Annotated in this window: 51 protein-coding genes (1 of these 51 running past the window's edge); 33 read left to right on the top strand and 18 right to left on the bottom strand. The window is 63.2% G+C overall.

The genetic code is table 11. The features are described 5' to 3' along the window. The 3 genes in view from gspI to gspG are tightly spaced (at most 7 nt apart) and all read right to left on the bottom strand, a layout consistent with a single transcriptional unit that may run on beyond the window. A protein-coding gene (gene gspI / locus IV113_RS17305) for a type II secretion system minor pseudopilin GspI (protein ID WP_291087387.1) crosses the window boundary here: on the bottom strand, positions 1–324 show its 5' portion. The gene continues 45 nt to the left of window position 1, outside the view; only the first 324 of its 369 coding nucleotides appear in the window; the start codon lies at positions 322–324; its stop codon lies off the left edge, out of view. Continuing rightward, the gene (locus IV113_RS17300; RefSeq protein ID WP_291087385.1) at positions 321–785 is read right to left on the bottom strand and encodes a prepilin-type N-terminal cleavage/methylation domain-containing protein; all 465 of its coding nucleotides are present in this window, start codon (positions 783–785) and stop codon (positions 321–323) included. Before IV113_RS17300 ends, gspI begins: the two co-directional genes overlap by 4 nt. A gap of 7 nt (positions 786–792) precedes the next feature. Further along, complete coding sequence (gene gspG / locus IV113_RS17295; RefSeq protein WP_291087447.1) at positions 793–1,236, bottom strand: type II secretion system major pseudopilin GspG; 444 nt, start codon at positions 1,234–1,236, stop codon at positions 793–795. 131 nt (positions 1,237–1,367) lie between these two features. Here gspG and IV113_RS17290 point away from each other — a divergent pair, with 131 nt between their 5' ends. Continuing rightward, entirely contained in the window at positions 1,368–1,877 is a 510-nt protein-coding gene (locus IV113_RS17290) for a type II secretion system protein N (RefSeq protein ID WP_291087383.1), read from the top strand. Positions 1,878–1,905: 28 nt separating this feature from the next. Here IV113_RS17290 and IV113_RS17285 read toward each other — a convergent pair whose 3' ends face one another. Together IV113_RS17285 and ilvA are read right to left on the bottom strand one after the other, a co-directional pair. Continuing rightward, the gene (locus tag IV113_RS17285; protein ID WP_291087380.1) at positions 1,906–3,003 is read right to left on the bottom strand and encodes a nicotinate-nucleotide--dimethylbenzimidazole phosphoribosyltransferase; all 1,098 of its coding nucleotides are present in this window, start codon (positions 3,001–3,003) and stop codon (positions 1,906–1,908) included. 17 nt (positions 3,004–3,020) lie between these two features. Then, on the bottom strand, positions 3,021–4,565 hold the full coding sequence (gene ilvA, locus IV113_RS17280; RefSeq protein WP_291087444.1) for a threonine ammonia-lyase, biosynthetic: 1,545 nt from the start codon (positions 4,563–4,565) through the stop codon (positions 3,021–3,023). A gap of 286 nt (positions 4,566–4,851) precedes the next feature. Here ilvA and IV113_RS17275 point away from each other — a divergent pair, with 286 nt between their 5' ends. After that, positions 4,852–5,301 (top strand): OsmC family protein, encoded by a 450-nt coding sequence (locus IV113_RS17275; protein WP_056268379.1) that lies wholly within the window; start codon positions 4,852–4,854, stop codon positions 5,299–5,301. Between the two features lie 9 nt (positions 5,302–5,310). Here the strand turns inward: IV113_RS17275 and coq7 are convergent, their stop codons facing one another. Next, positions 5,311–5,970 (bottom strand): 2-polyprenyl-3-methyl-6-methoxy-1,4-benzoquinone monooxygenase, encoded by a 660-nt coding sequence (coq7, locus tag IV113_RS17270; RefSeq protein WP_291087377.1) that lies wholly within the window; start codon positions 5,968–5,970, stop codon positions 5,311–5,313. Positions 5,971–6,274: 304 nt separating this feature from the next. On the opposite strand from coq7, the gene IV113_RS17265 reads away from it, so the two are divergent. Both IV113_RS17265 and IV113_RS17260 read left to right on the top strand, forming a co-directional pair. Continuing rightward, positions 6,275–7,267 carry a porin gene (locus IV113_RS17265; RefSeq protein WP_291087374.1) on the top strand — a complete coding sequence of 331 codons (993 nt, stop codon included), beginning with the start codon at positions 6,275–6,277 and terminating at the stop codon, positions 7,265–7,267. 263 nt (positions 7,268–7,530) lie between these two features. Then, positions 7,531–8,529: a porin gene (locus IV113_RS17260; RefSeq protein WP_291087372.1), complete on the top strand. Its 999-nt coding sequence runs from the start codon at positions 7,531–7,533 to the stop codon at positions 8,527–8,529. Positions 8,530–8,610: 81 nt separating this feature from the next. Here the strand turns inward: IV113_RS17260 and IV113_RS17255 are convergent, their stop codons facing one another. After that, positions 8,611–8,937 (bottom strand): helix-hairpin-helix domain-containing protein, encoded by a 327-nt coding sequence (locus IV113_RS17255; protein WP_291087369.1) that lies wholly within the window; start codon positions 8,935–8,937, stop codon positions 8,611–8,613. A gap of 240 nt (positions 8,938–9,177) precedes the next feature. On the opposite strand from IV113_RS17255, the gene IV113_RS17250 reads away from it, so the two are divergent. From IV113_RS17250 to IV113_RS17215, 8 genes are all read left to right on the top strand, one after another. Further along, positions 9,178–9,942, top strand: a complete 765-nt coding sequence (locus IV113_RS17250; RefSeq protein WP_291087366.1) for a DUF3047 domain-containing protein — start codon at positions 9,178–9,180, stop codon at positions 9,940–9,942. Positions 9,943–10,042: 100 nt separating this feature from the next. Then, on the top strand, positions 10,043–11,629 hold the full coding sequence (locus tag IV113_RS17245; RefSeq protein WP_291087363.1) for an ABC transporter substrate-binding protein: 1,587 nt from the start codon (positions 10,043–10,045) through the stop codon (positions 11,627–11,629). Between the two features lie 64 nt (positions 11,630–11,693). After that, positions 11,694–12,674 (top strand): ABC transporter permease, encoded by a 981-nt coding sequence (locus IV113_RS17240; RefSeq protein WP_291087360.1) that lies wholly within the window; start codon positions 11,694–11,696, stop codon positions 12,672–12,674. A 13-nt stretch (positions 12,675–12,687) separates the two neighbouring features. Further along, a complete protein-coding gene (locus IV113_RS17235) occupies positions 12,688–13,968 on the top strand; it encodes a M20 aminoacylase family protein (RefSeq protein ID WP_291087358.1) in 1,281 nt (426 codons plus the stop codon). Next, the gene (locus tag IV113_RS17230) at positions 13,965–15,551 is read left to right on the top strand and encodes an ABC transporter substrate-binding protein (RefSeq protein ID WP_363318637.1); all 1,587 of its coding nucleotides are present in this window, start codon (positions 13,965–13,967) and stop codon (positions 15,549–15,551) included. The genes IV113_RS17235 and IV113_RS17230 overlap by 4 nt, the downstream gene beginning before the upstream one ends. 63 nt (positions 15,552–15,614) lie before the next feature. Next, complete coding sequence (locus IV113_RS17225; protein WP_291087355.1) at positions 15,615–16,526, top strand: ABC transporter permease; 912 nt, start codon at positions 15,615–15,617, stop codon at positions 16,524–16,526. Between the two features lie 4 nt (positions 16,527–16,530). Beyond that, on the top strand, positions 16,531–17,505 hold the full coding sequence (locus IV113_RS17220; protein ID WP_291087352.1) for an ABC transporter ATP-binding protein: 975 nt from the start codon (positions 16,531–16,533) through the stop codon (positions 17,503–17,505). Positions 17,506–17,566: 61 nt separating this feature from the next. Further along, on the top strand, positions 17,567–18,664 hold the full coding sequence (locus IV113_RS17215) for an oligopeptide/dipeptide ABC transporter ATP-binding protein (protein WP_291087349.1): 1,098 nt from the start codon (positions 17,567–17,569) through the stop codon (positions 18,662–18,664). A gap of 223 nt (positions 18,665–18,887) precedes the next feature. Here IV113_RS17215 and IV113_RS17210 read toward each other — a convergent pair whose 3' ends face one another. Further along, entirely contained in the window at positions 18,888–19,736 is an 849-nt protein-coding gene (locus IV113_RS17210; protein ID WP_291087347.1) for an SIS domain-containing protein, read from the bottom strand. Between the two features lie 66 nt (positions 19,737–19,802). Between IV113_RS17210 and tal the strand changes: the two genes are divergently transcribed. Next, positions 19,803–20,744: a transaldolase gene (gene tal / locus IV113_RS17205; RefSeq protein ID WP_291087345.1), complete on the top strand. Its 942-nt coding sequence runs from the start codon at positions 19,803–19,805 to the stop codon at positions 20,742–20,744. 300 nt (positions 20,745–21,044) lie between these two features. Here the strand turns inward: tal and groL are convergent, their stop codons facing one another. Both groL and groES read right to left on the bottom strand, forming a co-directional pair. Beyond that, on the bottom strand, positions 21,045–22,688 hold the full coding sequence (gene groL / locus IV113_RS17200; RefSeq protein ID WP_291087343.1) for a chaperonin GroEL: 1,644 nt from the start codon (positions 22,686–22,688) through the stop codon (positions 21,045–21,047). A gap of 45 nt (positions 22,689–22,733) precedes the next feature. Then, positions 22,734–23,024: a co-chaperone GroES gene (gene groES / locus IV113_RS17195; protein ID WP_056268329.1), complete on the bottom strand. Its 291-nt coding sequence runs from the start codon at positions 23,022–23,024 to the stop codon at positions 22,734–22,736. Positions 23,025–23,260: 236 nt separating this feature from the next. Here groES and IV113_RS17190 point away from each other — a divergent pair, with 236 nt between their 5' ends. Further along, the gene (locus IV113_RS17190) at positions 23,261–25,015 is read left to right on the top strand and encodes a 7TM diverse intracellular signaling domain-containing protein (RefSeq protein ID WP_291087339.1); all 1,755 of its coding nucleotides are present in this window, start codon (positions 23,261–23,263) and stop codon (positions 25,013–25,015) included. Position 25,016: 1 nt separating this feature from the next. Here the strand turns inward: IV113_RS17190 and IV113_RS17185 are convergent, their stop codons facing one another. From IV113_RS17185 to metK, 3 genes are all read right to left on the bottom strand, one after another. Then, positions 25,017–25,820 (bottom strand): SDR family oxidoreductase, encoded by an 804-nt coding sequence (locus tag IV113_RS17185; RefSeq protein WP_291087440.1) that lies wholly within the window; start codon positions 25,818–25,820, stop codon positions 25,017–25,019. A 22-nt stretch (positions 25,821–25,842) separates the two neighbouring features. Next, on the bottom strand, positions 25,843–27,891 hold the full coding sequence (locus tag IV113_RS17180) for a PAS domain S-box protein (RefSeq protein WP_291087337.1): 2,049 nt from the start codon (positions 27,889–27,891) through the stop codon (positions 25,843–25,845). A gap of 182 nt (positions 27,892–28,073) precedes the next feature. Further along, positions 28,074–29,255, bottom strand: a complete 1,182-nt coding sequence (metK, locus tag IV113_RS17175; RefSeq protein WP_291087335.1) for a methionine adenosyltransferase — start codon at positions 29,253–29,255, stop codon at positions 28,074–28,076. Between the two features lie 122 nt (positions 29,256–29,377). Between metK and IV113_RS17170 the strand changes: the two genes are divergently transcribed. Then, positions 29,378–30,247: a lysophospholipid acyltransferase family protein gene (locus IV113_RS17170; RefSeq protein WP_291087333.1), complete on the top strand. Its 870-nt coding sequence runs from the start codon at positions 29,378–29,380 to the stop codon at positions 30,245–30,247. After that, positions 30,247–31,170, top strand: coding sequence for a lipid A biosynthesis acyltransferase (locus tag IV113_RS17165; protein ID WP_291087331.1), 924 nt, complete (start codon positions 30,247–30,249; stop codon positions 31,168–31,170). The genes IV113_RS17170 and IV113_RS17165 overlap by 1 nt, the downstream gene beginning before the upstream one ends. 12 nt (positions 31,171–31,182) lie before the next feature. Here the strand turns inward: IV113_RS17165 and IV113_RS17160 are convergent, their stop codons facing one another. Further along, the gene (locus IV113_RS17160; protein ID WP_291087329.1) at positions 31,183–32,103 is read right to left on the bottom strand and encodes an alpha/beta fold hydrolase; all 921 of its coding nucleotides are present in this window, start codon (positions 32,101–32,103) and stop codon (positions 31,183–31,185) included. Between the two features lie 30 nt (positions 32,104–32,133). Next, complete coding sequence (gene yihA / locus IV113_RS17155; protein ID WP_291087327.1) at positions 32,134–32,928, bottom strand: ribosome biogenesis GTP-binding protein YihA/YsxC; 795 nt, start codon at positions 32,926–32,928, stop codon at positions 32,134–32,136. A 103-nt stretch (positions 32,929–33,031) separates the two neighbouring features. Here yihA and IV113_RS17150 point away from each other — a divergent pair, with 103 nt between their 5' ends. From IV113_RS17150 to IV113_RS17130, 5 genes are all read left to right on the top strand, one after another. Beyond that, complete coding sequence (locus IV113_RS17150) at positions 33,032–33,646, top strand: c-type cytochrome (RefSeq protein WP_291087325.1); 615 nt, start codon at positions 33,032–33,034, stop codon at positions 33,644–33,646. 180 nt (positions 33,647–33,826) lie between these two features. Further along, positions 33,827–35,986, top strand: coding sequence for a cytochrome c biogenesis protein ResB (locus tag IV113_RS17145; protein WP_291087323.1), 2,160 nt, complete (start codon positions 33,827–33,829; stop codon positions 35,984–35,986). After that, on the top strand, positions 35,983–37,350 hold the full coding sequence (gene ccsB, locus IV113_RS17140) for a c-type cytochrome biogenesis protein CcsB (RefSeq protein ID WP_291087321.1): 1,368 nt from the start codon (positions 35,983–35,985) through the stop codon (positions 37,348–37,350). Before IV113_RS17145 ends, ccsB begins: the two co-directional genes overlap by 4 nt. A gap of 136 nt (positions 37,351–37,486) precedes the next feature. Then, positions 37,487–38,503, top strand: a complete 1,017-nt coding sequence (gene msrP, locus IV113_RS17135) for a protein-methionine-sulfoxide reductase catalytic subunit MsrP (protein WP_291087319.1) — start codon at positions 37,487–37,489, stop codon at positions 38,501–38,503. Between the two features lie 124 nt (positions 38,504–38,627). Continuing rightward, positions 38,628–39,200, top strand: coding sequence for a protein-methionine-sulfoxide reductase heme-binding subunit MsrQ (locus IV113_RS17130; protein WP_291087437.1), 573 nt, complete (start codon positions 38,628–38,630; stop codon positions 39,198–39,200). A gap of 9 nt (positions 39,201–39,209) precedes the next feature. Here the strand turns inward: IV113_RS17130 and lysA are convergent, their stop codons facing one another. Further along, the gene (gene lysA / locus IV113_RS17125; protein ID WP_291087317.1) at positions 39,210–40,505 is read right to left on the bottom strand and encodes a diaminopimelate decarboxylase; all 1,296 of its coding nucleotides are present in this window, start codon (positions 40,503–40,505) and stop codon (positions 39,210–39,212) included. Positions 40,506–40,568: 63 nt separating this feature from the next. Beyond that, positions 40,569–40,706 (bottom strand): lipoprotein, encoded by a 138-nt coding sequence (locus tag IV113_RS26275; protein WP_363318636.1) that lies wholly within the window; start codon positions 40,704–40,706, stop codon positions 40,569–40,571. A 69-nt stretch (positions 40,707–40,775) separates the two neighbouring features. Between IV113_RS26275 and cyaY the strand changes: the two genes are divergently transcribed. After that, on the top strand, positions 40,776–41,105 hold the full coding sequence (gene cyaY / locus IV113_RS17120) for an iron donor protein CyaY (RefSeq protein ID WP_291087315.1): 330 nt from the start codon (positions 40,776–40,778) through the stop codon (positions 41,103–41,105). Here cyaY and IV113_RS17115 read toward each other — a convergent pair. Continuing rightward, complete coding sequence (locus IV113_RS17115; protein ID WP_291087313.1) at positions 41,095–43,512, bottom strand: penicillin-binding protein 1A; 2,418 nt, start codon at positions 43,510–43,512, stop codon at positions 41,095–41,097. The genes cyaY and IV113_RS17115 overlap by 11 nt on opposite strands. A gap of 268 nt (positions 43,513–43,780) precedes the next feature. On the opposite strand from IV113_RS17115, the gene IV113_RS17110 reads away from it, so the two are divergent. The 11 genes from IV113_RS17110 to IV113_RS17060 all read left to right on the top strand — a co-directional run. Further along, complete coding sequence (locus IV113_RS17110; protein ID WP_291087311.1) at positions 43,781–44,860, top strand: pilus assembly protein PilM; 1,080 nt, start codon at positions 43,781–43,783, stop codon at positions 44,858–44,860. After that, complete coding sequence (locus IV113_RS17105; protein ID WP_291087309.1) at positions 44,857–45,468, top strand: PilN domain-containing protein; 612 nt, start codon at positions 44,857–44,859, stop codon at positions 45,466–45,468. The genes IV113_RS17110 and IV113_RS17105 overlap by 4 nt, the downstream gene beginning before the upstream one ends. A gap of 15 nt (positions 45,469–45,483) precedes the next feature. Next, on the top strand, positions 45,484–46,155 hold the full coding sequence (locus IV113_RS17100) for a type 4a pilus biogenesis protein PilO (protein ID WP_291087307.1): 672 nt from the start codon (positions 45,484–45,486) through the stop codon (positions 46,153–46,155). Positions 46,156–46,205: 50 nt separating this feature from the next. Continuing rightward, the gene (locus IV113_RS17095) at positions 46,206–46,706 is read left to right on the top strand and encodes a pilus assembly protein PilP (RefSeq protein WP_291087435.1); all 501 of its coding nucleotides are present in this window, start codon (positions 46,206–46,208) and stop codon (positions 46,704–46,706) included. Beyond that, complete coding sequence (locus IV113_RS17090) at positions 46,703–48,826, top strand: type IV pilus secretin PilQ (protein WP_291087305.1); 2,124 nt, start codon at positions 46,703–46,705, stop codon at positions 48,824–48,826. Before IV113_RS17095 ends, IV113_RS17090 begins: the two co-directional genes overlap by 4 nt. 20 nt (positions 48,827–48,846) lie before the next feature. Beyond that, on the top strand, positions 48,847–49,401 hold the full coding sequence (locus IV113_RS17085; RefSeq protein ID WP_291087433.1) for a shikimate kinase: 555 nt from the start codon (positions 48,847–48,849) through the stop codon (positions 49,399–49,401). Between the two features lie 44 nt (positions 49,402–49,445). Beyond that, positions 49,446–50,567 (top strand): 3-dehydroquinate synthase, encoded by a 1,122-nt coding sequence (gene aroB / locus IV113_RS17080; RefSeq protein ID WP_291087303.1) that lies wholly within the window; start codon positions 49,446–49,448, stop codon positions 50,565–50,567. Between the two features lie 8 nt (positions 50,568–50,575). Then, positions 50,576–51,751: a deoxyguanosinetriphosphate triphosphohydrolase gene (locus IV113_RS17075; RefSeq protein ID WP_291087301.1), complete on the top strand. Its 1,176-nt coding sequence runs from the start codon at positions 50,576–50,578 to the stop codon at positions 51,749–51,751. A gap of 23 nt (positions 51,752–51,774) precedes the next feature. After that, on the top strand, positions 51,775–52,974 hold the full coding sequence (locus IV113_RS17070; protein ID WP_291087299.1) for an MFS transporter: 1,200 nt from the start codon (positions 51,775–51,777) through the stop codon (positions 52,972–52,974). Positions 52,975–53,040: 66 nt separating this feature from the next. Beyond that, positions 53,041–53,742 carry a transposase gene (locus IV113_RS17065; protein ID WP_291087297.1) on the top strand — a complete coding sequence of 234 codons (702 nt, stop codon included), beginning with the start codon at positions 53,041–53,043 and terminating at the stop codon, positions 53,740–53,742. Between the two features lie 186 nt (positions 53,743–53,928). Beyond that, positions 53,929–57,515, top strand: a 3,587-nt coding sequence (locus tag IV113_RS17060) for a glutamate synthase-related protein (RefSeq protein ID WP_291087295.1), incomplete at its 3' end; no start/stop codon positions are given.

Here is a 57,515-nt window from a genome sequence, read left to right as displayed (position 1 = left end):
GTTGCCGTCCACATCGCCTTGCACGACCGCATCGATGCGCCGGAAGTTGGGGTTGGGTGTGGGCAGCACCGCCACGCGAACCAGCATCGCCCGACCGGCTTGCGAGCAAGGTACCTCGCTGTCGCCCGTGCCCGGCAACTGGCGCAGCAGGCGCAGCCGGGTGAGTTCGTTTTCAGCGCAGATCTGGGCCAGCCATTGGTCGCTCTGCCGGGTCGCTGCCCGCGTGAGTGCGCCGGTGGCCTGCAGTCCGGCGGCCAGGGTGATGGCGATCACGGCGAGCGCCACCAGCACCTCGATCAGTGTGAATCCCCGCTGCGCCCTCATGGCGTTTCGGGCACGACGGCAAAGGGCGAGAGGCCATCGGTGGCCAGGGTCAAGCGCCGATCCCCCTGTTGCAGCACCACGCGCTGCGCGGCAATGAGCGGCTCGGGTCCGAGCACCAGGGTCAACGCCCCCGGGGGCTGGATCACCTGCGACCGGGTGTCCGTGCTGAGCCAACTGCGCGGCTTGTCGAGGCTGTCGGAGTTGGCGTTTGCGCCGTTGCGCGGGGGAGGCAGTCCGACGAACTCGAAGCCCTGCGGCAAACTGCGCCACACCACCGGCAGTCCGCTGGTGCGCGATTGCGCGCGGGCCGACTCGATGAGCGCCGACAGGCGCAGCGCCTCACGTTCCAACCGCGTCGAGCCGTCGTCGCGCAGGGAAAGCGTCACGCCCGCGGTGGCCAGCGCCACCAGCGCCATTACCACCATGAGTTCGATCAGGGTGAAGCCGTGGCTGCGCTGCATGGGGTCTTCATTGCCAACTGCCTACATCGGCATCACGGTTCTCGCCGCCTGGTTGACCGTCGGCACCCAGCGAGAGCACGTCCACCTCGCCTTTGAGGCCCGGGTTGAGGTACTGGTACGGGCGGCTCCAGGGGTCGGCAGGCAGCTTGTCGAGGTACGGGCGCCAGTTGGGCGGCACCGGGCCGGCGGTTGGCTTGACCACCAGCGCGTTGAGACCTTGTTCGCCCGTGGGGTAGCGCTGGTTGTCCAGCCGGTAGAGCTTGAGCGCCTGCATCAGGTTGTTCACATCGGTCTTGGCGGCGGTGACCCGCGCATCGTCGGCGCGGTCGAGCACGTTGGGCACGATCAGCGCGGCCAGCACCCCAATGATGACCAGCACCACCATGAGTTCGATCAGGGTGAAGCCACGCTGGAGCGCACGCGAGACAGGTTGAAGGCGCGAGCTGCCCAGGGACGTGTGTTGGCTGTGGCTTGTCAAATCGAACTCCCGGTAACTGGCATCTGGGCATGGCCGCAAAAGGGAATCTGCAGGCTGGGTGCCTCGCCTGGTCGGCAAGGGCCAAAAGATCATAATCCGGTCCTATGAACAAGCACCCCACGTTCGGTCATTCCGGATTTCTGATGGAGAGCCCGGCGGCGCTGCAAAGCACCAGCCGCCGTGCGCCGGCGTGGGTGGCGGGTCTGTTGTGGTTGGCCGCAGGCCTCAGCGCAGGTTATTGGATCTTGCTCGCCGCGGGGCGTTCACCGCTCACGCCGCTCAGCGTTGCAGCGTCGTCGACCACCCAGGTGGACACTGCCGCGGTGGCGCGCGTGCTGGGGGCATTGCCCGAGGCAACTCAGTCGCCTGCCACGCCCGTGGCCACGGGCACCGAATACAGCCTCTTGGGGGTGGTGGCCGCCAACGCACCCGATGGCGCGGCCCTCATTGCCGTGAATGGCCAACCGCCCAGGCCCTACCGGGTGGGCGCCTCGCTGGAAGGCGGGCTGGTCCTGCAAGCCGTGTCGCGCCGGGGTGCTCGGTTGGGTGCGTCGATCAACGGGCCGGTCACCCTCGAGCTGACCTTGCCCGAGGCCAATCTCGCCCCCTCCTGATTTCAACGCCTGAGCGTCGCGTGGAGACCTAGCGTTCCAGCAGACTCTGCGCGGCCAACAGCATCGGCCAGGCCATCAAGGCACCCGTGCCCTGACCGATGCGCAAACCCATGTCGAGCAGCGGTTGTGTCTGCATGTGGATGAGCAGCAGGCGGTGTCCGGCATCGGCTGCGCGGTGGGTGAACACCAGGTAGTCCACCACATCCGGACAGAGGCCACGCGCCACCAGGGCCGCGGCCCCGGCCACGTAGCCGTCCACCAGCACCACACGGCGTTCGCTCGCGGCCTGCAGCATGGCGCCGGTCATCATGGCAATCTCGAATCCGCCGAGCGCCGCCAAAGCCTCAAAAGGGCCAATGGCGTTGCGGTGCCGCGCGGCCGCCGCAGAGAGCTTCTCCACACGCTGCACATGCTTGGTGTCGTCCAGGTTGCCGGTCTCGGTATCGTCGCGGCTGAATGCATCCACCAGCGGCACGCCACACAAACGCGACAGCAGCAAGGCCGCGCTCACCGTATTGGCCACCCCCACGTCACCCAGTGCAATCACATTGCCCGGCAGGTGTCGCACCACATCCATGCCGGCATGCACTGCCGACACCGCCTGCGCGGTGGACATGGCCGGACCGAGCAACACGTTGCGCGTGCCATAGGCGATCTTGCGCAGCAGCAAGGAGCCGCGCAGCCTGGAGTCGTTGGGCGGCGAAATCGGCTTGGCCATGCCGGCGTCAACCACGGTGAGATCAAAACCATGCAGCGCGGCGAGTGCATTCACCGGCGCCTGGCCGCGCAACAGCTGCATGACCATCTGCTCCGTCATGGACGCACCCATCGACGACATGCCTTCATCGGCGATGCCGTGGTCGGCGGCAAACACCACCAGCTGTGGCGAGTCGAAGGCCAGCAAATCGAACTCGATGGACATGCCGTTCTGCGCGCGCGCCAGCTGAAGCACCAACGACTCCATGCGACCCAGGGAGTGCTCGGGCAGGCCTTCGGGTGTCAGGCGCTGGCGCAGTGCGAACTCCAGCATGGTGTCTGTCGTGCCCGCCACCACTGGCAACCGCAGCGCCTCGGGCAATGCCGCCGAGCGCTTGGAGAGGGGTGCAAAGATGGGGTCCAGTGCCATGGTGCGCTCCGTCTCTCTCAACTCTGCAGGAACAAGCGGTAGACCGGATTGTTGGTCTCTTCCACGCAGGGGTAGCCGAGGGTTTCCAGAAACTTGTCGAAGGCCTTGTGGTCCTTGGCCGGCACCTGCAGGCCCACGAGGATGCGCCCGTAGTCGGCGCCCTGGTTGCGGTAGTGAAACAGGCTGATGTTCCAGCCCGGTCGCATCAGGCTGAGAAACTTGAGCAGCGCCCCCGGACGCTCCGGAAACACGAAGCGCAACAGCCGCTCGTCATGCGCCAGGGGCGAATGCCCACCCACCATGTGACGGATGTGTTCCTTGGCCAGGTCATCATGGGTCAGGTCCAGCGTCTGGAACCCGTGCTTGATCAGGTTTTTCGCGATCTTGGTCGACTCACCCTTGCCCTGTGTGGTCAGCCCCACGAACACGTGGGCCTTGCTGCCGTCGTGGATGCGGTAGTTGAACTCGGTCACGTTGCGCGCGCCGCCCGGCAAGTCGCCAATGAGTTCGCAGAAACGCCGGAAGCTGCCGCGTTCCTCGGGAATCGTCACCGCAAACAACGCTTCGCGTTCTTCGCCAACCTCCGCGCGCTCGGCCACGAAACGCAGGCGGTCGAAGTTCATGTTGGCGCCGCACAGGATGGCCGCGTAGGTCTGGCCTCGTGTCTTGTGGGTGGCCACGTACTGTTTGACGGCCGCCACCGACAACGCACCGGCCGGCTCCACGATGCTGCGCGTGTCCACGAACACGTCCTTGATGGCCGCGCACACCGCGTCCGTGTCCACCGTGATGAATTCGTCCACCAGCCCGCGGGCGATGCGAAAAGTCTCTTCGCCCACCAGCTTGACCGCCGTGCCGTCCGAGAACAGGCCCACGTCGGCCAGCGTGGTGCGTTCGCCCTCGCGCACCGAACGGATCATCGCGTCCGAGTCGTTCATCTGCACGCCGATCACCTTGATCTCCGGGCGCAGCGCCTTGATGTAGTTGGCCACGCCGGAAATGAGACCACCGCCGCCGATGGCCACGAACACCGCGTCCAAGTGGTCAGACCCCAGGCTTTGCAGCTGCCGCAGGATTTCCATCGCGATCGTGCCTTGGCCCGCGATCACGTCGGGATCGTCGAACGGGTGCACAAAAGTGAGTCCCTGCTTCTTTTGAAGCCCGACCGCGTGGTTGTAGGCGTCCGTGTAGCTCTCACCGTGCAGCACCACCTCGCCACCAAAGCCGCGCACCGCGTCGATCTTGACCTGCGGCGTGGTGGTCGGCATGACGATCACCGCCCGTGTGCCCAGCTTGCGCCCGCTCAGCGCCACACCCTGGGCGTGGTTGCCGGCCGAAGCGCAGATCACGCCCTTCTTGAGTTGCTCGGGCGTCAGGTGCGCCATCTTGTTGTAGGCGCCGCGCAGCTTGAAGCTGAAGACCGGTTGCTGGTCTTCGCGCTTGAGCAGCACCGTGTTGTGCAGCCGCTCGCTCAAGTTGCGTGCCGGCTCCAGCGCAGACTCCACCGCCACGTCATACACGCGAGCAGTCAGGATCTTTTTAAGGTAGTCGGCCGGCCCCATGGTGGTGACGGGCGACGGTGTCGATTGAGGCGGTTTTTGGGTCTTGGCTGCGCGGGCGGTCATGAATTTTCTCCAACCGCATCATATCGATGGCGAAAAAAAGCCCGGACTGGCAGAACCGGTCCGGGCTTAAATCCACCCAGGGAGGGTAGAGGAGACAACCTTACATACAATGCCGCGAGTATATCGAAGCCATGTTGCGACGCAACATGTGCCGTCGTTTTTTTAGCGCTTTCTAGGGCGCCGCCCCCAACTCTGTTGGCTATTTCACGACTGGACATCTTCCATGGAATGCACCGTCACCTGGACCGGCGCGGCCGGCACCCGTTCCCACATGGGTTTTGTGGCAGAAACCGGCAGTGGACATGTGATCACCATGGACGGTGCTCCCGACGCCGCCAAGCCCGAAAACGGCGGCGCCAACATGGCACCGCGCCCCATGGAAACCGTGTTGGCCGGCACCGGCGGTTGCACGGCCTACGACGTGGTGCTTATCCTCAAGCGTGGACGCCATGATGTACGCGGGTGCAGCGTGAAGCTTGAGACCGAACGCGCCGAAACCGATCCGAAAGTCTTCACCAAGATCCACATGCATTTCACCGTGAGCGGCAAGGCCATCCCGCCCGTTGCGGTGGAACGCGCCATCGCCATGAGCCACGACAAGTACTGCTCAGCCAGCATCATGCTGGGCAAGACGGCGGCCATCACCACCAGCTTCGAAGTTCTGGAAGCCTGAGCCAGGGTTTCAGATGCGGTGCGCCACCGTCGTCATGACTTTGGCCGCCAGCTTCATCAGTCCCTTCACCGGCGCCGGTAACTCCACCGCCCCCGCGTCCTGGGCTTCGCGAGCATGTCGGGCTTCGTCCAGCTTCATTTGCGCCACGATGGCGCGCGAGGCGTGGTCTCCGACTGGCAGTCGCTCCATGTGTTCGGCCAGATGCGCCTCTACCTGCCGCTCGGTCTCCACCACGAAGCCAAGGCTCACCGCAGGACCCAGGCGCCCCGCAATCAGCCCCAGCCCGAAGGCCCCCGCGTACCACAGCGGGTTCAGCAGCGAAGCACGCGCTCCCAGTTCGTCCAGCCGAGTCTGGGTCCAGGCCAGGTGATCGGTTTCTTCCTTGCCTGCCGCGTCCATCTGTGCCGCCAGGGCCAAATCCGGTTGGCCTGAATTCGTGGGCCAGCGTGCCGTGAGGGCCTGCGCCGTGTACAGCGCTTGCGCGCACACCTCACCCACATGGTTCACCCGCATCAAGGCACCAGAGAGGCGCTTGTCGGCCTCGCTGAGATCGTGGTCGGTGGCCCGCTCGGGCACCGTCGGACAGTCTCGTGATGCCCTGGGGGTCACGAACAAGGTCCTCAAGGCCGAATCAGCGGCATTGATCAAGGCGTCTGTGGCGGTGGTCATGGATGGTTTGTGATCGATGGCGAAGAAGAGATGCTGCCACGTTCTGTCAGCCAAGGAGTTGTCGAAGCACAAGCTTGAAGATCACCGTTGGCGAGAGGCTGGACGAAGTCTGTGAACAAATCCCGTACGGGTTACTACCAAGTGCGTCGCAGTGGTGCAACAGAAGCACCTTCATAGGGCGGAAATGCGGATTCCACCGTGGCGCCCTCCATTACTTTCTGATGCAATCCATTCAGCTTCCTGATGGAGGTCGGCTCGGCGGCACAGACCACCAGTCCTTATTCAACCCTTGGAGAACCCTTCCATGAAAAAGACCCTGATCGCTCTGGCCGCCGTGGCAGCCACCAGCGCCTCCTTCGCACAATCCACCGTGACCCTGTCGGGCACTGTGGATACTGGCCTCGAGAAGCGCTTTTCTGGCGACCCGATGCGCATGACCTCCAACCGCAACGGCACCAGCAACTGGACCTTGTCTGGCGCTGAAGACTTGGGTGGCGGCCTGAAGGCCGTGTTCCAAGTCTCGACCTCGTTTAATACCGATGACGGTACCGTCACTACGGCCAACGGCTTGGGTAACAACGGCATGTTTGTTGGTCTGACCGGCGGCTTCGGTACCCTGCGCGCTGGCCGTCCGGTCAATACGCTGTTCGGCAACGCCATGTTCGCCAATGGCACCAAAGGCGTTTCATTGCACGACTCGAACACCGTGCTGTCTGGACTCGTGGCTAACGCCGGTAACTCGGTGTACGTGGCCAATGCGCTTCAGTACCACACGCCGCGTTTCGCTGGTTTCCAAGTGCAGTTGGAGTACGCACCGTCCGAGGTCGCTGGTGCAGATGCAGGTACCGGCATTGCTGTTCGTTACGACGGTGGCCCTCTCAGCGCGTCTATCACCAGCTACACGGGCGCTGGCACCGTTGGCACTCCTGCCACCCTCAGCCCCAAGTCCGTGACTCAGCTGGCTGCCGCCTACGACTTTAGCGTTGCAAAGCTGTTCTTCACGTATCGCGATCAAAGCGGCTTGGCTTCCAACGCCGACACCGGCTACGCTATTGGCGCTACGGCACCTGTGGGCCCTGGCTCCCTGTACGTTTCGTACAACGTGCGCGAGCAAGCCGCGTCGGATGGCCGCACCATCATTGGTGGCTACAAGTACCTGTTGAGCAAGCGCACCAGCGCCTATTTCAACGTCGCGCGACGCAATGCCGCATGGCAAGGCGCTGCTGTGACTGCTGCGGGTGGCACTGGCACCGAGTCCAGCACGGGTTACGGCATTGGTTTGACCCACACCTTCTGATCTTTCAAGCTGGCTTCGGGCCAGCTGATCCAGAGGCAAAAGCCGCCTGTCTTCATGACAGGCGGTTTTTTTTTGCCCGTCGCGCTCAAGCTCGGGTTGTCGGCTTGCAGAAGCCGTGCTGTTGCAAGGCGACAACGAACTGAGCCCGATTCGCCCGGTTTTTCAGGGCTTACCCTTACCTGTACCTCCGTTCGCCCATAACATCCACAAGTCGGTTTTATTAACTCGTGGTGTTGCACCGCGGTACTTTTAAGGAAATCTCCATGAAAAAATCCCTGATTGCCCTGGCAGTTCTCGGTTCGGTTGCTGGCGTTGCACAAGCACAGTCTTCCGTGACCCTCTACGGTATTGTTGATGTGTACCTCGGTTCTTCCAAGTCCGGCATTGGTGCGTCTTCGGTGACCCGACTGGACTCTGGTGGCTTCAATGGCAGCCGTTTCGGCCTGAAAGGCTCTGAAGATCTGGGCGGTGGTTTGAAAGCCGTTTTCGCGCTGGAACAAGGCTTCTCAGCTGATACGGGTGTTGCGAACACCTTCAACGGTGCTTCTACTTCGTTCAATCGCCAATCGTATGTTGGTCTGGCTGGTGGTTTCGGTACCGTGACCTTCGGCAACGTGTGGTCGTCCATGGACGATGTGCTCGGCGCTTCGAACGCAGCTTTCGACTCCGTGTTCTCGCCTGCCGGTTATGTTGCTGCTGTGAACGGTAGCTACGTTGACCGTCCGCGCAATGCCATCAAGTACCAGTCGAACGACTTTGGTGGTTTCAGCGCCGGCTTCACGCACGGCCTGGACGAAAACACCACGGCCAACACTGATGTGACCGACTTCAGCTTGTCGTACGCCGCTGGCCCGGTCGCCGCGAACCTTGCTTACCAAGTGCAGAACGGTGTTGTGGTCCCTGGTTTTGTGAACGACCTCAAGCTGACGCACCTCGGCGGTTCTTATGATCTGGGTGTGGCCAAGATCCTGGCAAGCGTCGGCAACGCCAAGTACGGTTCTTTCAAGACCAACGACTACCAAGTCGGCGTCGATGTGCCTCTGTCGCCAGCGCTGACGCTGTCGGCCAGCTACGCCATGTCTGATGACAACGCAGCAGCCGGTGATTCCGAGCGTGCAGGCTTCGGCATCGCTGTTGAGTACAAGCTCTCCAAGCGCACCAAGGTCTACGGTGGCGTGGTCAGCACCAAGGATGAAGATGCTGCTGGCGTGAAGACTGACGAGAACCGCCTGTACGCTGTTGGTATCCAGCACCGCTTCTGATCTCGGTTCTTCGGAACTGTAATCAGCCAAAAAAGCCACCCGGCATGCCGGGTGGCTTTTTTTATGGGTGTGACATGTCGATCACTTGGCGGCGGCGGGCTTCTTGTCTGAGGCCTTTTTCTCAGCCGCGGGCTTGTCCGAGGGCTTGAATGCGTCACCGTTCACGGTCAGACCTTCCGAGGACAGCTTGGCTGCGCGTTTGTCACCAATGCCGGGTACCCTCTGAATGAGATCGGCCCAGTCTTTGAATGGTGACGTCTTGCGTGCGTCGAGGATCTTGGTGGACGTGCTGGGGCCGATGCCTTTGATGCTGTCGAGGTCGGCCGGGGTGGCCTTGTTGATGTCGACGGCAGCGAAGCTGGCTGCTGCGAGCAATGCCAGCGAGCTGGCCAGAAATTTCTTGAACATGAGTCCTCCGTTTTTGAAGTGGTGTGAACGCGCCAGACTCGAACGGCTGGTTTGCAATGTCGGGTCTGCCGCGGAAACCTGAGGGCAGGCTTCGGGTTTGAAATTTAAATCAAAACAATTACAAAAACATCGCTTTGAACAGAATTTATTAGTCCTTTTTGACCTGTTTGCAACATGCGCCATCGCCTGCCTTTTTCACGTCCTCGCACCTTTGTTCGCGCTTCCAGGCATGGGCGTTGGTTGGTAGCGCTTTTTCTCGCCCTGGGTGTGGCGGCCTGCGCGGTACCGCCCGAACGGGGCGACAGCGACGCCGAGGTGGTTGCTTCAAGGCGCCAGCTGGCGTTGAACCGGGCAGCAACGCGGCTGTTGACCACACCGCCCAGCACGCAGGCGTGGCAACCGTTTGCCTTGCCGGGCAAGCGCTACGTGGCGTATGAGCCGGCGGATGTGTTGGCGCGGCCGTCGTTGCGCGTCAAGGCGGACAACTCTGTGAGCATTTTTCGACGCCGGTTTGAGCCCAGCTTGCTCGCGCCGGGGCGCTTGGCATTTTCGTGGAAGGTGGATGCATTGCCGTTGGGGGCCGATCTGGCGAAGGCCGACGCATCTGACTCTCCGGTGGGCATCGTCTTGGGGTTTGAGGGCGACCGCACGCGCTGGACGCCCAAGATGCACAGGCTCTCTGAAATGAGTCGCCTGCTCACGGGCGAGGAGTTGCCTTATGCCACCTTGATGTATGTGTGGGGCAGCAAGGAGGCCCCAGGCACCGTGGTGGTGAATCCGCGCACCGATCGAATACGCAAACTGGTGCTCGACAGCGGTCCAAGCCAGTTGGGTCGCTGGCGCGACCATGTGCGTGACGTGCAGGCGGACTATCGACAGGCCTTCGGCGAAGAGCCCGGGCCGCTGCGTCTGGTGGCCCTGATGACCGACACCGACAACACCGGCAGCACCCTCACGGCCTGGTACGGTGCGCTGACGCTGGAGAGCGTGGCACCCGCGCGTTGATCCGAGACTTGTTTGCACCTTCGATGCGGGTTACCCCGGTTCGGAGGCGGGAACGTTTGTTGCATAGTCCTTGTTCGTTATTACTGACCAGGGTACTTCCATGCATTCAACCTTTACCTATTTCCGCTTGGCCGCATTGACAGTGGCGCTCTCGGTGACCGCGGGTGGCCTACACGCCAAGACCTTCAAGTGGACCAGCGCCAGCGACATCCCGACCTGGGACATTCACTCGCAGAACAACGCGTTGGCCAATGGCATTCACGCGTCGGTGTACGAGTCGCTGGTGTACTACAACAGCAAGACCTTCAAGCCCGAGCCCATCTTGGCCACGGCGTGGAAGCAAGTCACGCCCACGCAGCTGCGCCTCAATTTGCGCACCGGCGTGAAGTTCCACGATGGTTCCACGTTCTCGGCCGACGATGCGGTGTTCTCGCTCGAGCGAGCCATGACCAAGACGTCGAACTTCGGCATCTACGCCCAAGGCATCGACAAGGTGGTCAAGGTGGATGCCAACACCATCGACATCTTCACCAAGGATCCCAACCCGGTGCTGCTGAACCAGCTCACCGAGCTGCGCATGATGAGCAAGGCCTGGGCCGAGAAGAACAACTCGACCTCTCCCAAAGACATCAAGACGCAAGACGAAAACTTTGCCCACCGCAATGCCAACGGCACTGGTCCGTTTGTGTTGAAAGAGTGGCAGCCTGACCAGAAGATGGTGCTCACGCGCAACCCGAACTGGTGGGGCAAGTCTGAAGGCAACGTGACCGAGGTGATCTACACGCCGGTGAAAGCGGTGGCCACGCGCATGGCCGCGCTGTTGTCCGGCGAGGTGGATCTGGTGCTCGACCCCAGCCCGCAAGATCTGCCGCGGGTGCGCTCCGAGGGCACTTTGAAAGTGATCGACGGGATTGAGAACCGCACCATCTTTTTCGGCATGGACCAGTTCCGCACCGAATTGCCCGGTAGCAACATCAAAGGCAAAAACCCGCTGAAGGACCAGCGCGTTCGCAGGGCGCTCTACCAGGCGATCGACATGGACACCATTGCCCGCGTGACGCTGCGCGGACTGGGCCAACCCACTGGTGCGTTGGTGGCGCCACAGGTGAACGGTTGGACGGACGCCGTGCACAAGCGCCATCCGTTCGACGTGGCTGCGGCGCAAAAGCTGTTGGCCGATGCCGGCTACAAGGACGGCTTCGAAGTGGACTTTGCTTGCCCGAACAACCGCTACATCAACGACGAGCAGATTTGCCAGGCTGTGACGGCCATGTGGGCGCGCATCGGCGTGAAAGCCAAGCTGCGCACGCTGCCGCTGTCGACCTACTTCCCGATGATTCAGCGCTACGAAGCCAGCATCTACATGCTGGGGTGGGGCGTGCCGACGTTTGATGCGCTGTACAGCCTGCAGTCGCTGGTGCGCTCGGTGGGCGCGGGCGGTGACGGCAACTACAACGTGGGACGCTACAGCAACCCGCAGATGGATGCGCTGGTGGAGCGCACCAAGAAGGAAACCGACCTGAAGCTGCGCACCGAACTGCTGACCAAGGCGCTGGCCCTCCAGAATGAGGACGTCGCGCATATCCCGCTGCACAACCAGGTGATTCCGTGGGCGATGAAGAAGAACATTGACGTGGTGCACCGCGCCGACAACCGGCTGGACTGGCGTCTGATCAAGGTAAACTGATTTCAGCCCATCTGCAGAGGGTCGCTCACCTCGGGTTGCGACCCTCTCTTCATTTGTACCCACGATGTTTGCATTCATTCTCCGGCGACTGGCGCAAGCCGTGATCGTCATGATCAGCGTAGCGCTGATCGCGTTCATGCTGTTCCAGTACGTGGGCGACCCTGTTGTGTTCCTGCTGGGGCAGGACGCCACGGCCGAGCAGGTCCGCGAGTTGCGGGCCGACCTCGGCCTGGATCAGCCCTTCTTCGTGCAGTTCTGGCATTTCCTCGCCAACGCGGTACAGGGCGAATTCGGCCTGAGTCTGCGCCAGGGAGCCAAGGTGTCACGCCTGATCACGGAGCGGTTCCCGGCCACGCTGGAGTTGGCCATGGTGGCCGCCGTGCTCGCGCTGGCTGTCGGTATCCCGATGGGGGTTTACGCCGCGCTCAAGCGAGGCACGTTCATGAGCCAGTTTTTCATGACCGTGTCCTTGCTCGGTGTGTCGCTGCCCACGTTCCTGATCGGCATCCTGCTGATCCTGGTGTTCGCCGTGAACCTGGGTTGGTTTCCCAGCTTCGGTCGCGGTGACGTTGTGCAACTCGGCTGGTGGTCCACCGGGTTGCTCACCGCCAAGGGCTGGTTGCACATCACTCTGCCAGCCATCACGCTGGCGATCTTCCAGCTCACGCTGATCATGCGACTGGTGCGCGCCGAGATGCTGGAAGTGCTGCGCACCGACTACATCAAGTTCGCCCGCGCCCGGGGCCTCACCGACCGCGCCGTGCATTTCGGCCACGCGCTGAAGAACACGCTGGTGCCGGTGATGACCATCACGGGTCTGCAGTTGGGCGGTCTGATTGCGTTTGCCATCATCACCGAGACGGTGTTTCAGTGGCCAGGCATGGGCTTGCTGTTCATCCAGGCGGTCACCTTTGCCGACATCCCGGTGATGGCCGCCTACCTCTGCCTGATCGCGCTGATCTTCGTCGTGATCAACCTGATCGTGGACTTGTTGTACTTCGCTGTCGACCCACGCTTGCGCGCCGAAAAATCGGGTGGACATTGAGCTTCACACCGCCATGTTGACCTCTCGCATCAAGGCCCACGGCCGCGCATTCGCGCACATCGTCGCATTCCATCCCGAGCTCACCGCGCTGCGTCGTGATCTCCACGCGCACCCGGAGATCGGCTTCGAAGAGCACTACACCGCGAAGCGCGTCGTTGAATCGCTCAAGGTGTGCGGTGTGGACGAGATCCACACCGGCATCGGCAAGACCGGTGTGGTGGCGGTCATTCACGGCCAGCGCCGCGAGAGCGGCCGCATGATCGGTCTGCGCGCCGACATGGACGCGTTGCCCATGACCGAACACAACGACTTTGCGTGGAAGTCCACCAAGCCCGGGATGATGCACGGCTGCGGTCATGACGGCCACACCACCATGCTGGTGGGGGCCGCCCGCTACCTGGCCGAAACAAGGCAGTTCGATGGCACGGCCGTGTTGATCTTCCAGCCCGGTGAAGAAGGTTTTGCCGGCGCCAAGGCCATGATCGAAGACGGCCTGTTCGAGCGCTTCCCGGTGCAGTCGGTCTACGGCATGCACAACTGGCCGCAGATGAAACCAGGTACCGTGGGTGTGAACCCCGGCCCCATGATGGCGTCGGCCGACCGCATCACCATCGAGATCACCGGCAAGGGCGGCCATGGCGCGCACCCTTACCAGACGGTGGACCCGGTGCTGGTCTCCGCACACATCATCACCGCGGTGCAGAGCATCGTTTCGCGCAACGTGCGCGCCATCGACAGCGCGGTCATCAGCATCTGCGCGATGCAGGCCGGTGACATGGGTGCCTTCAGCGTGATGCCGGGCAAGGCCACGCTGGTGGGCACGGTGCGCACCTTCCACGCCGAGGTGCAGAACATGATCGAGCAGCGCTTGCAAGAGGTGTGTTCGGGCGTGGCGCTGGGCCTGGGCGCTGCGGCCCATGTCAAGTACGAGCGCATCTACCCGGCCACGATCAACAGCGCCGCCGAGGCGCGCTTTGCGGCCGACGTGGCGCAGAAGCTGCTGGGCCACGACCACGTGGACCGCAACATGGACCCGAGCATGGGCGCTGAAGATTTTTCGTTCATGCTGCAGGCCAAACCCGGTGCCTATCTGCGACTGGGGCAAGGCCTGGAGAGCGGCATGGGTGGGTGCTACCTGCACAACAGCCGCTACGATTTCAACGACGAGGTGTTGCCTCTGGGCGCGGCGCTGCACGCCGGCCTGATTGAGCATGGCATGCCGCTGGCCGATGGCCATGCCAAACCCGCTCTATCGAATTCAACAGTTTCCAACCACGCAAGGAGTGATGCATGAAGTTCAACAAGAGACTGGTCAGTGGTCTGGTGATGTCTGCGGCCTTCGCCGTGGGCTCAACCAGCGCGCAGACCGTCCGCGTCGGCAACCAGGGCGATGCGCTCTCCATGGATCCGCATTCGCTCAACGAAACGCTGCAGCTCAGCGTGACGAGCAACGTCTACGAGCCGCTGGTGGGCCGCGACAGGAACCTGAAGCTGGTGCCGGCATTGGCCACCAGCTGGAAGCAGGCCTCGCCCAGCGTGTGGCGTTTCGAACTGCGCAAGGGCGTGAAGTTTCACGACGGTGCGCCGTTCACCGCTGACGACGTGCTGTTCACCTTCGCGCGTGCCTCGGGCGAAGGCTCGGACATGAAGAGCTACACCAACGATGTGAAGGAAGTCCGCAAGGTCAACGACTTCACGGTCGACATCGAAACCAAGGGACCATTCCCGATCCTGCCCGACGTGCTCTCGCTGCTGTTCATCATGAACAAGAAGTGGTCCGAAGAGAACCAGGCCACGCGCCCGGTGGACCGCCGCAAGGGCATTGAGAACGCGGCCTCGTTTCGCGCCAACGGCACGGGTCCGTTTCGCCTGCGCGAGCGCCAGCCCAACGTCAAGACCAGCTTCGTGCGCAACGGCAACTACTGGGGGAAGATCGAAGGCAACGTCGTGAACGTGGAATACACCCCGGTCGGCAACGACTCCACCCGCGTGGCGGCTTTGCTCTCGGGTCAGGTGGATGTGATCGAACCGGTGCCGCTGCAGGACATCGCGCGCATCAACGCCAGCGGCAAGAGCAAGGTGATGCAAGGCCCGGAGCTGCGCACCATTTTCCTGGGCATGGACCAGAAGCGTGACGAACTGCTGTATTCGAACGTCAAGGGCAAGAACCCGTTCAAAGACAAGCGCGTGCGCCAGGCCTTCTACCAGGCGATCGACATGAACGGCATTCAGCGCACCGTGATGCGCGGCGCTTCCAAGCCCACCGCGCTTTTGGTGGGCCCCGGCATCAACGGCTTTGACGAGGCGATGAATGCGCGCCTGCCTTATGACACGGAAGCGGCCAAGAAGCTGCTGGCCGAGGCCGGTTACCCGAACGGCTTTGAAGTGGCCATGAACTGCCCCAACGACCGCTACGTGAACGACGGTGCGATCTGCGAAGCGGTGGCGGCCAACCTCGCCCGCATCGGGGTGAAGATCAACCTGCAGGCCGAGACCAAGGGCACCTACTTCCCCAAGATCCTCCGGCGCGACACCAGCTTCTACATGTTGGGCTGGACCCCCGGCACCTATGACTCGCACAACGCGCTGAACGCGCTGATGCGCTGCGTCGACGACAAAGGCAGTGGCCAGTTCAATCTGGGGGCGTACTGCAATCCCAAGGTCGACGAATTGACCGTGCAGATCCAGTCTGAAACCGACAAGGGCAAGCGCGACGCCTTGATCAAGCAGGCTTTCAAGCTGCACTCCGACGACATCGGTCACCTCCCACTGCACCAGCAGGCGCTGGCCTGGGGTGTGGCCAGCAACGTGGAGCTGGTCCAGATGGCCGACAACTTCATGCCCTTCCGCTACATGTCGGTGAGTCCGGCGAAGTGAGCCGGCCCTGCCGCCGCGAGCCCTCAGTCTTGCGGCGGCATTGATTCCAAACAGGTTCCCCACGTGATCAGTTTCATCAAAAGAGGGCTCGACAGCGATGTCGGCCACAGCTTCCGCAATTCACCGACCGCCATCGTGGCGGCGGTGATCGCGTTCATCTGCATCTTCTGCGCCGTGTTTGCGCCCTGGGTGGCGCCGCACAACCCGTTCGACCTCGCCACGCTCGAGCTCTCCAATGCGCGCTTGCCGCCGGCCTGGAGCCCCGAGGGGTCGCGCAACTTCTTGTTGGGCACCGACGACCAGGGCCGCGACATCCTCTCTGCCCTCATGTACGGCGCGCGCATCTCGCTGGCGGTGGGGCTGGCCTCGGTGGTGCTCTCGGTGGTGATCGGCGTGTCGTTTGGCCTGGCCGCCGGTTTCCTGGGCGGATGGGTCGACAGCCTGCTCATGCGCCTGTGCGACGTGATGTTGTCCTTCCCCGCCATCCTGGTGGCTCTGTTGATTGCTGGTGTGGGTCGTGCCTTGTTTCCCAATGCGCATGAAGCGCTGGCTTTCGGCGTGCTCATCATCTCGATCACGCTCACCGGCTGGGTGCAGTACGCGCGCACCGTGCGTGGCTCCACGCTGGTGGAGCGTAACAAGGAATACGTGCAGGCGGCCCGCGTGACCGGCGTGGCGCCGTTGCGCATCATGCGCAGCCACGTGCTGCCCAACGTCATGGGTCCGGTGCTGGTGCTCGCCACCATTCAGGTGGCCACGGCCATCATCACCGAGGCCACGCTGTCGTTCCTGGGCGTGGGCGCGCCGCCCACCTCGCCGTCACTGGGCACGCTCATCCGCGTGGGCAACGACTACCTGTTTTCCGGAGAGTGGTGGATCACCATCTTCCCGGGCGCCATGCTGGTGCTGATTGCACTCAGCGTGAACCTGCTGGGCGACTGGCTGCGCGATGCTTTGAATCCGCGACTCCGATAACAACATGAGCCTCCTTCAAGTCAAGAACCTGGTTGTCGAGTTCCCCGGCCGACGTGGCACGCTGCGCGCCCTCGACGACATCTCCTTCGACATCGCACCGGGTGAAATCCTCGGTGTGGTGGGCGAGTCCGGCGCGGGCAAGTCGCTCACGGGCGCCTCCATCATCGGCCTGCTCGAACCACCGGGCCGTGTGGCCTCGGGTGAGATCCTGCTGCATGGCCAGCGCATCGACAACCTGCCGCACGAAGAGATGCGCAAGGTGCGCGGGCGCAAGATCGGCGCGATCTTCCAGGACCCGCTGACCTCGCTCAACCCCCTTTACTCGGTGGGCCGCCAGCTCATCGAGACCATCACCACCCACCTGCCTGTTACGCAGGCCGAGGCGCGCAAGCGTGCCATCGACCTGCTCAAGGACACCGGCATACCGGCCGCTGAGCAGCGCATCGACCATTTCCCCCACCAGTTCAGTGGCGGCATGCGCCAGCGGGTGGTGATCGCGTTGGCGCTCGCGGCCGAGCCGCAGCTGATCGTGGCCGATGAACCCACCACAGCGCTCGACGTATCGATCCAGGCGCAGATCATCACGCTGCTCAAGACCATCTGCAAACAGCGCGGCGCGGCGGTGATGCTGATCACCCACGACATGGGTGTGATCGCCGAAACCTGCGACCGCGTGGCCGTGATGTACGCCGGGCGCATTGCCGAAATCGGCCCGGTGCACGAGGTCATCAACCACCCAGCCCATCCATACACCGCAGGTCTGATGGCCTGCATTCCCGACATGAGCATGGACCGCGAGCGACTGCACCAGATCGACGGCGCGATGCCGCGTCTCAATGCGATTCCAACAGGCTGTGCCTACAACCCGCGTTGCGAAAGGGTGTTCGACCGCTGCCATGTGGATCGACCCGATTTGCTGGTGGCCGGCGCCACGCGCGCGGCCTGCTGGCTGCACGCCACCACCGGAGTTGCTGCATGAGCGCCGCGCCGGGCCGCGCCAAGCCAGCTCGCACCGCAGTGCACAGCACGGAGGTTAGCCAATGAGCGACGACATGTTCGAGCGGGCCGTGCAGGCTCAGGCGGTCCGGTCGCAGACAGCCCAGACGCACGCAGCGGTGTCCGCCGCCACCACCGAGGCGGCCACCGGTGCGCCGCTGGTGCGTGCCACCGACCTGGCCAAAACCTTCGACGTTTCGGCACCTTGGCTCAACCGCGTGATTGAACGTCAGCCGCGCCAACTGCTGCGCGCGGTCGACGGCGTGTCCTTCGACATCCCGCGCGGCCAGACGCTGGCACTGGTGGGCGAATCGGGCTGCGGCAAGAGCACCGTGGCGCGTTTGCTCGTGGGGCTGTACGAGCCCACGCGGGGCGGTTTCGAGTTCGACGGGCAGGACGCGCATGCGGCGTTCAAGACGCCCGAAGGGCGCAAGCTGCGCCGCCGCATTCAGATGATCTTCCAGGACCCGTATGCCAGCTTGAACCCGCGCTGGCGCGTGGAAGACATCATTGCCGAGCCGCTGCGCGAACACGAGATCGAGACCGAGCCGGACGCCGTGCGTGCTCGGGTCGACGACTTGTTGAAGTCGGTCGGTCTGTCGCCACTGGACCGCGTGAAGTACCCGCACCAATTCTCTGGCGGCCAGCGCCAGCGCATCTCGATCGCACGCGCCCTGGCCACGCAGCCCGAGTTTCTCGTGTGCGACGAGCCCACCTCGGCGCTGGACGTGAGCGTGCAGGCGCAGGTGCTCAACATCATGAAGGACCTGCAGCGCGAGCGCGGCCTGACGTATCTTTTCATCAGCCACAACCTTGCTGTGGTGCGCCACGTGAGCGACCAGGTGGGCGTGATGTACCTGGGCCGGCTGGTGGAGCTCGCGCCCAAGCACACGCTGTTCGACAGCCCGCGCCACCCTTACACGCGCATGCTGCTCGACGCGATTCCGAAGATGCACGACACGGGTAGAGCGCGCACGCCAGTGTCAGGTGAGGTGCCCAACCCGCTCAACCCACCCACCGGCTGCGCCTTCAACCCGCGCTGCCCGCACGCCAACGACCGCTGCCGTAACGAACGACCCAACCTGCTGACGCTGGGCGGTATCCGTATTGCCTGCCACGCGGTAGAGGAAGGACGGATTTAGGTGCCCCCCGCGCCGCCTGCGGCGTCACCCCCCAGGGGGCAACATCTGCAGCCCGGCAAAGCCGGTTCTGCGATGTTCTGAAACCAGCTTCCCCTCCGGCACAACGTGTTTGAGGCTGAGGATGCCGTGGAACCGGCTACGCCGGACCACAGGCATCGTCCCCCTCTGGGGGAAGACGCGTCAGCGGCGCAGGGGGTGCGTGACGAGTGCGCAACGCGCACCATCACGCATACCGTTTACTCCGCAGGTTGTTCTTCATTTCCTTCAGCAGCGGCTGCAGCTTGGTGCCGCCGATGCGAAGCGCCAGGCAGGTGGCCACGATGTCGATCACCATCAGGTGCATCAGACGTGAGGTCATGGGGCTGTAACGGTCGTAGCCCTCGGGGTGGTCGGCAGACAGGTGGATGTGGCCGGCCTGGGCCAGCGGTGTGCCGCTGGTGGTGATGGTGATCACGGTGGCGCCGTGCTTGCGCGCGATGTCGGCGGCGTCCATCAGGTCGCGCGTGCGGCCGGAGTTGGAGACGATCACCACGCAGTCGCCCGGGCCGAGCAGTGAGGCGCTCATCACCTGCATGTGGCCGTCGCTGTAGGCAATCGCGTTGATGCCCAGGCGGAAGAACTTGTGCTGTGCGTCCTGCGCCACGATGCCGGAGTTGCCCGCGCCGTAGAACTCGATGCGGCCCTTGTGCTTGTAGGTCGCCACCAGCGCGTCCACCGCCTTTTCAATGGCGTGGCTGGACGCGTCGTTGCGGTACTTCAGGAACGCCGCCACCGTGTTGTCGATGACCTTGACCAGCACGTCGCTCGTCTTGTCGTCCACGTCCACGCTGCGGTGGATGAAGGGCACGCCCTCGCTCACGGTGCCGGCGAGCTTGAGCTTGAAGTCGGACAGGCCGTCGTAGCCCATGCTGCGGCAGAAGCGCACCACCGTGGGCTTGCTCACGTGGGAGCGCTCGGCGAGCTCGGTCACGGGCAGGCTGGCAAAAGTGCGGGGGTCCAGCAGCACGAGCTTGCCCACGCGTTGCTCGGCGGGTGCCAGCGAAGGCAGGGAGGCTTTGATCCGGTCGAGCATGGGGGGTGTACCTGGTGACAGCAAGGAATGAAATTTTATTACCAAGCTTGTCGGATAATCCGTTCCATGAACCAGCTCGACGCCCTCAAACAATTCACCACCGTGGTGGCCGACACCGGCGACTTCAAACAGATCGCCGCGTTTGCCCCGCACGACGCCACGACGAACCCATCGCTGATCTTGAAGGCGGTGCAAAAACCCGAGTACGCGCACTTGCTGAAAGACGCTGTGGCAACCTACGGTGAACAAGGGCTGGACGAAGTGACGAACCGGCTGCTGGTGCGTTTCGGGTGCGAGATCCTGCAGCTGATTCCGGGGCGCGTGTCGACCGAAGTGGACGCCCGATTGAGTTTTGACACCCAGGCCACGGTGGCCCGTGGGCGCCGCATCATCGAGCTGTACCAGAGCGAGGGTGTGTCTGCGGAGCGCGTGCTGATCAAGGTCGCCTCCACATGGGAAGGCATCCAGGCGGCAGCACAGTTGGAGCGCGACGGCATCCGCACCAATCTCACCCTGTTGTTTTCTTTTGCCCAGGCGGTGGCTTGCGGGCAGGCCAAGGTGCAGCTGATCTCACCGTTCGTGGGCCGCATCTACGACTGGTACAAGAAGTCGGCGGGTGCGGGCTGGGATGAGGCCGCGATGGCAGGCCCCAACGACCCGGGCGTGCGCTCGGTGCGCAGCATCTATGAGTTCTACAAGAAGCACGGCATCCTGACCGAGGTGATGGGTGCGAGCTTTCGCAACGTGGGCCAGATCACGGCGCTGGCCGGCTGCGACCTGCTGACCATCAGCCCGGAGTTGCTGGCCCAACTGGCTGCCAGCGAGGCGCCCTTGAGCCGCGCGCTCGACGCCGAAGCTTCGAAAGCCATGGACATCCCATTCGTAGCCCACGATGAAGCCAGCTTCCGCTTTGCTCTCAATGAGGATGCGATGGCGACCGAGAAACTGGCTGAGGGCATCCGGGCGTTTGTGGCTGACACCATCAAGCTGGAAGCGTTGATGCGCTGAGCTTCTTGTCTTTGGCCTGGAGCGCATGGGCGCCCGGGCTGGCCGGACGGCTCATCAGCCGCTTCGCGTCAGCAAATCGCCATCCGGCCAGCCCGAGCACCCATGCTTGGGGTGAGCGAACAGCAGAAACAAAAAAACCCCGCGAGGCAACTCGCGGGGTTTTTTCTTGGGGTCGTTTGGCACACCGGGGTGCACCTACGACGCAGCATGAGGCACCAGGCCAAGGCGCAAGGGCGTAGACAGTGGCAGCGCCACTGCAAGCCCTTGCAACGCCGGCATGGCGCCTCAGGCAAGGAGCAATTACATGCCCATGCCGCCCATGTCGCCCATGCCCATGCCGCCACCACCCATGGCAGGCGCGTCATCCTTCGGGGACTCGGCAACCATGGCTTCGGTCGTCAGCATCAGGCTGGACACCGAAGCGGCGTTCTGCAGCGCGGTGCGAGTCACTTTCGTTGGGTCCAGAATGCCCATTTCGATCATGTCGCCATAGGTGTCGTTGGCAGCGTTGAAGCCGTAGTTGCCTTTGCCAGCCAGGATGGCGTTGACCACCACCGACGGCTCGCCACCGGCGTTGGCCACGATTTCGCGCAGGGGGGCTTCGATGGCCTTGAGGACCAGCTTGATACCGGCGTCCTGGTCAGCGTTGTCACCCTTGATGACACCAGCGGCCTGGCGTGCGCGCAGCAGGGCCACGCCACCACCAGCCACGATGCCTTCTTCCACCGCAGCGCGCGTGGCGTGCAGGGCGTCTTCCACGCGGGCTTTCTTTTCCTTCATCTCGACTTCGGTGGCAGCGCCAACCTTGATCAGTGCAACACCGCCGGCCAGCTTGGCCACGCGCTCTTGCAGCTTTTCGCGGTCGTAGTCGGAGGTGGCTTCTTCGATCTGAACGCGCACTTGCTTGACGCGGGCTTCGATGTCGGCAGCCGCACCAGCACCGTCGATGATGATGGTGTTTTCCTTGCTCACTTCGACGCGCTTGGCGGAGCCGAGATCAGCCAGGGTCACTTTTTCGAGCGTCAGGCCGACTTCTTCAGCGATGACCTTGCCGCCGGTCAGGATGGCGATGTCTTCCAGCATGGCCTTGCGGCGGTCGCCGAAGCCAGGAGCCTTCACAGCCACGACCTTCAGGATGCCGCGGATGGTGTTGACCACCAGGGTCGCCAGGGCTTCGCCTTCGACGTCTTCGGCAATGATCAGCAGCGGACGGCCGGCCTTGGCGACTTGCTCCAGCGTGGGCAGCAGGTCACGGATGTTGGAGACCTTCTTGTCGTACAGCAGCACGAAAGGGTTGTCCAACATCGCGGATTGTTTTTCCGGATTGTTGATGAAGTAGGGCGACAGGTAGCCGCGATCGAATTGCATGCCTTCGACGACTTCGAGTTCGGACTCCAGCGATTTGCCGTCTTCGACGGTGATCACGCCTTCTTTGCCAACCTTGTCCATCGCATCGGCAATGATCTTGCCGATGGTTTCGTCGCTGTTGGCCGAAATGGAACCAACTTGGGCGATTTCCTTGGAGGTGGTGGTGGCCTTCGAAGCCTTCTTCAGCTCGGCGACCAAAGCGGTAACCGCTTTGTCGATGCCGCGCTTCAGGTCCATCGGGTTCATGCCGGCAGCCACGTACTTCATGCCTTCGCGCACGATGGCCTGGGCCAGCACGGTAGCGGTGGTGGTGCCGTCACCGGCGTTGTCGGAGGTCTTGGAAGCAACTTCCTTGACCATCTGGGCGCCCATGTTCTGAAGTTTGTCCTTCAGTTCGATTTCCTTGGCCACGGACACACCGTCCTTGGTCACGGTGGGGGCGCCGAACGAGCGCTCGAGCACCACGTTGCGACCCTTGGGGCCCAGGGTGACCTTGACGGCGTTGGCCAGGATGTTCACACCCTCGACCATGCGTGCGCGGGCTTCGCCGCCGAAAATGACGTCTTTTGCTGCCATGTTGATTTCTCCAGAATTCAGTTAAAAAGAAAGAAAAGAGAAGAATTACTTCTCAACAACCGCAAACAGGTCGTCTTCTTTCATCACCAACAGTTCGTTGCCGTCGACCTTGACGGTCTGGCCACTGTATTTGCCGAACAGAACGCGGTCACCGACCTTGACGTTCATGGCGGCCAGTTCGCCCTTGTCGTTTTTCTTGCCAGGACCGACCGCCAGGATCTCGCCCTGGTCAGGCTTCTCTGCGGCTGCGTCAGGAATGACGATGCCGGAAGCGGTTTTGGTTTCGCTGTCAATGCGCTTGACGATCACGCGATCGCCGAGAGGACGAAGGTTCATTGCATCTCCTGGATATGGAACGGATGGGAAGGGGGCTCAGGTCGGCGGTGCCGGCTGGGAACCGGGCGGATGCCGCCGATCACTTGGGGAAAGCTTGTTAGCACTCAACCCCAGCGAGTGCTAATGATAAGGGCGACGGCAACCCATTTCAAGGCCGCCGTGCTTTATTTCTGGTGTGAGCCAGCAAGTGACCGCGCCATCCCGGGACGGGTGGCGCGAACATTTACGATCCTGGGATGGATCGATTTACCCCATCACCCGATCCGGCCCCCTGTTTTGCTTTCCTGTTCCGCCGCCTGGCGGGATTGACCGTCCTGTTATGCGGTCTCTGGTTGGCTCTGTGGCCGGACTTCGCCCGCGCTTCGTCCGGCGAGACCGACATCACCTTGCAGGCGCGCCACTGGATCGACACTTCCGGTGGCCTGCCCATCGAGGAGGTGACCCGCCGGCCAGCCGGCGATTTCATGACCATGGAAGGCTACCAAAGCTTCCAGCTCGATGGCGCAGCGCTGTGGCTGCGTCTGGATCTGTCGCAGCGCGACGCCGGTCGCCGCTGGTACCTGATGCTGAGCGCTGCGGCCTTCACGAATCAGGCCACGCTGTACACCGCGAGCTCGTCGGGCGCGTGGACGGCCCAGCAGGCGGGGGATCACCTGCCGGTGTCGCAGTGGGCTCACCCGGACCAGACGCCGGTGTTTGCGCTCGACCCCCAGGCCACCGGCCCCGTCTGGCTGCGGCTGGAGAACCGGCCCGCGCCACTGAGCCCGCGCCTGATCTTGCTGGATGAGCGGCAGTTGCAGGAGAAGCGCCAGTGGACCTTTCTGATGGTGGGTGGCTACCTGGGCTTCGGGCTGCTGGTGCTGTTCATCGGCTGGGTGCATGCGCGCCTGTACGCCGACAGGGCATTCATCGCCTACTGTTGCTATGTGGCGTCCATGCTGGGATTTCAGGCCGCCTTCACCGGCATCGGAGGCTTGTTTTTCTGGCCCGACCATGCCGCATGGAACGACGCGGCACCAGCCGTGTTCATGCTGTGGTTGACGGCGTCCGGCATCTGGTTCGTGCGTGAGGTTTGCGTGGTCTCGCGCCACCACCGCGGGGTTGATCGATTCGTGCTCGCGTGGTCGGTTTTCGGCCTGCTGTTCCCCGCGCTCTACCTGTTGCTGCTGAACCGGCCGGCCTTCATCGTGCTCAACCTGTATGGCTTGCTGTCGGTGCTGCTGAGCTTTGGCCTCTGCGTCTGGACCTGGCGTCGGGGCGAAACCTACGCGGGCTGGATGGCGCTGGGTTTCCTGCCGGTGCACCTGGCGTACCCCTTTCCGGCGCTGCGCAGTGCCGGAGTTCTGCCGGACAGCTGGGCAACGCAGTACGCCGTGCTGATTGGCTCTGCGATCGAGATCCCGCTCCTGCTCTACATCCTGCACCGCCGCGCCAAGGATTTCAGCGAAAACCGGGCCCGCCTGCGTGCGATCGAAAGCACCGACCCCCTGACTGGCTTGACGATTGCGCCGGTGCTCATGCTGCGCCTGCGCGATGCGCTGCGCCGTTCTCGCCGTTACGGCCACCGCTGCGGTGTGGTGCTGGTGGAGTTGTCCAACCACGCCGCCATCATCGAGCGTGAGGGCCGTGAGGCCGGTGACCGGTCGCTGGTGGTGACCGCCTCACGCTTGTCGGCTGTGGTGCGCGATGTGGACACCGTCAGCCGCATGACGGAGACGCGCTTTGCGATGCTGGTCGAGGGGCCCGAGGATCTCAAGCTGCTGGGCCAGCACATCGTGGCCAAGGGACTGGAGCGGGTGCCCTTGCTGCCAACCGACCTGCCACTGCGTTTTCGCCTGGTCTCTGCAGCGCTGCCCGACGAAGACGACGAGTCGCTCGACGACACCCGCCTGATGGAGCGCCTGCATCGCGCGCTGGATCAGCTCGCTGACGATCCGCGCAAGGTCGTGTTGCACCTGACCCCAAACGGCGCAGGGCCGGTCGGCGCCTGAATCAGAAATGGGCCAGATAGCCACCGTCGACCACCAGCGTCTGCCCGGTCACGTAGCTGGCCGCAGGTGAGGCCAGAAACACGGCGGCCCCCGCGATCTCGTCCGGTTGGCCCCAACGGCCGAGCGAGCTGCGTTGCTGCAGCCAAGCCAGTGTCTGGGCGTTTTCGACCATGTCTGTGTTGGCTTCGGTGGCAAAGAAGCCCGGGGCAATGGCGTTGACGTTGATGCCATGCGGGCCCAGTTCGGCCGCCAGGGCGCGGGTGAGGGCTTCCAACGCACCTTTGCTGGTGGTGTAGGCCGCGTCTCCTCCACGGGCGATCGGCCCGGCGATGGAGGTCACGTTGATGATGCGACCGAACCCCTGTTCGCGCATGGGGCGCGCGGCTTCCCGGCACAGGTGCCAGGCCGACACGAGATTGGCCTCCAGCACCTCGCGCAGGGCCTGGGCGGGCAGCTCGTCCAGCGGCTGGCGGCGGCGTTGGCCCACGTTGTTGATCAGGATGTCCAGGCGACCGCTTTCAGCCAGCACACGGGCGACGGCGGCGGTGGCAGCAGCTTCGTCGGTCACGTCGAACGGCAGTGCGTGGGCCAGACCACCAGCCGCTGGCCCGGCGGCGCGGGTGTGTTCCACGGCCAACTGGAGGCTGTCGGCATCACGGCCATTGAGCCAGACCTCGGCCCCGTGGGCGGCGAGCGCACGGGCCATGGCCAGGCCCAGGCCACGGCTGGCGCCGGTGACCAGGGCCACGCGGCCTTGCAAGGAGAAGAGGGGCGTTGACGTCACGCGCGAATTATCGACGGGCATCATGCCCACCGATCGACGCGCCTCAGGCCGTGAGTTCGACCATTGATGGTTCCGGGAAAGCCAGGTCGGGCTCGATGCTCTCCAGCGGCAGCGTGAAGTAGAAGGTGCAGCCCGCGCCCGGAGCGGTTTCCGACCAGATGCGACCGCCGTGCCGGTCGATGATGCGTTGCGCCAGTGCCAGACCCGTGCCGGTGCCCTCGAAGTCCATCGAGTGGTGCTGGCGCTGGAACATCACGAACAGGTTGTGCGCTTTCTCCAGGTCGAAGCCGGCGCCGTTGTCGCTCACGTAGAAGGTGCGTCCGCCCATGGGGTTGACCTTCCAGCCCACCTTGATGACGGCATCCGTGCGTTTGCTGGTGTACTTCACTGCGTTGTCGAGCAGGTTGCCCCAGGCCTGAGCCAGCAGCATGGCGTCGCCACGAACCAACGGCAGATCCGGATCGATGGACCATTCAATGGAGCGATGCGGGTTTTCTTGTTTGAGGTGGGCGACGACGCCGTGCAACAGCGGCGTGAGCGGCACGGGCTGGGCCTCGATCGTCACACGGCCCAGGCGCGCGTACTCCAGCAGGCCTTCGATCATCAGGCTCATGCGCTTGGATGCCTTGGCGATCGAGGTCTGGTACTGACGGGCGAGGTTGTCGGTGGATTCACCGGTCTGCTCCTGCAGCAGACTCACAAAACTGGCGATGTGGCGCAGCGGTGCGCGCAGGTCGTGCGAGACCATGTGCGAGAACACGTCCAGATCCTTGTTGGCCGCCACAAGCTGCTGTGTGCGTTCGGCCACGCGTTTTTCGAGCTCGCGGTTGAGATCGTTCATGACGTCCTCCAGGCTCTTGGCGGCGGTCATGTCGCGCGTGATGCTCGACAAAGCCTGCAGTTCGCCGGCCTCGTTTCGCAGCGCGGTGAGCACGGTGTGCGCCCAGAAGCGCGAGCCGTCCTCGCGCAGGCGCCAGCCGCGAGACTCCCATTGGCCGTGGTCCTTGGCCAGGCGCAACACCTGGCTGGGGTCCACCTCGTCTTCGCCGGCGTTGTCGGTGCACATCAGCGTCTCGTACGACTGGCCGACGATCTGTGAGCGCTGGTGGCCGTGCAGGCGCTGGGCGCTCTCGGTCCATTCGGTCACGGCGCCGGTCTCGTCCACGAAATAGATGCAGTAGTCCTGGATGGCATCGACCATGAGGCGGTAGCGCTGCTCGCTGGCGAACAGCTCTTCGGAGCGCTCCCGCACCCGCTCTTCCAGATCCTGGTTGGCGTGCAACACGAATTCTTCGGTGCGGCGACGCTCGGTGATGTCGTGCAGCTCGATGAACAGGCCCTCGACCGAACCATTCTGCACATCGGGGATGTAGTGGATATCGAAGTAGTTCTGCTCGCCGTCGGCTCCCTTGCGTGCGGCTTCGAAGTTTTGCGCCTGGCCCCCGAGCGTGGCCAGCACGCGCGACATGATTTCAGGCAGCACCTCGGGGCGCACCACCTCGCTCAGGTGTGAGCCCACCATGTCTTCAGGTTCCTTGGCGTAGCGCTGGGCGTGCGCGTTGTTGGCAAAGCGGCAGATCAGGTTCTTGTCGTAGTAAGCCAGCCGCGCCGGGATGCGGTTGGTGATGCTGCGCAGGATGGCGTCCTTGGGCGCGTCGATGACGTGGTTGACCGGTACGTTGCCCTGGTCCGCCACCATGGTGCTGGTGTGCAGGAACTGGCCCTCCGCGTCATAGACCGCAGTGGAGGTGAGTCGGGCTTGCAGGAAGTCGCCGTTGGCGCGGCGCAACGTCAGCGACAGCGGCTCGGTGCGCCCGCTGATCAACAGTTGCTCCACATGCGTGGACGCCAGGCTGCAGCACTCTGGCGCGGCCAGGTCCACGAGCGTCATGAACATGACCACCTCTTCCCGGTCCATGCCGAGCCAGTCCAGCAGGGTCTGGTTGACGTTCACGCAGCGCAGATCGGCGTCCAGCGCCAACAGGCCGCAGGGCGCGTTGTCGTACAGCGCGCGCGCGGCGCTCAGGGCCGCCAGCAGTTCGTCGGTGATGGGTGCCAACTGCTGCTCAGTGGTCGATGCAGAGGTGTCCATGGGAGGGCTCCAGGTCGGTTCGAATCGGGGCAAGGAATTGCTCGTACTTCCTTATCGGACGCTGGCGACAAAAATTCAGCGGATGCAAGCGCTGGAATGGGAGGTGTATCCAGCCCATTTCTGACGAAAAAAAGCCCCGGGGCTCGCGCACCGGGGCTTTTTGGTGACTTGTAAGTGATTGCTTACAAGCCGGCAGCCTTGCGCAGGGCGGCAGCACGGTCGGTGCGCTCCCAGGTGAACTCAGGCTCTTCGCGGCCGAAGTGGCCGTAGGCGGCGGTCTTGGTGTAGATCGGGCGCAGCAGGTCCAGCATCTGGATGATGCCTTTGGGGCGCAGATCAAAGTGTTCATTCACCAAGGCTGCGATCTGCTCGTCGGAAATCACACCGGTGCCTTCCGTGTAAACGGTCACGTTCATCGGGCGGGCCACGCCGATGGCGTAAGCGACCTGGATCTGGCATTGCTTGGCCAAGCCGGCGGCCACCACGTTCTTGGCCACGTAACGCGCGGCATAGGCGGCCGAACGGTCAACCTTGGACGGGTCCTTGCCGGAAAACGCACCACCCCCGTGCGGGCAGGCGCCACCGTAGGTATCCACGATGATCTTGCGTCCGGTCAGGCCGCAATCGCCTTGCGGACCACCGATGACGAAACGGCCGGTGGGGTTGATCAGGTAACGCGTGTTCTGCAGCCATTCCTTGGGCAGCACCGGCTTGATGATCTCTTCGATGATGGCTTCATTGAACGAGGCCTTCATCTTGGTGGGGGTTTCGCTCTGGTCAGGGCTGTGCTGGGTGGACAGCACCACGGTGTCGATGCTGTGCGGCTTGCCGTCCACGTAGCGCATCGTCACCTGGCTCTTGGCGTCGGGCCGCAGGAACGGCAGACGGCCGTCCTTGCGCAACTGGGCCTGGCGCTCCACCAGGCGGTGGGCGTAATAAATGGGCGCGGGCATCAGCTCGGGCGTCTCGTCGCACGCGTAGCCGAACATCAGGCCCTGGTCGCCCGCGCCGATGTTCAAGTGGTCGTCGCTGGCGTGGTCCACGCCTTGGGCGATGTCGTTGCTCTGCTTGTCGTAGGCGACCAGCACCGCACAACCCTTGTAGTCGATGCCGTAATCGGTGTTGTCGTAACCAATGCGCTTCAAGGTGTCACGCGCGACCTGGATGTAGTCAACGTGCGCGTTGGTCGTGATCTCGCCGGCCAGCACCACCAGGCCGGTGTTGCACAAGGTCTCGGCCGCCACGCGGCTGCGTGGGTCCTGCTCGAAGATTGCGTCAAGGATCGCGTCGGAAATCTGGTCGGCAACCTTGTCGGGGTGGCCTTCAGAGACGGATTCGGAGGTGAAAAGGAAATCGTTCGCCATGTATAAACTCCAAGTTGGTTGATCGGCGTTGCCGGTCTTCAGAGTTCGGCGAACGCTTTAGCGGAATTTATGAATCGCCCCGCAATTAGTTCAGTAACTCGGCGATGGGCGAATTCTAGACCATGGTCCGTGCCCCGTCCCGTCCCACCACCGCCTTGGCCTCGCTGATCCAATTCCTTTTTCGTACCTTGAGTCTGCTGCCGCTGCCGGTGCTGCACGCGCTGGGCTGGGTGCTGGGCTGGGTGAGCTTTCTGCTCTCGGGCCGCTACCGCCGTCGCCTGCTCGCCCATGCGAAGCAGGCCGGGATTTCCTCGGACGTCGCGCGGGCTTCCGTCGGCGAGGCGGGCAAGCTGGTGGCCGAGTTGCCCCGTCTGTGGCTGGGGCGCCCGGTGCGGGTGGAATGGGACGGTGCCGAGCTCATCGAGCTGGCGCAGGCGCAGGGCTCGGGGGTGCTGTTCCTGACGCCGCACCTGGGCTGCTTCGAGATCACCGCCCAAGCCTACGCGCAGCGCTTCGGCGCCCAGCATCCCATGACGGTGCTGTTTCGCCCGGCGCGCCAGCCCTGGCTGCGCGATCTGGTGGCGGGCGCGCGTCAGCGCCCGGGCTTGCTGGCCGCACCCACCAACCTGGCCGGCGTGAAACAACTCATCAAGGCGCTCAAGGGTGGCGATGTGGTGGGCCTGCTGCCCGATCAGGTGCCGCCTGCGGGGCAGGGGGTCTGGGCGCCGTTTTTCGGGCGCGACGCCTACACCATGACGCTCTCGGCGCGCTTGGCGCAGAGTGCTGACACGCAAATCCTGGTGAGCTGGGGCGAGCGGCTGAGCTGGGGCCGTGGTTTCCGGGTGCACGTGCGGTCGTTTGGTCCCCTGGCCGGCGACGCTTTGGTGGCGGCGCGGCAGATCAACCAGGCCATGGAAGCGCTGGTGCGAGAATGCCCGGCCCAATACCTCTGGTCATATGACCGTTACAAGAGCCCACCGCCCTTGCGCTGATGTCCGATCCCATTCCCGTCTCCGCCCACCAGTTGCCGCCCGGCGGCATCGCCAATCGGCTGGGGCTGGTTTTCATGCGCGTGTTGGCCGCTCTGCCCTTGTCGTGGGTGCGCGCGCTGGGATGGGTGCTCGGTCAGGTGCTGCACACGGTCGCGGCGCGCCGCCGCGGTATTGCCCGCACCAACTGGGCCTTGTGTTTTCCGGAGCACAGCGCCGCTGAACGCAATCGCGCGGTGCGCCAGCATTTCGTGTTTTTCGCCCAAGCCTGGATGGACCGCAGCTGGCTGTGGGAGGCGAGCGATGCGACCATCCGCCAGCGCCTGAAGCTCACGGGCGACCTGCAGGCGTTGGCCGGCAACGAGCCCACGGTCATGTTCGCGCCGCACTTCGTGGGCATGGATGCCGGCTGGACCGCCCTGACCGCCCACCTGGAGCGCCGCTTTTGCGGCATCTACGCCGAGCAGCTCAACGCCGACGTGGACCGCTGGATGTCCAAAGGCCGTCAGCGCTTTGGCGAGCCCCACATCGTGGCCATGCGCCAAGGGCTCAAGCCGCTCGTGGCTGCGCTGCGCCAGGGCCTGCCGCTGTACCTGCTGCCCGATATGGACTACGGCACGCGCGACTCGGTCTTCGTTCCCTTCTTCGGTGTGCAGACCGCCACCATCACCTCACTCTCGCGGTTTGCGCGCATGGCCAAGGCACGCGTGGTGCCGGTGGTCAGCCGCTTGACCAAGGAGGGGTACGAGGTGACGGTGCATGCACCCTGGCCGAACTACCCCACGGGCGACGTGGAGGCCGACACGGCCATGATGAACACCCACCTTGAAGGCTTCATCCGAGCCACGCCCGAGCAGTACTACTGGGTGCACAAGCGCTTCAAGACCCGGCCTGACGGCGAACCTTCGTTCTACGCCGGCCTTTGAGCATCCCCCTGCTCAGTTCTTCAGGAAAGCCCTGATCAGTGCTGCCACCTGCTGGGGCTGTTCGTGCACGATCCAGTGCGTGGCGCCCGGCACCCGCTCGATGCGCAGGTCGGCCACATAGCCGCCGAGCCCGTCCAGCAAAGCTTCTGGCAAGGCGGTGTCGCCCAGTCCCCAGATCACCAGCGTGCGCACGTTGACCGCCACGCGCTCGCGCGGCAGCTGCACTGCCACGGCGCCAGGATCGCTGGTGGTGGGTGGGCGCAGCGGTGAGGCCGCGTAGTAGGCACAAGGGCCATGCAGACCCAGGCTCCAGACTTCGCGATAGCGTTCGCGCGTGGCGTCATCGAGCCAGGCCATGGGGCCGCTGTCGGCCGCCATGTTGGTGAAGAAGGGCCACAGTCGCGCGAAATCGTTTTCTGCCAGCAGCGCTGGCGCGTCGGGTCGCGCGAGGAAGTTCATGTACGCACTCGAGGCCTGTTGCGTCGGCGAGTTGGCCAGTTCGCGCTGGAAGGTGGCTGGGTGGGGCGCATTCACGATGGCGAGCTGGCGCATGGTCGCCGGCATCTGCGCGGCCACGCTCCAGGCCAGCGCTCCGCCCCAGTCGTGCGCCACCAGACACGCGAGTTGCCCTGGCGTGGGGCTGTCCTGTGTGATGACATCGATCAGCGCGGCAAGGTCCTGCACCAGCGGCTTGGCGCGGTAGGCCGCCATCTCTGTGGGCGCGCTGGAGTGTTCGTAGCCCCGCAGGTTGGGCGCCACGCAGCGGTAACCGCCGTGTTGGGGTTGCGCGAAATGTGCCAGCAGCTCGTCCCAAACGAACGCGGCTTCGGGAAAGCCGTGGAGAAACAGGAGAACCGGCCGGCCCGGCTGGCCCGCAGCCCGGCAGCTCAGCGTGATGCCGTGCGGCAGGGCTTGTTGAAACGTCTCGATCATCGCGCGCAGCCTCCTTGGGCCCGCGCAACGTCAATCGAGGGCGGGCGGTTCGTCTTCGGGTTCGGGTTCGGCGACAGGTGCGGCCACGGCCGGGCCGTCTTCATGCGTCCAGCGCCAGAGCATCTGTGCCACCTCGTCCAGGCCCTTTTTCTTCAGGGCGGAGAAGAGTCTGGCTTCGCCGCCGCCAGATTGCAGTCGCGCAATCGACAGCGCTTTTTGCGCCTCGGCATGGTTGAGCTTGTCGGACTTGGTGAGCAACACCAGGAACTTCAGGCCTTCCTCGACCCGTGGACGGATCACTTCCAGCAGGATCTCGTCGAGCTCGGTCAGGCCCAGGCGCGGGTCGATCAGCAGCACCACGCCCTTGAGGTTCTCGCGCGTCAGCAGGTAGTTGCCCATGACGCGTTGCCAGCGCAGCTTGGCTTCGCGCGGCACGGCTGCGTAGCCGTAGCCGGGCAGGTCGGCCAGCACGGCGTCGGTGATGCCCTGCTTGCCCAGCGAGAACAGGTTGATGCTCTGCGTGCGCCCTGGTGTCTTGGAGGCGAATGCCAGACGCTTCTGCTGCGTCAGGGTGTTGATGCAGGTGGATTTGCCGGCGTTGGAGCGGCCGACAAAGGCTACCTCGGGCACGTCCAGCGCGGGCAAGTGCTCAAGCTGGGGGGCGGTGGTGAGGAAACGGGCGGTGTGCAACCAGCCGTGGGCGATCTTGACGTCAGGGGTCAGCGAATCGGGCGATTTTCCAGCGTTGGGTTTGCGGGCTTGGGGGCTCTTGGCGTCCGCAGACGGGGAAGCAGGGGTGTTGGCTGGAGTGTGGTTCTGGGTCATTGGGGGTGTTTCCCGAGTGGGCATTGTAAAATCGATTGGCTGTAACCAGACAACCCGCGAAATTCTTCAACCTGAACACGTCGCACGCGACGCCCGTCCCGTCATGAAATTGCCTGTTTCCTTTCTTTGCGCCGCCGCTGCTGCGGCTTTGTCGTTCAGTGTCCAGGCGCAGGCGGTCAAACCCGATCTGGCCAAGGGCGCCGCGGCGTTCGGTCAGGTCTGTGTGGCTTGCCACGCGGCCGATGGCAACTCCACCACGCCGGCCAATCCCAAACTCGCTCAGCAACATCCGGAATACCTGGTGAAGCAACTGCAGGAATACAAATCGGGCAAGCGTGACAACGCCATCATGAAGGGCATGGCAACCGCCTTGTCTGACGACGACATGCGCAACATCGGCTTCTGGCTGGCGGCTCAAAAGGCCACGCCGGGCGCTGCCACCGACAAGGACCTGGTGACCCTGGGCGAGCGCATCTACCGCGGCGGCATCCCTGATCGCCAGATCGCCGCATGCGCCGGCTGCCACAGCCCCAACGGTGCCGGCATTCCCGCGCAGTACCCCCGCCTGTCCGGTCAGCATGCCGACTACACCGCTACCCAGCTCAAGCTTTTCCGCGACGGCACCCGTGCCAACAACCTCCAGATGGCGGGTGTGGCCGCGAAAATGAACGACCGCGAAATCAAGGCGGTGTCCGACTACATCGCCGGTCTGCGCTGAGATTCCTCCTGGCCTCTTGCCCTTCACCGGCTGCTGGGATATAAGTAAACGATAATATTTGCCGGTGCAATGCGATAAAGCCTTCCGGCGGTGAACCGCCAGCGAAAAACAACATCACAACAGGGCGCGTTCCAGGATCACTGGAACCGCCCTTTTTGTTGAACCGTACCCCACTGCTCCATGACCGTTTCCACCCAAGGCCTGCACATCCGCACCAGCTCGCGCATCGTCAGCGAGACGGTGGAGTTGTTGTCGTCGATGCGGTTCTCGATCTCGCTGCTCACGGTCATCTGCATCGCTTCGGTGATCGGCACCGTGGTCAAGCAGCACGAGCCGGTCAACAACTATGTCAACCAGTTCGGCCCGTTCTGGGCCGATGTGTTTGCCAGCGCCAACCTCTTTTCGGTGTACAGCGCGTGGTGGTTCCTGCTGATCCTGGCGTTTCTGGTGACCAGCACCAGCCTGTGCATTGCCCGCAACACGCCCAAGATCCTCGCCGACTTCAAGGCCTACAAGGAAAACATCCGCGAGCAAAGTCTCAAGGCGTTCCCGCACCGCGCCGAGAGCACGCTCGTGGAAACGCCGCAGACCGCGGCCAACCGCATCGGTCAGACGTTGCTGGGCTCGGGCTGGAAGGTCAAGCTGCAGTCGCGCGACACGCCGCAAGGGCAGGGCTGGATGGTGGCGGCCAAGACCGGCGCGGCCAACAAGATCGGCTACCTCGCGGCGCACAGCGCCATCGTGCTGGTGTGCATTGGTGGCTTGCTCGATGGCGACCTGATGGTGCGGGCCCAGACCTGGTTCAACGGCAAGTCGGCGTTCACTGGCGGTGGACTCATTGCCGATGTGCCTGCCCAGCACCGCCTCTCCTCCAGCAACCCGACCTTTCGCGCCAACTTGCTGGTGACCGAGGGCACGACCGCCAGCACGGCCATCCTCGCGCAACCCAATGGCGTGTTGTTGCAAGACCTGCCTTTCTCGGTCGAGCTGAAAAAGTTCATCGTCGAGTACTACGAGACCGGCATGCCCAAGCTGTTCGCCAGCGACATCGTGATCACCGACTTCGAGACCGGTGAGAAGAAGGAAGCGCGCGTGGAGGTGAACCACCCGGCCAGCCACCGCGGCATCAACATCTACCAGTCGAGCTTTGACGACGGGGGTTCGCGCGTGAAGTTGCAGGCCGTGCCGCTGAACCGGCCCACCCGGCCGTTCGAGATCGAAGGCACCATCGGCAGTTCGAGTGCTTTGAGCAACGGCGACGACAAGATGGTGCTGGAGTACACCGGCCTGCGCACGATCAACGTCGAGAACTTTGCCGGCGTGAACCCGGCTGCTGGCGTGGACGTGCGCAAGGTCGACCTGCGCAGCTCGATCGAAAGCCGCCTGGGCAGTGGCCACAAGACCACCACCGAGAAGACCCTGCGCAACGTGGGTCCGAGCATCACCTACAAGCTGCGCGATGCGGCGGGCCAGGCGGTGGAGTACCACAACTACATGCTGCCCATGGATATTGAAGGCGCGCGCATGTACCTGCTGGGTCTGCGTGAAACGCCTTCCGATCCGTTCCGTTACCTGCGCATCCCGGTGGACGAGAACGACAGCATGGACGGCTTCGTGCGATTGCGTGCAGCGCTCGACGACCCGCAGATGCGCGAACTCGCGGTACGCCGCTACGCAGTCACGGCGGTCGAAGACGGGCGCCCGGAACTGGCGGAAGCCCTGGTGGCCTCGGCCACGCGGGCGCTGGCCTTGTTTGCCGGTGCGGAACCCGCTGCCCGGATCACGCCGGTGGCTGAGGTGAACGGTGTGGCGATCACGAAGCCACGGGTGCAGGGTGGCTTGCAGGCCGTGTCGAATTTTCTGGAAACCAATGTGCCGCAAGCCGAGCGCGAGCGCGCGAGCGAAGTGCTGGTGCGCATCCTGAACGGCACCTTGTTCGAGCTGCTGCAGGTCAGCCGCGAACGTGCCGGTGTGCCGCCTCTGGAACGCAACGACGCCACCCAACAGTTCATGACGCAGGCGGTGATCAGCTTGAGCGACACCTTCTTCTACCCTGCGCCCATGACGTTCCAGCTCAAGGACTTCACACACGTGCAGGCCAGCGTGTTCCAGGTGGCGCGTGCGCCGGGCCAGAACATCGTCTACCTCGGTTGCCTGTTGCTGATCGTGGGCGTGTTTGCGATGCTCTACGTGCGTGAACGCCGCCTGTGGGTATGGCTCTCGCCCTCCGGTGAGCACGCTTCCCAGGCCAGCATGGCGCTGTCGTCGAACCGCAAGACGATGGAAGCCGATCGCGAATTTGAACTCTTGAAGACCCAGTTGTTGAAGGTGCCAGCATGAATACCGCCACCGCGAACCAGACGATCGAACTGAAGAAAAACCGAGGAGGTCAAGGCCTGGAGCCGGGCTACTTCGCTCGCCGCAACGTGTGGGACTGGCTCTTCGCCGCGCTGGTCGTGGCGGGCTCCGCGATCGCGTTTGCGCTCTATGGTTCGGCCATGGATGGTTACGAGAAGGCCATCCTCGTGGGTGTGGTGCCCTCCTTGATCTGGCTCGGCTGGTTCTGGCGGCCGCTGCGCGCGCTGGCCGTGGCCGTGGCGGCATTTGCATTGTTGGCGATCTGGCTCTACCAGACGCCCGCGGGCACCGCCGATCTGGCGCGCGCCGATCAGATGTTCATGCTGAAGTACTTCATCTCCAGCCAGTCGGCCATCCTGTGGATGAGCATGCTGTTCTTCATGAGCACCGCGTTTTACTGGACGGGCATGTTCACCCGCGCGGGCGACACTTTCGAATTGCTGGGCTCGCGTCTGGCCTGGGTGGCCGTGGCCCTGGCGCTCATCGGCACCATGGTGCGCTGGTACGAAAGCCACCAGATCGGCCCCGACATCGGTCACATCCCGGTGAGCAACCTGTACGAGGTGTTCGTGTTGTTCTGCTGGATGACGGCGGCCTTCTACCTGTACTACGAAGACCAGTACAAGACCCGCCGCATGGGTGCGTTCGTGATGCTGGTGGTCAGCGCCGCTGTGGGGTTTTTGCTCTGGTACACGGTGATCCGCGAAGCGCATGCGATCCAGCCGCTGGTGCCTGCCTTGCAGAGCTGGTGGATGAAGCTGCATGTGCCGGCCAACTTCATCGGCTACGGCACGTTTGCCATCGCAGCCATGTTGGCCTTTGCCTACCTCATCAAACAAAGCGCGAGCGAAACACGCTGGTACAAGCTTGCGCCGTTGTGGATCCTGGGCCTGGTTCTGTGCCTGGAGCCCATCGTGTTCCGTCAGTCGGCAGCCGAAAAGGGCGGCAGCTACTGGTTCGTTTATTTCGGCGTGTCGGCGCTCATCGTGGCCACCATCATGTTTGGCCGCAAGCGCATTGCAGAGCGTCTGCCCAGCTTCGAGGTGCTGGACGACGTGATGTACAAGGCCATCGCCGTGGGCTTTGCCTTCTTCACCATCGCCACCGTGCTCGGTGCTCTGTGGGCGGCCGAGGCCTGGGGTGGCTACTGGAGTTGGGACCCGAAGGAAACCTGGGCGCTGATCGTCTGGCTGAACTACGCGGCCTGGCTGCACATGCGCCTCATGAAAGGCCTGCGTGGCACCGTGGCGGCCTGGTGGGCGCTGGTGGGCCTGGCGGTCACGACCTTCGCCTTCCTGGGGGTGAACATGTTCCTGTCGGGCCTGCACAGCTACGGCGAACTCTGATCCCGCAGGCGGGGCATGGAGCGGGCTGACGCGGTCCGCACCGGAACTTTGTAAGAATCGCGGCTGTCCGACGACTCACGGCAAGTCCTGCGCGGCATCCTCTGCGCAAGGCGTTGCATCAGCCAGGATCGCCAACATGCTCATACGCACTTCCCAAGACGGCTTCAACCACCCATTCCCCAGCGAGATCACGTCCAAGGCGGCTTACCAGAACCGTCGGCAGTGGCTGCAGCGAAGTGCTTTCACCGCAGCCGCCCTCGGTGGTGGTGTCGCTTCGCTGGCTTCGCAGGATGTCTGGGCCCAATCGGCCGGCTCCACCCCCAAGCCTGGCAAGCTGGCGGCACTGCTTGGCAAAACGTCGGCCGTGCCGGGTGCGGCCACGGTGGAGAAGCTGACCTCGTACGAGGACGCGAGCAGCTACAACAACTACTACGAGTTCGGAACCGACAAGTCCGATCCGGTTGTCACCGCCAAGACACTCAAGCCACGCCCGTGGACGGTGGCTGTCGAGGGTCTGGTGAACAAACCAGGCACCTTCGACCTGGACACGCTGCTCAAGCTGAGTCCGATGGAAGAGCGCATCTACCGCCTGCGTTGCGTTGAAGGGTGGTCGATGGTGGTGCCCTGGGTGGGCTACTCGATGGCCGAACTCATCAAGCAGGTGCAGCCGCAGGGCAGTGCGAAATTCGTGGAGTTCGTGACGCTGGCCGACAACAAGCAGATGCCGGGATTGAGCTCGAATGTGCTGGAGTGGCCGTATGTGGAAGGCCTGCGGCTCGATGAGGCCATGCACCCACTCACGCTGCTGGCTTTCGGCATGTACGGCGAGGTTTTGCCCAACCAGAACGGCGCACCCGTGCGCTTGGTCGTGCCATGGAAGTACGGTTTCAAGAGTGGCAAGTCGATCGTGAAGATCCGCTTCACCGACAAGGAGCCGCGCACGGCTTGGAACCGCGCCGCGCCCCAAGAGTACGGCTTTTATTCGAACGTGAACCCGCAGGTCTCGCACCCGCGGTGGAGCCAGGCGACCGAGCGCCGCATCGGCGAAGAAGGCGGGCTGTTTGCCAAACGCCGTCAGACACAGATGTTCAACGGCTACGAACCCCAGGTCGGCCAGATGTACGCGGGCATGGACCTGCGCAAGTTCTTTTGATCCTTGAACAAGGTGCCTCATGACATCCACCGTGTCTCAAGTCGTCGCGGGCTCATCGACCCGTCCCACTCGCCCGGTAGGCTCGCGCATCAACCGCTGGCTCGGTCACCGCGCGGCCAAGCCCATGGGTTTCGTGCTGGCCCTTCTGCCGTTCGCCTGGCTTGTCTGGGCGGCGGTTGCCAACCAACTCGGTGCCAACCCGGCTGAAGCGCTGATCCGATCGCTGGGCGACTGGACCATCCGCTTCCTGGTGCTGGTGCTGGCCATCACGCCGCTGCGCACGGTGACGGGCTGGGTGGCGCTGGCGCGGTTGCGCCGCATGGTGGGTTTGTTCGTGTTCTTCTACGCCTGCATGCACCTGCTGGCGTATGCCTGGTTCGACATGGAATTCAGCGTGCCCGGCATCGTGGACGACGTGATCAAGCGGCCGTTCATCCTGGTGGGTTTCCTGAGCTGGTTGCTCTTGCTCGCACTGGCAGCCACGTCGTTCAACCGGGCCATCCGTGCGATGGGTGCCCAACGCTGGCAGATGCTGCACCGCGCGGTCTATGCCGTCGCCGGTCTGACCGTGCTGCATTTTTTCTGGATGCGCAGCGGCAAGAACGACTTTGCCGAGGTCGCGGTCTATGCCGCCATCTTTGCTGCGCTGCTCGGTTGGCGCCTCTGGCGGCGACTTTCAAAGCCGCGCAGCGCCTGAGGCGCGGGCTCAGGCTGGTGGCAGCAAGGTTTCCAGGCGCAACTGATCGGCGGCTGACTCGCGTGCCCGGATCATCGTGGCGGTGCTCCCATCCACCAGCACTTCGGCAGCTCGACCCCGCGTGTTGTAGTTGCTCGCCATGCTCATGCAATACGCGCCAGCCGAGAGCACTGCCAGCAGATCGCCCGCCTGCGCGGCCAGCGCGCGGTCGCGGCCCAGCCAGTCGCCGCTCTCGCACACCGGGCCAACCACGTCCCAGGTGAGCGGCGCTTCATCGCGGGGAGAGACCTCCACGATGCGGTGGAAGGCTTGGTACATGGCCGGGCGCGGCAAGTCGTTCATGGCCGCGTCCACGATCAGGAAGTTCTTCTGCTCGCCAGGCTTCTGGTAGAGCACCTCGGTGAGACACACCCCGGCGTTGCCCACCAGCGAGCGCCCGGGTTCGATGAAAATCTTGCGGCCGCCAAAACCACGAGCGTCCAGGCGATGCAGAAGCTGTTGCCACAGGGCATCGGCTTGGGGGGGCGTATCGCCGTGGTAGTCGATGCCCAGACCGCCGCCGAAGTCGATGTGTTCGATGGGAACACCCGCGGCTTCGATGCTCTCCACCAAGTCGATCACCCGGTCCATGGCATCGAGGTAGGGTCCGGTCTGCGTGATCTGGGAGCCGATGTGGCAGTCGATGCCGACCACGCGCAAGCCAGCGCAGCCAGCCGCATGCCGGTAAGTGGCCACCACGTCTTCATGCGCGATGCCGAACTTGTTGCCTTTGAGACCGGTGGAAATGTAGGGGTGGGTCTGCGCATCCACGTTGGGATTCACGCGCACGCTCACCGGCGCGCGCAGGCCCATGCCACGGGCCACTTCGTCGAGCACGTCCAGCTCGGCGCGGCTTTCGACGTTGAAGCAGCCGATGCCGACTTCCAGCGCGCGTCGCATCTCGGCGCGCGTCTTGCCCACGCCGGAAAATATCACCTGGCCGGGCTCGACACCCGCAGCCAGGGCACGTTCAAGTTCGCCCCCCGAAACGATGTCCAGTCCGCAGCCAGCGCGCACCAGCGTCTGCAGGATGCCCAGCGTGGAATTGGCCTTCATGGCGTAGCAGATCTGGTGCGAGCGCCCGGCCAGTCCGCGCTGGTAAGCCGCCAGCGCGTTCAGCATGGCGGCGCGGCTGTACACGAACAGGGGGGTTCCGTGCTCACTGGCCAATTGTTTGAGCGACACGCCCTCCATCACGAGATCACCCGCTTGGTACGAGATGAAGGGTGGCAGGTTCATGGGTGGCGGGCCGGGCAGGGTGGTCATGCTGGGAGGGAGAGGTGCGGATGAATCGGGTGAGCATGCCGGCGGATGGACCCGCTGGGCATGTCAGCGCGGGGCTGTGCTGCCGGGTGTTGCCGGGGTGGCCTGCGTGGGGGTTGCAGAGGCCGGTGCGGGTGCGGGCGTGGGCAGATACAGGGGGCCCTTTTGACCGCAAGCCGTCAGCAACAACAGGCTGATCACCATCCCCACACCCCGAGTGCGTGAAGGGGCGCGGCCTAGAATGAGTGACGTTTTCAACATGCAACCATTGTAATGACCGACACCGAGTACCAAGACCTGGCGGAATCGCTGCTGAGGTCGATTGAGCTGGCCTGTGATCGCATCAACGATCAGACCGATGCCGATGTTGATAACCAGCGAGTGGGCGGCATGATCACGATGACGTTTGCCAATGGCAGCCAGATCATCGTCAACCTGCAAAAGCCGTTGCAGGAAGTCTGGCTGGCGGCGCGCGCTGGCGGCTTCCACTACCGCCACGACGGGGCGGCGTGGATGGATACCAAAGGCCAGGGCGAGCTGTTGGCCCACCTCTCCCGTTTCGCCTCGGAACAATCCGGGCAGACGCTGGACTTCAGTTCCTGAACAGATCCAGGATGCCGCGCCGGTCCTCCACCTGGGCGGCAGGCGCAACTGGGGGGGCTGTTGCAGGGTCCGGCGCCGGTGGGGCGGCGCCTGGCCAGGCATCCTGCAGTCCCAGGCCATGTACGCCGTGGCCGGGACCAAATTCTTCAAAGTACCACTCACCGTTCACATTGATGACGCCCGGAGGGGGCGTGTACGCCGCGACCGGCACGTCCTTGAGGGCCTGTGTCATGAACGAGATCCAGATCGGCAGGCTCAAGCCTCCACCGGTTTCGCGGCTGCCCAGGTTGCGCGGCGCGTCGTAGCCCACCCAGGCGGCTGCCACCACCGTCGGCTGGTAGCCCACGAACCATGCGTCGACCGAATCGTTGGTGGTGCCGGTCTTTCCGAAAAGATCGGTCCGCTTCAAGGTGGCCTGCGCGCGCGCAGCCGTGCCCGAGCGTGTGATCTCCTGCAGCAGGCTGTTCATGATGAAAGCGTTGCGCGGCTCGATGGCCCGTTGGGCGTCGGTGAGCGTGGGCTCAGGGGCCTCGTAGATCACCTTGCCTTTGTGATCGGCAACACGGGTGATCAGCGTCGGGGCAACGCGGTAGCCACCGTTGGCGAACACGCCGTAGCCGACCGCCATCTGCATTGGCGTGACCGAACCCGCGCCCAGAGCCATCGTGAGGTAGGGCGGGTGCTTGTCCACGTCGAAGCCAAAACGCCCCACCCACTGCTGAGCGCTCTGTGTGCCCACCAACTGGAGCACGCGGATCGAGACCATGTTCTTGGACTTGGCCAGGGCGCGGCGCACCGACATCGGTCCCTCGAACTGCCCGTCGTAATTCTTGGGCTCCCAGGGCTTGCCCCCTGTCGCGTCCGCGCTGTAGAACAGCGGCGCGTCGTTGACCACAGTCATCGGCGTCAGCCCTTTTTCAAGCGCAGCGGAGTAGATGAAGGGCTTGAAGCTGGAGCCGGGCTGGCGCCAGGCCTGGGTCACATGGTTGAACTTGCTCTTCTGAAAATCGAAGCCGCCCACCAGCGCAAGCACTTTGCCCGTGCGGGGATCCATGGCCACAAAAGCCGATTCCACATCAGGCAACTGCGTGATGCGCCATGCCTTGGTGGTGGTCTGCACCACCCTGACCACCGCGCCAGGCCGGATCTTGATGTTGGGCCCAGCCTTGTCCGACAAGCCGGACTGCACCGGCTTGAGACCATCACCCGTGATCTCGAAAGGTTCTCCATCCTGTCGCACCGCGAGCACACGCTTGGGCCCCGCTTCAAGCACCACAGCCGACAGCAAATCGTCGTTGTCCGGCCTCTCGGTCAGTGCGTCGTCCACCGCTTCATCCAGGGCAGCCTTGTCGGTGGGTAGGTCGATGAACAGCTCGGGTCCCCGGTAGATCTGTCGCCGTTCGTAGTCCAGCACACCCTGGCGCACAGCCCGGTAAGCCGCCAACTGCTCCGTCTGCTTGAGGGAAGTCGTGACCACCAATCCCCGGGTGTAAGCCTCTTCACCGTACTGGGTGACGATAGATTGCCGAACCATCTCGGCCACGAACTCGGCATGCACCTGGGTGGCGCTACCCACCGGACGCAGTCTCAGATCCTCGGACTTGGCCTGCTCAGCCTGCTCGGCCGAGATGAACCCGTTTTCCACCATGCGGTCGATGATGTGCAACTGGCGAGCGCGGGCCCGGCGCGGATTCCTGACCGGGTTGTAGGCTGAAGGCGCCTGAGGCAGGCCCGCCAGCATGGCGGCCTCGGCGATCGTCACGTCCTTGAGCGCTTTGCCGAAATAGACCTGGGCTGCCGACGAGAACCCATAGGCTCGCTGACCCAGGAAGATCTGGTTCATGTAGATCTCGAGAATCTGCTCCTTGGTGAGCATGTGCTCCAGTTTGAAGGTCAGCAGCACCTCGTAGATCTTGCGTGTGTAGCTCTTCTCGGCGGACAGGTACACGTTGCGTGCAACCTGCATGGTGATCGTTGATGCACCCTGGCTCTTGGCCTGACGCAGGTTTGCCAACGCGGCGCGGATCATTCCTCGATAGTCAACGCCGCTGTGCTGGAAAAAGCGCGCGTCCTCAATGGCCAGCACCGCATTCTTCATCACCTCGGGAATCTCGTTGATCGTGAGCAGGTTGCGGCGCTCCTCGCCGAACTCGCCGATCAGTTGTCCTTCCGCCGTCAGCACACGCAATGGCAGCTTGGGTCGGTAGTCAGCGAGCCCAGTGACATCGGGAAGATTCGGGTAGGCCACAGCCAACGCAATGCCCACGGTCATCAACACGCTTACAACACCTGCCGCCGCCAGTCCGGCCACAACCACCACCAAGCGTCCCACCCAGATGAGTGCAGTGTGCCCCGCAGATACTGGCTTGGAAGATTCGGGAGGTGTGGGGGTATCTTGGGTAGGCATGCAGTCGATCAAGGCCTCAAACCCTGATTATAAAAATGGCGCGAAGCGGCTTGAGCCAGCGTTGTCGGCATATTGTGAGTTGTTGTGTAGTTCGCTGACCAAAGGTGCATGACAGGGTTGGCAGCGCAGCACCGACACGTAGGATTTTGACAACGTTTCGATTTGTCGCAAAAGCAAAATTTCTTTGCTGGACAAGGGCCTTGCTGCTAGCATTCAAGTGAAGTCTTAAGTCTGGCGCCCACTGGCGTCATCATATCTGGGGGTCACCTTGATCTCATTGGGGTCGTTATTCAGCCGGGAACCGGCGCCCATGTTGGGCATTGACGTGAGCTCGTCGAGCGTCAAACTGGTTGAACTGTCCCGCAACCGATCTGGTGATCTGGTGCTGGAGCGTTGTGCCATGGAACCGCTCGAACGTGGCTGGATCACCGACGGCAACATCGAAAAGTTTGACGAGGTGGCCGAAGCCGTTCGCCGAGTTGTTCGCAAGAGTGGCAGCAAGACGAAAAACGTGGCCCTGGCGCTCCCTGCATCGGCCGTGATCACCAAAAAGATCATCCTGCCCGGTGGGTTGTCCGACAAGGAGCTGGAGGCGCAGGTTGAATCTGAAGCCAATCAGTACATTCCCTTTTCACTCGACGAAGTGAGCTTGGACTTCTGTGTCATTGGTCCAAGTACCAATTCGGTGGGCGACGTCGAGGTCCTGATTGCTGCGTCGCGCAAGGAAAAAGTGTCGGACCGTCAGGGTCTGGCCGAGGCGGCCGGGCTCAAGCCGGTGGTCATGGATGTCGAGTCTTACGCCTCCCGCATGGCCGCAGGAAGGGTCATCGAGACGCTGCCAAACCAAGGCATTGATTCTTTGGTGGCTCTGTTTGAAGTGGGCGCCCTGACGACCAGCATGCAGGTGATGCGCAACGACGACGTTTTGTATGAACGGGATCAGGCCTTTGGCGGCGCACAGCTGACGCAGTTGATTGTTCGCCAGTACGGCTTTTCCGCTGACGAGGCCGAGGCCAAGAAGCGTTCCGGTGACTTGCCGGATGACTACCGTGCGGCGGTCCTGGATCCTTTCATTGAAAGCATGGCGCAAGAGGTCGGCCGGGCTTTGCAGTTCTTTTTCACCAGCACGCCCTACAACAAGGTGGACCACATCTTGCTGGCGGGGGGTAGTGCAGCGTTGCCCGGGCTGACGGAGGCGGTGACCCACCAGACTTCGTTTGCCTGCATGGTCATCAATCCCTTCGACGCCATGGAGATGGCGCCCTCCATACAGGCTCGCAAGATCTCGCGCGAAGCGCCTTCGTACTTGACGTCAACCGGGTTGGCCTTGCGGAGGTTCTACCAATGATCTTGATCAACCTGCTGCCCCACCGAGAGGCGGCGCGCAAGCGACAAAAGGATCAGTTTTTTACCCAACTGGGTCTATCAGCCTTGTTGGGCGGCATCGTTTGTGGCGCCGTGTTCACCTGGTATCAAGGGCAGATTGCCTCGCAACAGGATCGCAACGCGTTCCTGCAGGCCGAGATAACCCGCCTGGATGCCGAAATCAAGGACATCGCGGGCCTGCAAAAGGAAATTGCATCCCTGCGGGCCAGGCAAACCGCGGTTGAGGATCTGCAGGGCGACCGCAACACACCGGTGCATTTGCTGGACGAGTTGGTGACGCAGTTGCCTGACGGCGTTTACCTCAAGTCCATGAAGCACGAGAACCAGAGCGTCTTGCTCAATGGCGTGGCCCAGTCCCAGGAGCGGGTGTCCGACCTGCTGCGCAATCTGGCCAACAACAGCCAATGGTTGGTGCGCCCAGAGCTGATCGAAATTGTGTCTTCAAGCGTGGCTTTGGCTGCACAACAGAGGCGGGTATTCAACTTCTCCATCCGCGCATCACTCAAACGCCCCTCTGCCGAAGCAGGGACCACTCCCGCCGGCGCCCCTGCCGCTCCGGGCAAGGTCTGACACAGGCAACGCATCATGGCCAAATCGCCCAGCATCAACGTGGACTTCAAAGGAGTCCAGGAAAAACTCAAAAGCCAGTTCACCGGGCTTGATCCCAACGATCCTTCGCAGTGGCCCGGCCTGCCGCGCAATCTGTTGTTTGTGGCGGTGTGTGCGGCGGTCATTGCCGGCCTGTGGTTTGCCTGGTTGAAAGACTCCGACGAGGAGTTGATTGCCGAGAAAGCCCGCGAGCAGCAGCTTCGCGAAGACTACAGGAAGAAGGCAGTGCAAGCGGTCAACCTGGATGCACTGCGCAAGCAACTTGAACAGGTTCAGCAGTACGTCACCCAGCTTGAAAAGCAGCTGCCCAGCAAAGCAGAAATGGATGCCTTGTTGTCGGATATCAACCAGGCGGGCTTGGGACGCAGCTTGCAGTTTGAGTTGTTTCGCCCGGGCGCTGTCAGCGTGAAGGAGTACTACGCTGAACTGCCGATCTCGGTACGGGTGACGGGGACTTACCATGACATCGGACTGTTTGCCGCTGACATCGCAAACCTCTCCCGCATCGTGACGCTGAACAACCTGACACTGACGCCGGTTGCCAATCGCGAAGGCGTTCTGACGATGGACTGCATTGCCAAGACCTTCCGGTACCTGGATCAGGACGAAATCGCTCTTCAACAAAAAGCACAGGGAGCCAAGAAGTGACTTCCTCAACGTATTTGAATCGCTTGGCTGTGCTTGCAGTTGGCTTGGTGATGTCAGCTTGCACCTCTTCTGGACAAGACGAATTGCAAGCCTGGATGCAGAGTGAGCGCAACAGCATCAAGCCATCGGTCAAGCCCATACCGGCGCCCACGAAGTTTGAACCGCAAGCCTATGCCGGGGAGCGGTTGACGCCACCTTTCAGCGTTGAAAAGCTCACGAGCGTGTTGCGCGGAAGCCAATCCACCCCGGTGGTCAACGCGGCCTTGATCGAACCTGAACTCAACCGGCGCAAGCAACCACTTGAAGCCTATCCACTGGACACGATGTCCATGGTCGGCAGCATGAACAGGGATGGGCAACTGGTTGCACTCGTCAAGGTTGCCAACCTGCTGTATCAAGTTCGTCCGGGTAACTACCTGGGGCAGAACTATGGACGCGTGACCCGGATTTCGGAGACGGAGGTGGTCATGCGCGAGGTCGTGCAGGATTCCGGCGGCGAATGGACGGAGCGCCCCGCAGCGCTGCAGTTACAAGAGGAAGCTTCTAAATGAACAAGCCAAACAAGGCTCCCGTGGTCTCAGCCGTGCAATGGGGCGTGGTCAAGGGCGCAGTCTTTGCCTGCATGGCATTCACCTCCGTCTGGGCGCAAGCTCAAAACGCGATTCAGTCGGTGACGGGAGGCGTGCAGGGTGGGGTAGAGGTCATTCGCATCAACACCGCCCAGCCGCTCACCGCGGTGCCAACCGGGTTCACCATTCAGTCTCCTGCCCGCATTGCGCTGGATTTCCCTGGTGTTGCCAACGCCATTGGCCGCAGCACCGTTGAAATCAACGAAGGTAATCTGCGCTCGGCCAATGTGGTGCAGGCCGGCGACCGGACCCGTGTGGTGATCAATTTGAAGCAGACAGCTTCTTACGAAACCAAGATTGAAGGCAACTCCCTTCTGGTCGTGTTGCAGCGCTCCGAGGCTGTGACGGCCGTGACTGCGCCGCCATCTTCTTTTGCTGAGAACCGCAACCGCGATGTTTCGTCGCTTCGCGACATCGACTTCCGGCGCGGCGTGGGCAACGCTGGGCGTGTGGTGGTGGAACTGGCCAACAACCAGGTCGGTGTTGACATACGTCAGCAGGGGCAAAACCTGGTGGTGGAGTTTCTGAAGACCTCCCTGCCTGAGGGATTGCGCCGCCGGCTGGATGTGAGTGACTTCGGCACGCCCGTGCAGAGCGTCACAACCTCGCAAACCGGCGACCGGGTGCGCATGGTGGTGGCGCCCACTGGCAACTGGGAACACTCCGCCTACCAGAGTGACAACCAGTTCGTTCTGGAAATTCGCGAGCAGAAGATCGATTCGAGCAAGTTGACGCAAGGGCCTGGCTACAACGGTGAGAAGCTTTCGTTGAACTTCCAGAACATTGAAGTTCGCTCGCTGCTGCAGGTGATCGCCGACTTCACCAACTTCAACGTGGTGACCTCGGATTCTGTGACCGGCTCGGTGACGCTGCGCCTCAAGGATGTACCTTGGGACCAAGCTTTGGACATCATTCTTCAAGCCAAAGGCTTGGGCATGCGCAAGTCGGGCAACGTGCTTTGGATCGCACCGAAAGACGAGATTGCTGCGCGTGAGAAGCAGGACCTTGAAGCAAGGGCCTCAACGGAGAGCCTGGAGGCGTTGCGCACGCAGGGCTTCCAGATGAACTACGCCAAGGCGGTCGACATCGCGACCCAACTGACCTCAAGCGGCAGTGGTGGTGGCGCCGCAGGCGGCAGCAACGCTCGCATTCTGTCGGAGCGCGGCAGTGTCATCTCCGAGCCTCGGACCAACCAGCTGTTCGTCACGGACATCCCGTCCAAATTGCAGCAAGTTCAAGATTTGATCGCCAAGTTGGACATCCCGATTCGCCAGGTGATCATCGAGGCACGCATCGTCGAGGCTGACGATACCTTCGGCAAATCGCTGGGTGTGAGGTTGGGTGGCGGTGTTCGCGGCTTCGGCGCAGGCTCCATCAACGGGAATCAAGTGCAGGGCAACTTTGGCTCTACCTATGGAGCCGTCTCAACTGGTCCAACAACAACATCGCAGCCGTTTGTGAGTTTGCCGGCCAACCCGGGTACTGCCTTGGCAGCCTCCTATGCGCTGTCGCTCTTCAGCCCCAACGCGTCGCGTTTCCTGAGCCTTGAGATCTCCGCGCTGGAATCGGATTCCAAGGGCCGCATCGTGGCCAGCCCACGAGTCGTGACCGCTGATGGCGTCAAGGCCTTGATCGAGCAAGGCACGGAGTTCCCGTACCAGACAGCAACGTCCAGCGGTGCCACGGCCATCGCGTTCCGCAAGGCCAATCTGAAGCTTGAGGTGACGCCTCAAATCACGCCCGAAGGCAACATCATTCTGGACCTGGACATCAACAAGGACAGCAGGGGTGTGGACACACCCGACGGTGTGGCCATCAACACCAAGCACGTGCAGACCCAGGTGCTGGTTGAAAATGGTGGAACCGTGGTGATTGGCGGCATCTTCGAGCAGACGCAACGTGACACCGTGAACAAGGTTCCACTGCTGGGGGATCTGCCCGGCGTGGGCAATTTGTTCAAGTCGCGCGAACGGACCAACAACAAGTCAGAGTTGCTCATCTTCATCACACCGCGCGTGCTGGGTCGATCTGCCATCAATTGAGTGCCACCTCCTGTTTCTTGATCGGCTTGCCTGGCTCAGGCAAGTCGACGGTTGGTCGGCAGTTGGCACGCCGCCTTTCGCTTCCTTTCTTTGACTCGGATCATGTGATCGAACAACGGTTGGGTTGTTCGATTCGAGAGTTCTTCGAGCGTGAGGGCGAGGAGCGGTTTCGAGATCTCGAAGCGTCCGTGATCGATGAACTGACCGCTGGACCTGCCTGCGTGGTGTCCACCGGCGGCGGTTCTGTGCTGCGTTCTGAAAACCGGGAGCGGTTGCATCAGCGCGGTTCCGTGGTGTATCTTCGCTCCACGCCCGAGGAGGTGTTTCGTCGGCTGCGGCACGACCGCAATCGACCTTTGCTGCAGGTGGCCGACCCTCAGCAGCGGCTGAAAGATCTGTACGCCGTGCGGGATCCGCTGTACCGCCAGATCTCCCACTTCGTGATAGAGACCGGAAGGCCTTCGGTGGCGATGTTGGTGAACATGATCCTGATGCAACTGGAACTCAGCGGCGTGGTCCCGCCCGACGCGCCCGGGTCGGGCGATTCAACCGGCTCTTCGCAAGCTCGCCAGTGAGTTGAGCCGGGGCTCGACCCGGTCAGGGCATAAACTTGGGGCCCATGACGCCTCAAGCCACATCTTCCCTCCATCAACAGGTCGAGATCGATCTCGGTGATCGCAGCTACGCCATCGACATCGGCGCGGGTTTGCTCGATGCGCAGGAAAGCTACCGCTCCCTGCCGGCAGCGCACAGCGCGATGATCATCACCAATGAAACCGTGGCACCGATCTACGGAAAGCGCCTGGAGCACGCGCTCTCATCGCGCTATGCCCGTGTCCACACGGTGAGTCTGCCCGATGGTGAGTCCTACAAGACCTGGGAATCGCTGAACCTGATCTTTGATGCATTGCTGTCTCATGGCTGCGACCGCAAGACGGTGCTCTTTGCATTGGGCGGGGGTGTGGTGGGTGATATGACCGGCTTTGCTGCCGCAAGCTACATGCGTGGCGTGCCTTTCGTGCAGGTGCCCACCACTTTGCTCGCACAGGTGGATTCGTCGGTCGGGGGCAAGACGGCCATCAACCATCCGTTGGGCAAGAACATGATCGGGGCCTTCTACCAGCCGCAGCGCGTGGTGTGTGACCTCGACACGCTCAATACTTTGCCCGCGCGCGAGCTCAGCGCCGGGTTGGCCGAGGTCATCAAATACGGCCCCATCGCCGACATGGCGTTTCTGGACTGGATCGAGGAGCACATGGACCAGCTCATGGCACGTGACCCCGAGGCACTGGCCCACGCGGTCAAACGCAGTTGTGAGATCAAGGCATGGGTGGTGGGTCAGGACGAGCGCGAGTCTGGCTTGCGGGCCATCCTCAACTTCGGTCACACCTTTGGCCATGCCATCGAGGCGGGCATGGGCTATGGCGCCTGGCTGCACGGCGAGGCCGTGGGCTGCGGATTGGTGATGGCGGTGCGTCTCTCGCAGTTGCTGGGTGGGGTGGATGCGGCGTTTGTCGAACGCCTCATGCGTTTGGTGCAGGCGGCGGGTCTGCCCACCGTGGCGCCAGTGATCGATGCGCACGACAACGTCGGACGCTACCTCGCCCTGATGCGGGTGGACAAGAAATCGGAGGCGGGTGAGATCAAGTTTGTGGTGATCGATCGTCCAGGCAGTGCCGTGGTGCGCACCGCGCCCGATGCGCTCGTGGCCCAGGTGATCGAGGCGAGTGTGCGCGCCTGATGGAGCGAGTGCCGGAACGAACCGTCCAGACGCTGGCGCCGTATGCCAGTGACCCCGCGCAGAGCCGTGGTCGCCGCTACCCCGAAGCGGAGGCGCCCACACGCACGGCCTTCCAGCGCGATCGGGATCGTGTGATTCACTCCACCGCGTTTCGCCGGTTGGTCTACAAGACCCAGGTGTTTCTGAACCACGAAGGCGATCTTTTCCGCACGCGCCTGACCCACTCGCTGGAAGTGGCGCAGCTCGGGCGCAGCATAGCCAGATCTTTGCAACTCAACGAGGATCTGGTGGAAGCCATTGCCCTGGCGCACGACCTGGGCCACACGCCGTTCGGCCATGCTGGCCAGGACGCGTTGAATGCCTGCATGCAGTCGCTCACACCCAGTGAACATGCCGTGGATGGCTGGGGCTTCGAGCACAACCTGCAGAGCTTGCGCGTGGTGGACGAACTGGAGGAGCGTTACCCGGCCTTTGACGGTTTGAACCTGTGCTTCGAGACCCGCGAAGGCATCCTCAAACATTGTTCACGGAACAACGCGAAGCGCTTGGAGCAGCAGGAGCCGCACGGCGTGGCCGCGCGCTTCCTCAGTGGTGGTTCGCCCAGCCTGGAAGCGCAGTTGTGCAACCTGGCTGACGAGATCGCCTACAACGCGCACGACATCGATGACGGTGTGCGCTCGGGTCTGTTGACACTGGAACAGCTGGGTGAGGTGCCCTTGTTCGAGCACTACCGGCAACAAGCGCTGCACGCCCATCCCACATTGGCTGGCCGGCGCCTCTTGTTCGAATCGATCCGGCTGATGCTCAGCGATCAGGTGTACGACGTGATTGACCACACGCGCCTGCGCATTGCCGAACACGCGCTGGACAACGCCGATGCGGCGCGCGGCTTACCGCCCCTGGTGGCGTTTTCCCCGGCCATGCGCGATCGCTCGCAGGTACTCAAGGCCTTTCTGCTGCGCAACCTCTACCGCCACCCCCAGGTGATGGAGACCACCAACCGTGCACGCCGTGTGGTGAGTGACTTGTTCGAGCGCTACATGAATGCTCCCGAAGAATTGCCCCACGCGCATGGCCGCAGCCAGCATCACGCTCGCGCGGTGGCCGACTACATCGCCGGCATGACCGACCGTTTCGCCATTCGCGAGCACGAGCGTCTGTTCGGCACGGTGGCGTTCCCTTGAGCTGACCCGAACCGCCTGCCTTCATGACCGCTCGCGACGATCCGGTGTCCCGGCGAACAGCCGCCATCGTGTTCGCCGTGGGCGTCACCTGCGCCCTGCATGTGGGCAAGCTGCCGGTTGCCATCCCTGTGTTGCGAGAGGCTTTGGGTTTGTCTCTTGTCCAAGCTGGCTTCCTGCTGTCCTTGGTGCAGCTGGCCGGCATGACCCTGGGGCTGGTGGTGGGCTTGACGGCCGATCGTTTGGGCCCACGGCGCGTGATGTTGGCTGGGCTGGCGTTGCTGGCGCTGGGCAGCGCGCTGGGTGCGATGGCACCAGGAACGGGTGTGCTGCTGCTCTCCCGCGTGGTGGAGGGCATGGGTTTCCTGCTCGCCGTGCTGCCTGCGCCGGGTCTGTTGCGCCAACGCGTGCTCCATGCGCCCACCCTGTCGCGCGCCTTGGGTTGGTGGGGTGCCTACATGCCGTTGGGCACGGCGTTGGCCTTGTTTTTTGGTGCAGCACTCATGGGTGCGGTTGGTTGGCGCTGGGCCTGGGTATTGCTGGCGCTGTTGTCGCTATGTGCGGCTGTGGTACTCGCGCGCTGCGTCTCGGTCGACCTGCGGTCGAGTGGGCAGGGCAGCCCTACTGCATGGCGCCCGCGGCTCAAGAGAACCCTCACGGCGCCCGGCCCCTGGTGGGTTGCGCTGGCGTTCTTCCTCTACTCGGGCCAATGGCTGGCCGTGGTCGGTTTTTTGCCCACCATCTACGCGCAAGCCGGCTACGGCGCGGTGGCGGTCGGTGCCTTGAGCGCACTGGCAGCCGGCATCAACATGACCGGCAACATCGGCGCTGGGCGCTTGCTGGCGCAGGGTATGCGCCCCGGCGTGTTGCTCGCCGCAGGCTTCTGCGCGATGGGGCTGGGCTCCGTGATCACGTTCACAGCGGTGGGATACCCCGTCTGGCAATACGTGGCCGTGCTGGCCTTCTCGGGCGTGGGTGGCTTGATTCCTGGCACCTTGTTCGGCCTGGCAGTGGTGCTGGCGCCAGGTGAGGACACCGTGTCCACCACGGTGGGCTGGATGCAGCAGTTCTCGGCGTTGGGACAGTTCATTGGCCCACCACTGGTGGCCTGGGTGGCCACCCAGGCCGATGGGTGGCAGTCCACTTGGTGGGTCACCGGCGCTTCGTCTTTGTTGGGATTGCTGATAGCGGGGCGGCTTCAGGCGGCCATGCGCCGTCGCGCCTGATAATCGATAATCGGGGTCGGATTCCGATGTCGCAGCATCGCGCTGCCCTCAACGCGCTCAACCACCATGGCCCGTCTGCCCCGCCTCACCGTTGCCGGTTATCCCCATCATGTGATCCAACGCGGCAACAACCGGCAGGCGATCGTCAAGACCGACGCCGACCGCGAAGTGCTGCTCGAATTGCTGGGCGAGAGCGCCAAAAAACACATGGTGGCGATCAACGCCTATGTGTTGATGGACAACCATTTCCACCTGCTGCTTACTCCCGAAACGGCAGAGGGCGTGCCGTTGATGATGCAGGCGGTGGGGAGGCGCTACGTGCGTTATTTCAACGACTTGCACCAGCGCAGCGGCACGCTCTGGGAAGGTCGGTACAAGTCCACGCTGATCCAGTCCGATCGTTACCTGTTGGCCTGCATGGCGTATCTGGACCTCAATCCGGTGCGTGCCGGCCTCGTTGGTGACCCGAGGCAATACGCCTGGTCCAGCCACCATCACTTTATTGGTCAGACCAACGACCGACGCGTCACACCCCATGCCTTGTACTGGAGTCTGGGGAACACGCCCTTTGCAAGGGAAGCCGCTTACACCGAATTGGTGCGCGCGGGGCTGGCTGGTGATGAGCAAAAGGCCATCACGCTGGCCACGTTGCACGGTTGGGCACTGGGCGATGCCGGTTTTGTGGAAGCCCTTCAAAAGCAGACGCCGCGTCGAATCAGCAAAGCGCGGGCTGGAAGGCCGGCGGGCCTCGCTCTAAAAACTGGTTGATCTCCAATCTGGCTCCGGGCACATTGCATGCAATATTAATCCGTCCCCAATTAATACACACATATCAATTGGTGATAAAAATTGGAATCTGACCCCATTTAATCTGCTTGGCATTGTTGTTGCAATGCAATATGCTCCGCAGTCCCACGTTTTGAATCAACGCCCCCGAACCGAAAAGGAAGCGCCATGACCACGGCAGCCGAAAAGCAGCACCTCCAACAACACGGTCTGTACGACCCGGCCAACGAGCACGACGCCTGTGGCGTGGGTTTCGTGGCGCACATCAAAGGCGAAAAGAGCCACGGCATCGTGCAGCAAGGCCTGAAGATCCTGGAGAACCTGGACCACCGGGGTGCGGTCGGGGCCGACAAGCTCATGGGTGATGGCGCGGGGCTCTTGATTCAGCTGCCCGATGCGCTGTACCGCGAGGAGATGGCGGCACAAGGCGTGACCCTGCCACCCGCGGGTGAATACGGGGTCGGCATGATCTTCATGCCCAAGGAACACGCCAGCCGCCTGGCGTGCGAGCAGGAAATGGAGCGCGCCATCGCCGCCGAAGGCCAGGTGCTGCTGGGCTGGCGCAACGTGCCGGTGAACCGCGACATGCCGATGTCGCCCACCGTGCGCGAAAAGGAACCCATCATCCGCCAGGTCTTCATCGGCCGGGGCAACGACGTGATCGTGCAGGACGCGCTGGAGCGCAAGCTGTATGTGATCCGCAAGACGGCCAGTGGCGCCATTCAACGCCTCAAGCTGACCCACAGCAAAGAGTATTACGTGGTGAGCATGAGCAGCCGCACCGTGGTCTACAAGGGCCTGCTGCTGGCCGATCAGGTGGGCACCTACTTCCGGGATCTGCAGGACGAGCGCTGCGTCTCGGCGCTGGGCCTGGTGCACCAGCGCTTCTCCACCAACACCTTCCCCGAGTGGCCGCTGGCACACCCGTACCGCTACGTGGCGCACAACGGTGAAATCAACACCGTCAAGGGCAACTACAACTGGATGAAGGCGCGCGAAGGCGTCATGTCCTCGCCCGTGCTGGGTGCCGACCTGCAGAAGCTCTACCCGATCAGCTTCGCCAGCCAATCCGACACGGCAACGTTTGACAACTGCCTGGAGCTGCTGACCATGGCGGGCTATCCGCTCGCGCAGGCCGTGATGATGATGATTCCCGAGCCGTGGGAGCAGCACACCACCATGGATGAGCGCCGCAAGGCGTTCTACGAATACCACGCCGCCATGATGGAGCCGTGGGACGGCCCGGCCTCCATCGTGTTCACCGACGGTCGCCAGATTGGCGCCACGCTGGACCGCAACGGTCTGCGCCCGTCGCGCTATTGCATCACCGACGACGATTTCGTGATCATGGGCTCCGAGTCGGGCGTGCTGCCCGTGCCGGAAAACAAGATCGTGCGCAAGTGGCGCCTGCAGCCCGGCAAGATGTTCCTGATCGACCTGGAGCAGGGCCGCATGATCGACGACGAGGAGCTCAAGGCCAACCTCGCCAACAACAAGCCCTACAAGCAGTGGATCGACAACCTGCGCATCCGCCTGGACGACGTGGACACGCCGGTGGCCGGTGAATCCGCGCAGGAGCAGGGCATCGGCGCCACCGAGCCGCAGACCGGCGGCATGGAGAGTGTCACGCCCGAACTGCTGGATCGCCAGCAGGCGTTTGGCTACACGCAGGAAGACATCAAGTTCCTGATGAGTCCGATGGCCGCCAACGGCGAAGAGGGCATCGGCTCCATGGGCAACGACAGCCCGCTGGCCGTGCTCTCCGACAAGAACAAGCCGCTCTACAACTACTTCAAGCAGCTGTTCGCGCAGGTGACCAACCCGCCGATCGACCCGATCCGCGAAGCGATCGTGATGTCGCTGGTGTCCTTCATCGGCCCCAAGCCCAACCTGCTCGACATCAACCAGGTCAACCCGCCGATGCGCCTGGAGGTGAGCCAGCCGGTGCTGGACTTCGCCGACATGGCCAAGCTGCGCGACATCGAATCAGCCACGCAGGGCAAGTTCCGCAGCCACACGCTGGACATCACCTACCCCGCCGACTGGGGCCGTGCCGGTGTGGAAGCCAAGCTGGCCTCGCTGTGCGCCAGCGCGGTCGATGCCATCAAGGGTGGCAAGAACATCCTGATCATCAGCGACCGCGCCATCAGCGCCACGCAGATCGCCATTCCCGCGCTGCTCGCGCTCTCGGCCATCCACCAGCACCTGGTGCGCGAAGGTCTGCGCACCACGGCGGGCCTGGTGGTGGAGACCGGCACCGCGCGTGAAGTGCACCACTTCGCCGTGCTCGCGGGTTACGGCGCTGAAGCCGTGCATCCCTACCTCGCCATGGAAACGCTCACCGCGATCCACAAGGGTCTGCCGGGTGACCTGAGCGCCGACAAGGCGATCTACCAGTACGTCAAGGCCATCGGCAAGGGTCTGTCCAAGATCATGTCCAAGATGGGTGTGTCGACCTACATGTCGTATTGCGGTGCCCAGCTGTTCGAGGCCATCGGCCTCAACACCGAGACCGTCAACAAGTACTTCACCGGCACCGCCAGCCGCGTGGGCGGCATCGGCGTGTTCGAGATTGCCGAAGAGGGCATCCGCATGCACAAGGCCGCCTTCGGTGACGACCCGGTGCTCGCCACCATGCTCGACACCGGTGGTGAATACGCCTGGCGCGCCCGCGGCGAAGAGCACATGTGGACGCCCGACGCCATCGCCAAGCTGCAGCACAGCACGCGCGCCAACAACTGGAACACCTACAAGGAATACGCGCAGCTCATCAACGACCAAAGCCGCCGCCACATGACCTTGCGCGGCCTGTTTGAATTCAAGATCGATCCCGCCAAAGCGATTCCGATCGACGAAGTCGAGTCGGCCAAGGAAATCGTCAAGCGCTTCGCCACCGGCGCCATGTCGCTCGGCTCCATCTCCACCGAGGCGCACGCCACGCTGGCCGTGGCCATGAACCGCATCGGCGGCAAGAGCAACACCGGCGAGGGCGGCGAAGACGCGCTGCGCTACCGCAACGAGCTCAAGGGCATCCCGATCAAGCAGGGGCAGACCATGTCCGACCTGCTGGGCAAGGACACCTTCGAGGTTGACTACGAGCTGCAGGCCGGCGACTCCATGCGCTCCAAGATCAAACAGGTGGCCTCGGGCCGTTTCGGTGTCACCGCCGAATACCTCAACAGCGCCGACCAGATCCAGATCAAGATGGCACAGGGCGCGAAGCCCGGCGAAGGTGGCCAGTTGCCCGGTGGCAAGGTGAGCGACTACATCGGCAAGCTGCGCCACAGCGTGCCGGGCGTGGGCCTCATCAGCCCGCCGCCGCACCACGACATCTACTCCATTGAAGACTTGGCGCAGCTCATTCACGATCTGAAGAACGTCGCGCCGCACTCGAGCATCAGCGTGAAGCTGGTTTCGGAGATCGGCGTGGGCACCATCGCCGCGGGTGTGGCCAAGTGCAAGGCCGACCACGTGGTGATCGCCGGTCACGACGGTGGCACCGGTGCCTCGCCCTGGTCCTCCATCAAGCACGCCGGCAGCCCATGGGAAATCGGCCTGGCCGAAACCCAGCAGACGCTGGTGCTCAACCGCCTGCGCAGCCGCATCCGCGTGCAGGCCGACGGCCAGATGAAGACCGGTCGCGACGTCGTCATCGGCGCGCTGCTGGGCGCCGACGAGTTCGGCTTCGCCACCGCACCGCTGGTGGTCGAGGGCTGCATCATGATGCGCAAGTGCCACCTCAACACCTGCCCGGT

The organism is Hydrogenophaga sp. (assembly GCF_018780385.1).
Lineage (GTDB): Bacteria > Pseudomonadota > Gammaproteobacteria > Burkholderiales > Burkholderiaceae_C > Hydrogenophaga.
Note: the sequence above shows the minus strand (reverse complement) of the source record. Positions and strands in the feature narration are given on the sequence as shown.

Bases quoted from the DNA above. Each gene is read 5' to 3' on its own strand.
- IV113_RS17300 (WP_291087385.1), bottom strand. From the start codon at position 785: ATGCAGCGCAGCCACGGCTTCACCCTGATCGAACTCATGGTGGTAATG.
- IV113_RS17290 (WP_291087383.1), top strand. From the start codon at position 1,368: ATGAACAAGCACCCCACGTTCGGTCATTCCGGATTTCTGATGGAGAGC.
- IV113_RS17285 (WP_291087380.1), bottom strand. From the start codon at position 3,003: ATGGCACTGGACCCCATCTTTGCACCCCTCTCCAAGCGCTCGGCGGCA.
- ilvA (WP_291087444.1), bottom strand. From the start codon at position 4,565: ATGGGGCCGGCCGACTACCTTAAAAAGATCCTGACTGCTCGCGTGTAT.
- IV113_RS17275 (WP_056268379.1), top strand. From the start codon at position 4,852: ATGGAATGCACCGTCACCTGGACCGGCGCGGCCGGCACCCGTTCCCAC.
- coq7 (WP_291087377.1), bottom strand. From the start codon at position 5,970: ATGACCACCGCCACAGACGCCTTGATCAATGCCGCTGATTCGGCCTTG.
- IV113_RS17265 (WP_291087374.1), top strand. From the start codon at position 6,275: ATGAAAAAGACCCTGATCGCTCTGGCCGCCGTGGCAGCCACCAGCGCC.
- IV113_RS17260 (WP_291087372.1), top strand. From the start codon at position 7,531: ATGAAAAAATCCCTGATTGCCCTGGCAGTTCTCGGTTCGGTTGCTGGC.
- IV113_RS17255 (WP_291087369.1), bottom strand. From the start codon at position 8,937: ATGTTCAAGAAATTTCTGGCCAGCTCGCTGGCATTGCTCGCAGCAGCC.
- IV113_RS17245 (WP_291087363.1), top strand. From the start codon at position 10,043: ATGCATTCAACCTTTACCTATTTCCGCTTGGCCGCATTGACAGTGGCG.
- IV113_RS17240 (WP_291087360.1), top strand. From the start codon at position 11,694: ATGTTTGCATTCATTCTCCGGCGACTGGCGCAAGCCGTGATCGTCATG.
- IV113_RS17235 (WP_291087358.1), top strand. From the start codon at position 12,688: ATGTTGACCTCTCGCATCAAGGCCCACGGCCGCGCATTCGCGCACATC.
- IV113_RS17230 (WP_363318637.1), top strand. From the start codon at position 13,965: ATGAAGTTCAACAAGAGACTGGTCAGTGGTCTGGTGATGTCTGCGGCC.
- IV113_RS17220 (WP_291087352.1), top strand. From the start codon at position 16,531: ATGAGCCTCCTTCAAGTCAAGAACCTGGTTGTCGAGTTCCCCGGCCGA.
- IV113_RS17215 (WP_291087349.1), top strand. From the start codon at position 17,567: ATGAGCGACGACATGTTCGAGCGGGCCGTGCAGGCTCAGGCGGTCCGG.
- IV113_RS17210 (WP_291087347.1), bottom strand. From the start codon at position 19,736: ATGCTCGACCGGATCAAAGCCTCCCTGCCTTCGCTGGCACCCGCCGAG.
- tal (WP_291087345.1), top strand. From the start codon at position 19,803: ATGAACCAGCTCGACGCCCTCAAACAATTCACCACCGTGGTGGCCGAC.
- groL (WP_291087343.1), bottom strand. From the start codon at position 22,688: ATGGCAGCAAAAGACGTCATTTTCGGCGGCGAAGCCCGCGCACGCATG.
- groES (WP_056268329.1), bottom strand. From the start codon at position 23,024: ATGAACCTTCGTCCTCTCGGCGATCGCGTGATCGTCAAGCGCATTGAC.
- IV113_RS17190 (WP_291087339.1), top strand. From the start codon at position 23,261: ATGGATCGATTTACCCCATCACCCGATCCGGCCCCCTGTTTTGCTTTC.
- IV113_RS17185 (WP_291087440.1), bottom strand. From the start codon at position 25,820: ATGCCCGTCGATAATTCGCGCGTGACGTCAACGCCCCTCTTCTCCTTG.
- IV113_RS17180 (WP_291087337.1), bottom strand. From the start codon at position 27,891: ATGGACACCTCTGCATCGACCACTGAGCAGCAGTTGGCACCCATCACC.
- metK (WP_291087335.1), bottom strand. From the start codon at position 29,255: ATGGCGAACGATTTCCTTTTCACCTCCGAATCCGTCTCTGAAGGCCAC.
- IV113_RS17170 (WP_291087333.1), top strand. From the start codon at position 29,378: ATGGTCCGTGCCCCGTCCCGTCCCACCACCGCCTTGGCCTCGCTGATC.
- IV113_RS17165 (WP_291087331.1), top strand. From the start codon at position 30,247: ATGTCCGATCCCATTCCCGTCTCCGCCCACCAGTTGCCGCCCGGCGGC.
- IV113_RS17160 (WP_291087329.1), bottom strand. From the start codon at position 32,103: ATGATCGAGACGTTTCAACAAGCCCTGCCGCACGGCATCACGCTGAGC.
- yihA (WP_291087327.1), bottom strand. From the start codon at position 32,928: ATGACCCAGAACCACACTCCAGCCAACACCCCTGCTTCCCCGTCTGCG.
- IV113_RS17150 (WP_291087325.1), top strand. From the start codon at position 33,032: ATGAAATTGCCTGTTTCCTTTCTTTGCGCCGCCGCTGCTGCGGCTTTG.
- IV113_RS17145 (WP_291087323.1), top strand. From the start codon at position 33,827: ATGACCGTTTCCACCCAAGGCCTGCACATCCGCACCAGCTCGCGCATC.
- ccsB (WP_291087321.1), top strand. From the start codon at position 35,983: ATGAATACCGCCACCGCGAACCAGACGATCGAACTGAAGAAAAACCGA.
- msrP (WP_291087319.1), top strand. From the start codon at position 37,487: ATGCTCATACGCACTTCCCAAGACGGCTTCAACCACCCATTCCCCAGC.
- IV113_RS17130 (WP_291087437.1), top strand. From the start codon at position 38,628: ATGGGTTTCGTGCTGGCCCTTCTGCCGTTCGCCTGGCTTGTCTGGGCG.
- lysA (WP_291087317.1), bottom strand. From the start codon at position 40,505: ATGACCACCCTGCCCGGCCCGCCACCCATGAACCTGCCACCCTTCATC.
- IV113_RS26275 (WP_363318636.1), bottom strand. From the start codon at position 40,706: ATGGTGATCAGCCTGTTGTTGCTGACGGCTTGCGGTCAAAAGGGCCCC.
- cyaY (WP_291087315.1), top strand. From the start codon at position 40,776: ATGACCGACACCGAGTACCAAGACCTGGCGGAATCGCTGCTGAGGTCG.
- IV113_RS17115 (WP_291087313.1), bottom strand. From the start codon at position 43,512: ATGCCTACCCAAGATACCCCCACACCTCCCGAATCTTCCAAGCCAGTA.
- IV113_RS17105 (WP_291087309.1), top strand. From the start codon at position 44,857: ATGATCTTGATCAACCTGCTGCCCCACCGAGAGGCGGCGCGCAAGCGA.
- IV113_RS17100 (WP_291087307.1), top strand. From the start codon at position 45,484: ATGGCCAAATCGCCCAGCATCAACGTGGACTTCAAAGGAGTCCAGGAA.
- IV113_RS17095 (WP_291087435.1), top strand. From the start codon at position 46,206: ATGTCAGCTTGCACCTCTTCTGGACAAGACGAATTGCAAGCCTGGATG.
- IV113_RS17090 (WP_291087305.1), top strand. From the start codon at position 46,703: ATGAACAAGCCAAACAAGGCTCCCGTGGTCTCAGCCGTGCAATGGGGC.
- aroB (WP_291087303.1), top strand. From the start codon at position 49,446: ATGACGCCTCAAGCCACATCTTCCCTCCATCAACAGGTCGAGATCGAT.
- IV113_RS17070 (WP_291087299.1), top strand. From the start codon at position 51,775: ATGACCGCTCGCGACGATCCGGTGTCCCGGCGAACAGCCGCCATCGTG.
- IV113_RS17065 (WP_291087297.1), top strand. From the start codon at position 53,041: ATGGCCCGTCTGCCCCGCCTCACCGTTGCCGGTTATCCCCATCATGTG.